We start from the raw sequence: 57,671 nt of genomic DNA, 5'->3' as shown, positions 1-57,671 counted from the left end.
AAGCATTGCCGCGGAAGTGCAGCGGTGCGAGCGGCATTTCTTCCATGAGAATTTTTTCGGCGTCAAACATCAGCTGCTTGCGCTTTTGCTCATCGGTCTCATAGTAGCTCTTATTGAGCAGATCGCGGTATTCCTTGTTGTCGAAGCGAACGACGTTGTTGCCACCCAAGTCCTTGTACATTTCGAGGAAATTGATCGGGTCGTTGAAATCGGCTCCCCATAGCCAGATACCGAAGTCGTATTTGCCATTTTGGACATCCTCGTTGAACACTTTCCATTCGGAGGTGCGAATGTCAATGTCGACTCCCAATGTTTTCTTCCACTCGTCCTGGAGTGCTTGAGCCAATTTCTTGTCCGTTTCTCCGGTGTCGTAGTAGTACGTGACCTTAGGGAATTGAGTCAGCCCGAGCTCTTTCATGCCTTCTACCAAAAGCTGCTTCGCCTTCTCCACATCCTCTTTAAAGTAGCCGTCCGGATTCAGCCCCATGGAAACGGGAACCCAGCCATAAGCGGGCGGAGCACCGGTCTGTAGGATGTTATCCACCAATTGCTGTCGGTTGATCGAATACGAAAACGCCTGGCGAATTTTTTTGTTGGTAAAAGGGGGCTTCTCTGTATTGAAGATGACGGCCTTGGTGCCGGGGTTATCTGCGACGAGCAACTTGCCTTCTTCTTTGATCTGACCGACCGCATCCGGCGATAAGCCAAAGGAAGGGTATCCTCCCCAATCCAGGTCGCCATTTTCAAACATGGACAGGGCGGTGTTGTTATCCTCGATGATGACGATATGGATCTGGTCTAGCTTGACGTTGGCGCTGTCCCAATAGGTAGGGCTTTTGCTGAAGGTAAGCTTGGACTTGTGCTCCCACGTATCCATGATAAACGGGCCATTGCCGACAATCGTTTTGGCTTCTGTTGCCCACTGGGGGTTGCTCTCGATGGTCTTTTTATGAAGCGGGTAGTAGGTAGTGAATGAGGTCAATTCGCGGAAGAACGGTGTTGGTGAGCGCAAGGTGAAATCTAGTGTGTAGTCGTCCTTTGCCTTTACCCCGACGTCCTCTTGCTTGCCTTTTCCGGAGTAATAATCCTCGCCACCTTTGATATAGAAGAGCTGATACGCGTAGCCGGAAGCGGTTTTGGGGTCGAGATTGCGCTTGATGGCGTACTCAAAATCGTGAGCGGTAACAGGATCGCCATTGCTCCATTTGGCGTCCTTTCGAATGGTAAAAGTAAAATGAGTGAAGTCAGGAGTATGCGTATAGCTCTCCGCGATAGCGTTGATCATCTGGCCTTGACGGTCGACGCTGGTCAGTCCTTCGAAGGTGAGATTGATCATGTCCATCGAGGTCGAATCTGTTGCAATGCCGGCATCCATGGTAGACGGCTCCCCGGTGATGCTCCATTGCAAGACCATTGGCTCTGAGGTAGTAGGCTTTGCTGTCACTTCCGCTGGAGGGGATTGGATATTGTCGGCGGGCTTCGAGCTACAGCCGACTGAGAGACTAAACAACAAAACAGCAGTAGAAATGCCTAGTAGCCACTTGTTCATACAGTCCTCCTGTTAAATTATTTGAAAAATAAGAAAATTTATAGTTCCTCAAAAGAATAATGCACAGCAATCAGACAGTCATTCAACATAATGTATAAATATTCACCAAAAATCATGGTTACAAGTCGGAATAAATTCATACAATTTGTCCGTTCCTTCATGAACGATCGATTTGAAGGGACAACAAAAGCCACCCGCAAAAGGTGGCTTTGTCATTAGGGAGTTAAAGTAAGGATTACTTGTTCATCGGCAAAACACCATCGCGCGATTTTCTCGTCCAAGGTGTTCCGAGATAAGAAAGCGCCCAGCGATCAAGACCATACCAGCCCGCAACCTTCCAAGCCAGAACGAGCCAAGTGGCAAAAACAAAAAGGAGTGGGTTGGTGCTGACGGTTCCTGCGAACAGAAAGCTGACGTTCATCAAGCCGCCGAAAAACGCTGCGATCCCTGTCAGGCAACCGAGGATCAAGCCGAGTCCAACGAGTACCTCACCCCAAGCAACGAGGAAGCCGAACACCTTGGCATTTGGCAATACCATATTTTCCAGGAACCAGGCGTACCACCCCGTTACGTCCTTTCCTTCGGCTGCTTTTGCCAAGGAGCCTTTTACGAACCCTTGAATCGCTCCGCCAGCCGCATCTCCGGTCCAGCTATCGGACTGGACTTTTTTCCATCCGGCAGTAATCCATGAATAGCCGACATACAGTCTGATAATCAACCAGATCGCAGCCGATTTGGTGCTGGTGAACAGGAAGTGTGAAACAGGATTTTCAGGAATAATAATTTCGTTTTGACGATTTTGCATGTGGGTGTCCTCCTACATACGTTTTCCATATCTTTGTTCGAGCCGATTTTAACATAACAAATGGCGGTGTAGTGCGGTTTGGGCATAAGTTCATACGGTGTTCATTGACACTATAAGCACGGTGTTAATGGTAAATCCTAGTGTGTATATTGCCAAAATACAGTTAATTCATGAAAGGATTGACAAGTTAAGATGTGGTAAATTATGTTAAGTTATGTTAAAAAATAAAACTTCTTGGAGCAGACTTATGAAACGAATGTGGATGTCTTTTCGTACTAAGCTTACCTTGATGATTTCTTTATTTACGATGCTGGTAGCCATTGTGTTGTCTATTACGGACTATGTTCAGTTCAAGGCGAATATTATTTCTGACCAAGCGGTACAGTACCAGCTGGTAGAGGATCATGTCACGAATGCAGTGAAGAATGTGGATATGGCATACGGCGTTTTTGAGAAAGACATGGAAAGCCGCATGCAGCAAACACTGTAAGTGTTAACGAACAATTATCGGCAAAATCCAGCGGTGGAGACGTGGGACTATGCAGCCCTGCGTGAGCAGTATGGGATGGATATTTTCATCATTGACCGAAATATCAAGGTCGTTCATTCCAGCGTCAAAACTGATATTGGGCTGGATTTCAGCAATGCCGGGGCATTTACGGAGCTGTTGAAAAAGCGGATCGATGGAAATGAGTTTTCTGCCGATGGCATGGAGGTTTCCGTCAATACAGGTCAAATCAAAAAGTTCGCTTATCTCCCTACGTTTGACCAGAAGTACCTGTTTGAAGTCAGTGTGAATTTGCAGGACAGCGCTCTTTTCCAGACCTTTAATTTCTTGGCTGTATCGCAGGCGATCACGGAGAAATACGACATGGTAAAAGACATTCTGGTCTTTTCTCACGATGGTTACGCTTTGGGGAGAACAGGGAGCGACGGGAAAGCCTTGCGAGTGATCGAGAGTCACTTGCCGATTTTTACGGAAGCATACCAATCACAAGAGATCAGAGAGTTTCATGAAAAAACTGAGGAGAAAGATCTCACTTATCGCCTCGTCCCGTACAAGCTGGGCAAAGATCCCAAAGATCTCAGCCGATCACGTGTCATCAAGATTGTGTATGATAATACAGGGCTGAACCAGAAGCTGGCGGAAAATCTGGAGTCCGTTGTCTGGAAGCTGGTTTGTTCCGTGGCAGGAGCATTGCTTCTATCCTTCCTGCTGAGTCGCTGGATTACCCGCCCGATTGATCAAATGAGGGAGATCATTACGCAGACAGCTCAATTTGATTTGCGGGAAAGAATGGCGGTGAACGAGCAGGGCACGCAGGATGAGATTGGATTGACAGCACAGTCGATCATTGTCATGCGTGAGCAATTGAGCGAGGTCGTGAGCAAGTTGGCAGCCGTGTCCCGCTCGGTCGCTGAAAATGCGCAGAGCGTCGAGCAATCTACTAACAAAGTAAGCGAGCAGTCCAGTGGAACCGCGGAGGCTACGGGCATCTTGCTAGCACATATGCAAGAGACGATGGCGGCCACAGAAGAGATGAATGCGACCTTGAATGATATGCAGAACGTCATTTACTCGATTACGAAAAGAACGGAAGAAGCGGCTGCGACCGCGCAGGATGTCAGCTCGCGGGCAACTGCTTTGCGGGAACATGCATTGGCTGCGGATAAAATGACGACAGAGCTCTATATGAATGTAAAGGCGCAAACGGAAATCGCGATCATCGACTCGAAGGAATCGATGGAAAAAATCAACCTGTTGGCAGAGGCGATACTCACGATTTCTGAACAGACGAATCTGTTGGCATTGAATGCGGCGATTGAAGCTGCACGTGCAGGAGACAGCGGTAGAGGTTTCTCTGTCGTAGCGGACGAGATACGCAGACTGGCGACACAATCGTCTGAGGTCGTGATTGATATTCAACGCATTATCCAAGTCGCGCGTGAATCCGTAGACAATCTGGCGACTCATTCGTCGAGCGTATTGGATTTCATCGATACGCAGGTCAGTCCTGACTATGATAGCATGATGGAAACATCGGAGAAGTACAATTTGGATGCACACCATTTCCATACGTTGCTGGCAGAATTCAATGCCTCTTTTGAAGAGTTGAATTCCACAATCAGCAGTGTGGTTTCTGTCGTAGAGCAAGTGACGAACTCCATGGAGAAAAGTGCACACAGTGTGGAGGCGATCACAGAGCAATCGCAGATTATTGCGGATAACAACCAACAGGTCGCAGCTATTTCAGAGAGAAATGTCGGCTTGACGCAAACGATGGAAGAGATCGTGCATCGGTTCAAAATCTAAAAGTGCCCCCTTTCTAGAAAAAATGGAAAGGGGGTTTTGTTGTAATATATTTGTAGGAAGGATGTAGGCAGTACGACTTGGATTTTTTATTGACGACGTCAAAGCCCGATATATACAAAATGGAATTCCAGGACGAAGTGCTCGTGGAAACGAAGCGATTATGGGGGAACTGACTTCCTATAGGAAAAAGGAGGCTTTACATATGGATATAAAAGAGTATATCAAGAATGGTTTTGAAGCTTACTATGCCCGATATAACCAAGTGACAGAGGAAGGCTTTTGCAGATGGATGCGGCCAGACGTCCCTGATGCCATGAAGGTAGCGGATGTCGATGACGAATGGTCCAGATGGAAGCTGGTTCCTTCTATCGTAAGTCACGAGGATGTGGCTGCGCTCGAAAAAGAATTTGGGTTGAAATTTCCGGAGTGGTATAAAGCCTTCATTTCTACCTATCATCATTATTTCGACGTCATTCCTGAACAAGGAATTGATGAGCCATTTGATCGTATTCGGGATATGTACAATCCATTGCTCTGCAAGTTAGGCTACCTTCCTTTTTCATGGGATACGGAGTACGGCAAGCTATACTGTATCGATTTGCAAGAAAGCCCGGATGAAGAGAAGTGTGCCATCTACGAAATTGATCATGAAATATTATTTGAGATGGATGAAGAAAATACGGAACGCAACGAATTGAAAGAATCACTGATCTTTTTGTATCCGAATTTCAAATCTTATTTTGACCACACTTTTTTAGAACGCGCATGACGCGAAAGCAAAACCCTCTTTCACTAAAATAGGAAAGAGGGTTTTGCTTGTGAGATTTTTGTGAGAATCGTTTGATACGCTAGGAGCCGACTACGACTCTATGAATCTTAGCTTATCAGGATTTCTGACAAAGTAGAGGTTGCGAATGACTCCATGTTCGATATGCAAAAACACAACGGTGTCGATTCTGCCGTCCTGTCTGATCACAAACCCGGTCTGGTTGTTTACAGGTGCGAGCTCTACAGAAAAATCTGGACGCTTCGAGAAGCTGCGCATCAAGCCGAGCAAGAAGGAAGCCACGCGTTCGCCAGATAGGATCGGATGCAGAGCTGCGGTGACCTTGCCGCCGCCGTCGGAGAGCAATACCGCATCTGTGGCAAGCAGCGTGAGCAATGTCTCAACATTTCCGTGCTCCAGCGCAGACAGAAAACGGCCGATCCATTCTTCGCCGAGCTCTTTTTCTGGGGGGAGATGAGGTTCCGCAGGATCAATCCCCATTTTCTTTTTTGCCCGACTAACGATCTTGCGGCAATTCGCTTCGGTTTTTCCAACCAGCTCGGCAATCTCGTCGTATTGGAAGTCAAAGGCTTCTCGCAGGACGAACACCGCTCGTTCTGCGGGAGACAGCCGCTCCAAGAGGACGAGCATTGCGTAGGATAGCAAATCTTTGGTAATGACAGAATCATAGCTGTCTGCATCAGGGGTAGAGATGGGCTCTGGCAGCCATGGTCCCGTATACAGCTCCCGTTTTTTGCGGGCCGATTTTAACAAATCGAGGCAGCGGTTTGTGGTCATTTTGCACAGGTAGGCCTTCGGTTCGGACATCTGCTCCAGCGAGACATCATGGGCCTTCACGAATACGTCCTGCACGATATCCTCCGCATCCGTGGCCGAGCCAAGCATCTGATAGGCAAGGCGGAACATGAGCCCCTTATATTGTTTGTACAGAGCCTCCATGGCTGTGTCACTTCCTCTTGTGTCTTCGTGCGTCCCTATTTTTTTCTTATTTTATCATGCTGGCAATATTCCAGGTGAACTCGCGAAATTTCCACCCCAATTTCCCTGTCAAAATGATATCGAGTCCCCATTTTCTCGTCCAAACCATTCCGCGTTCAGGGCCGAGTCCGACGCAGTAAATGTCCATGTAGCTTTTGTGTGTGGGAGCAGGGGTTCCTTCCAAGTCAGCCAGCACAATTTTTCCCAAACGTAACGCCTGTCCGGAGGCTTCCTTGCAGGTCATCGTGTCCGCTTGACCGCTTGCTGGATCTACGATGCGTGCACAATCGCCAATACTGTACACCCCCGGCGTTCCCGCTACACGATAGGATTCATCGACGACCACCTGTCCGTGTGTGGTCAGTGGCACGCCCATGCTGCGCAATGCGGGATTAGGCTGCAAGCCAAGTGACCAGACGCACAGCCCGACAGCAAGCGTGCGACCACTGGCTAGCGTCAGCATTCCGTCCCGCTCATGAAGTGCCTTTTGACCATGCAGAATGGTTACGCCGCCATCCGTGAGTGCACTCTCCAGCTTGCGCCCCATTTTGGCGGACCCTTCCATAAACAAACGATTTTGTGCGTTGATGAGATAGACTTTGACTTCATCAGGATGGATGCCGAGGCTCTTCGCTTCCCCACGCATGGCAAAAGCCATCTCTGCAGCAGTCTCCATCCCGCTGATGCCCGCTCCCGCAACGGCGATCGTCAACAATCGCTCTCGTTCGGATGGCTGTTTCTCATGGACGGCTTGGCGCATGTTGGCAAGCCACTTATCCCGAATGGACTCGGCTGCCTCGACGCCCGTCAAAGCGATGCCGCCTTGCTCTGGTTCCGGTTGGCGAATGACACTTCCTACTGCCAGGATGAGAATGTCGTAGGGCAACGGTTGTTCTTGGCCGTTTTTGTTCCGGAATAAGAGGGTTTTCTCCTTCCCTTTGATCGACGTGACTGTACCTTGCACGAATTCGACGCCCTCTGGAAACAGATTTTTTAGCGGAATCGAGATGTCTGTTTTGGCAGCAGCTGGTTTGAACAACAGGACTTTGCGAAGGTGATGAGGCTCTTTATCAAGTAAGATGAAGCGGATCGGGCGTCCTTTGCATGTATCCCGAACGGCTTTTAGTGCGTTGATACCTGCGTACCCGCCTCCGACAATCACACATGTTACTTCTTTCATGCCAATCAGCTCCTCGTTTGGTTTGACCATGTAACGAGAGTGGGAGTGATTGTGTGACACACCGTAAGAGGAAAATGTCGAAAAAAAACGAATAGGGAATAGATGGGAAGATGGACACATCAGAGCTCGTAGGAGGATTCCAAGCATGTCATACAACATCTACACTTTTGCACAAAGATCGGATCTAGACGATCAAGCTGATGCACTCATTGAAGCAAGCTGGTCTGCCTTCATGCTGAATGACGAAGTGGCTAACGAATATTACGGTCATCTGTATGACTGGTTCTCTTCTTATCAATTCATGCTGACGGACGAGGCTGACAAGGTAATGGCTGTAGGAAATGCGATTCCCTTTTATTGGGATGGCACTGCAGAAGGGCTGCCAAAAGGCTGGGATGATGTCTTTCTGCAAGGGATTGAAGACTACCGCCAAAAAAAACAGCCAAACGCGTTATCGGCACTCTCCATCTCCATCGATCCCCAGTATCGCGGACTCGGTCTGAGCAAGCAGATGGTTACGGCGATGAAGGATATCGCCAAGGAAAATGGCTTGGTGCACTTGGTGGCACCTGTACGTCCATCGCTCAAGCACAAGTACCCGCTCACGCCAATGGACAAGTATGTTCAGTGGAAAACGACCGATGACGCACCGTTTGATCCGTGGGTGCGCACGCATTGGAAGTTGGGAGCGAAAATCATGCAGGTGGCGCCGGAATCCATGCTGATCAGAGGAAATCTGAAGGATTGGGAAAGCTGGACAGGGATGAAATTCCCGGAGTCCGGATCGTACATCATTCCAGACGCATTAGTTCCCGTGCAAGTTGACGTGGAAAAGGACGAAGTGGTATATATCGAGCCGAATATTTGGATGCAGCATGTTTTATAAAGCAAAGCATTGCGCGAAGAACAAACAGCGAAGTAGCCGTTGTGGAAGCCACAGCGGTTTCTTTTTGCTTTTTCTGTCACCTTTTTGCCGTGAGACGGATCATACCTAATAGCAAGCAATCAACGGATGAGGTGAACGGGTTGAACGAAGCAGAAACAATGCCAGCGAGTCTGGAGGTTACACGGGAAGCCAGACTGAAATGGCTAATGCAGCAATACGGGGAGAAGATTTTTCATCTGGTGAGTCTCACGGTAAAGAATCATGCCTTGGCGGACGATATTACCCAAAACGTGTTTATCAAAGCATATCGGCATCTCGATCAGTTCCGGGGGGACGGACAGATCAAGCATTGGCTCTACAAGATCGCGATGAATGAAAGCAAAAAGCATTTTCGGTCTTGGTCGTTCCGCAACATTTTTCCGACGATGGATGATCATCTGGGCGACCTGATGGATCGGCAGGCAAACAATCAGGTAGAGGAAGAGATATTGAACCGGGTGAAGCGGGAAGAGATCGTCACATACATTCAATCGCTTGCACCGAAATACAGGCAGGTTATCCTCTTGCACTATTACGAAGACCTGTCGATTGCGGAAGTAGCGGACATTCTCTCGGTTTCGCAGGAGGTCGTCCGTACGCGTTTGCATCGAGCCAGAAAGCAATTGAAGAAGACCATGTCTAAGGAGGTAAAAGGATGAGCGATGATCGCATGTGGAGGGAATGGAGTCAATCAGCAAAGCAATCCGTTCGTGAGAAATATCCGTTTCATTTGGAAAAATTCGAGCAGGAAGTACTCACAAAAATTCAGCGTGAGAAGCGTCGCCGTCGCTGGCAAGTAACTTCTTGGGCAGCCGGAGTGGCAGTTGCTGCTACCCTTTTCTTCGAGATTGCTCAGCCCTTTGATGGAAGCTTGTGGGGACTGACTGGTGCAGAGCGAGGCCAGGAAGTATTTGAATGGATCACGCCAGATGAAGGTTTCACGCATGCTTTGAAGAACGGTTATCCGATTCTGCCAGAGGTGAAATTGGAGAAGGATGGTTTTGTTTATCAGATCAGGGATGCCATGGTGGATCACAGACGGATTACGTTTACGCTGTTAATCTCCGGTGAAAAAATGGAGGAGATTGCGCGGATTCCGGACGAATCGAAAAGAAGCGATATGCTTTATGGGAGACTTGGTGTAGATTTGGGGGAGCTGAGAGAAATTGGCGGTACAAGTAAGGATTTTCAATTGATCGATGGTGTGCATTATCTTATCATCAAATCGAATTACCGAATTGACGAGAAAAAAATGCGAGAGATCATGAATCAGACGAAGCCCGTTCTGCCTGTGCAAATTGTAGATATGCGCAAGAAAGAAGCTGATGAAGTGGTAGCCGAGCTGTTGCTGCCCCTACCAAGGTCCGTCGCTGCAGCAGAAAAAGTAATCGAACCGGACGCAGAAGTAGAGGCTGTGCTAGAAACAGACAGCCTGTTGACGAGGCTTAAAGTAAACCAGATAGTAGCTTCTCCGACTGTGATAGAAGCGGAGCTGGAAGCTACTTTGCAGGATGGATTCGAGCTGTATCGCTTGGAGAATGTGAAGCTGGTAGATGGGAAGGGAAAGGAATATCCGGCAATAGATGACCGAATCAATGAGAATCTGGAACGGGTTCGAGGTGGCGATGCTACCCGGGTTCAAGGCAGTGACAAGTATACCATGCAGTTTTTCCCATCTCTCTTCTTTGAAGACGTACCGGAAAAACTCGAGCTTCGATTCGACGAGGTATCTGCGAATAAGTCCATTAAAGAAAACATCGTGCTGGATCGGAATGCCAAGTACCCGCAAAGCATTTCATTTGGCAAAAAGAATAAGCTGAACATCGAAAAGGTGTATTACGACAAAGGCAAGCTTTTCATCGTCATCCCGAACGAAGGACTAGAGAAGATTAATCTGCGTGTAGAAGGTCAGTATTACAAGGATTTTATTATCGCAGAGAACCTGGAGACCGTTTCACTTACTTTCGAGGTACCCAAACAGGAAATATACAAGGTAGAGATGAGCGGACTGGAGTTTGAAAGATTCCCTTTGGATGGCGTGATACCTATTACCAAATAACGGTGCTGAAATAACGAAAAGACCACGGAATGTGGTCTTTTCTGTGCTTTTTCGACTTGTTACACTCTCTCCACCGGGCTTGTCAGGCAAGTAGGCCCACCTGTTCCCTTGTAAGAAATCTCCTCGCCCTCATACTCGTACACAGTCGCACCTGCGTCGAGGAGGCGTTGCTTGGTAATCGGGTTGCCTGCCACGACCATGCACACACGCGGCGCGAGGGCGAGAACATTGCTGCCAAGATTATCGTACTCATGATCCGGTACCTCGATTAACTGAATGCCTCTGTCGATGAGCAGTTGGCGGAAAAATACAGGCATCAGCTTGGAGTAGACGACTGCCAAATTATGATCGACCATGCTGATAATCGACATTAGATGCAGACATTCCGAAGGGCCGCGATCATACGGAAGCTGGACGACGATGATTTCATCCGTAAAATCCTTGACCATTTCCGTAATTTGAGCGATAGCCGCTTCGTTCGTACGGAAGCCAAGGCCGATCGCGAGCGTTTTTTCATCCAGCCACACGAGATCGCCGCCATCTGACAAGGCATCGCCTGTGAGCTGTCCCAGGATCGGAATATTGTTTTCTTCTAAAAAGGCTTTGTATACTTGTGCTTCTCCCTGACGGAGCTCCTTGCCAGATTTGAGAATGATCGCCCCTTTGGAAGTGAATTTCACCGGGTCGTGGGCGTAAATGGAATCCAATCCGGTCTTATCGGATTGTGGCAAATGCAAGACATTTTCCACATGCTCGCGCAGGATCGCTTCGAATTTGGCGTACTCATGAAGAGCCGTGTCCCAGTCAGGGCGGTCTGTATAGTTGAAGGTTTTCCATGATTGATCGAGATGTTCTTGACTGATAAATGCTTGATGGGGATGCTTGATGATGACGGTTTTCATCTTTTTGACCATGGATTGGCTGCCTTGGAACATAGTTGCCTCCCTTTTTCCACATTACAGAATATTATTCATATTTCGAAATGTTCTTCATTAGTTTACACATTCTGATTTCTGACTGTCAATCTGTGATTCGTACCTGGAGTTTTTTTGCGATTCACAAAATTGGAGCAAATGGTTTAACATAGTTTCATATGAGAAGATAGAGAGAAAAGGGGGGATGACCGTGATTCAATCGTTTGATCGAGCGATGGCGATTGCAACGGCACTTTCGTCGGATGAGCATAGAAAATGGTGGACGATCAATGATTTAGCGAAGGAATGCCAGCTCCCGGTCAGCACCATTTATCGACTGTTGTACACGTTGATGAAGCATGGACTGGTAGAGCAGGATGCTGCGACCAAGCAATATACGTTGGGGATTAAATGGATGGAGTTCGGCTTGCGGGTGCTCGATCGGATTGATTATCGCAAAGTAATCAAGCCGATGATCGAGGAGCTCGCCAGAGAAGTGAACGAAAGTGTTTATTTCAGTCAGCCTAGCGGACTCGAATCCATTGTCGTCGATCGGGTAGATAGTCAGCACAATATCCGTATATACGATCAGTTGGGCTTGCGGATTCCGATGCATATCGGTGCGGCCAATAAAGTCGTGCTTGCACACATGCCTGTGGAAGAAGCCAGACAAACGGTAGTCCAGCTCGTGGGTGAAGAGCAGGCGCCTGCTTTTATGGAGAAGCTCCAGGAGATCAGAGCTGCTGGTCATGCGGTCAGCTTTGCGGAACGGACGGAAAATACGGCGTCCGTCGCAGCACCGGTGATTGATTACAACCAAAAGGTAATCGGGGCGTTAAGCATTGGAATTGTTACGTATGATTTGAAGGAGGAACGGCTCCAGTATTTGATTGAACGGGTAAAGGATGTCGCTCACAAAACCTCGCAACGGCTAGGCGGCCTGTCAAAGGCTTGACTGGCCTTTTTTTATTTTGATTTCCTTGTAACATTTCCCTTTTGCTTCCGACTATTGGGCTATGAACGTAAAAAAAGAGGAAGCCAGGAGGAAATTCAAAATGAAACCATACGCAACCAAAAAGCTGATGATCACAGTAGGAGCTGCTGCTTTGCTCTTCTCAAGCCCATTGTGGGTTGCGCAACCACAAGTAACTGTACAAGCCGCGGCAGTCAAATCGACACAACCCCAATTGAGCAAATTAGCCCAAAAAACCGTAGACAGGCTGAACAAACACTACCCGGAATTAAAAAATGCGGAAAAAACCATTTCGCGTAACAATCAGGAGCGAGATGTCTTCCACATCCAATTCCGCATCTTCAGCAACAAGGAGCGGACGGAAGTATCCCTGTATGCGGATGCCAAAATCGATGCAAACAACGGTATGCTGTTATTCTTCTCTGCACACGACATTCCCAAAAAGAAACCGACTGCACCTCCTACGGAAGCGATGGGAAAAGAAAAAGCGCCGAGTATTCTGAAGGATTTCATCGGTGACGCCATCAAGCAATACCAAATAGACGAGGTAACAGTTGATGGTGAGGGTGCAGAGGCCGTGGCAAATGTGCGTTTCGTTCGGGTTGTGAATCAGATTCCGGTAAAAGACGATCTTTACGTAGTAGGGATCAATGGAGTAGGCGAGCTAGACTATATAAACGCAGGAAACACAACAGGATTGCAGATGGACGCAAGTAAATTCGCTGCTCCGTCAGGGGTTAAGAATCCAGACGAATTCGGCAAACAATTAGAAGACATGCTCCACCTTAGATATGAGCAAAAAGCAAGAGACATAAGCGCTGGCTTCCGCCCAGTCTACAGCCTGAATTTTTCCGGATATCTGGATGCACGTTCAGGAGCCGAGGTAGAGTCCGGATGGACCAAGAAAAATAAGTACGGGAAACCAATCCCGATAACGCCTGGCAACCAGCGGGTCTTCGCCAAAACAAATGAGGAGATAGCCACCGCACTCTCCACTTTTATTCCATTGCCTGAAGGAATTGAGTTTAAAATAACCAAAGGTGCGCCAGTTCTCGAAGGGGAAAAGGAGTATGATGCCGTGGTTGGAAACAAAAAGTTCTCAGTGAGGACAGTAAATGATCAGATTGCGTACTTCCATGTAGTTGAAAACCCACCAAAGCAGAAAGTGATTACAGAGGCAGCTGCCGAGGAAAAAGCAGTGGTGTTTCTGCAACCGTTTGTAGACGCAGAGGTAACGGAGCTGGTGCCACAAATGGAGCTGGTACCACAAATGAATAACAGAGAAGCAGGCAAGCAAACGTTTCTATTTTCCCCTGTACACCAAGGGATTATGGTTGAGGGACAGGGCTATTCAGTAAAAGTTGACATGCATACGGGAGACATTGTATCCGCCAGTTTACCAGTAATTACTGGTAAATTATCCTATGATGATGCCTCAAATGTCGTAGGGCCCGAGCAAGCCGTACAAGCATTGTTGAAAGCTAATCCGCTTACACTGCGCTACGTGTTTCCTTCCCTTAACGGACGGTACCAGGGAACACCTGTCCTTGTTTATGAGCCGAAAGAAAGAAACGGAAAGGTTGACGCGGTTACAGGTCAATTTATCAAGTAGGGAGCAGGGAGAGGAAATCCAGTGCAGGACACAGTCGATTACGAAGCGCGGATTAAAGCGATCTATCGCGAGCATTACCGTGATGTCTATCAATATCTCTACTACTTTACGGGGAAGCGTGAGCATGCGGAGGATTTGACACAGGAAGTGTTTATCCGGGTCTTGGACGCTTTAGCCAGATATGAAGAGCGTTCCAGTGTGAAGACATGGATTTTGCATATTGCCAAGCATGTCGCCATCGATGATTACCGGAAGAGGCGGGTGCAAACGCTTTTTGGCATGGATTTGTTAAAAGGGCTGCCTTCTCTTCTGGGAAGGCCGGAAGCGGAGCTGGCTTCCAAGGAAGAACAGCTGGAAATTGAGCAGGCGATGCAGAAAATGAAGACGCATCATCGGAATGTACTGATTTTGCGTGGCATCAAGGCCTACAGTATTCGGGAAACGGCAGAAATCCTCGGAACAAGCGAAGCCAAGGTCCGCGTAGATTTTCATCGGGCAACAAAAGAACTCAAAAAAGTTTTGCATGTCGATTGGATAGGAGGGTTGGCCAATGAATACTCCAAATGACGAGCAATTCTTCGCGGCTCTTCCTCGGTCAAAGGATGCGGAACCAAGAAGCGAATTCGTAGAAGCGCTGGAAGCAAAGCTGGTGCAACGGGCACGCACCAAAACGAATCGTCCGAAAAGAATCGTCCTCAAGCTGGCGACATGGACAGTTTCCGCTGCGACGGTGGCAGCAGCAGTATGGATGATGGGGGTAACCCCGGAGATATTCAAGCAATCTCGGTTTGAATCACAAGCGCATCTGGTACCCCGCTCCTTCTCATCGGCAGAAATAACAGAAAGCGAGCTAAGCCAAGCGGCGATTAGAACGTTGGAAAAGCTGTACGAGAAATATCCTCCTTTTCGGGAAGCGGAAAAGAGGGTCTACGTAACCAAAGCTCCTCGCGAGGTGTACAACATAGATTTTCGCACGTTCAGCAACAAAGATCGAACAGAAGTGTCGCTATATGCCAGAGCGAAATTGGACGCCAAAAGCGGACTCTTGCTCGGGTTCGACCTGGAAAAGATTCCAGGGCAAGAGAAAGTCGAAGGAGTGCCTTCCAAGGAGAGAATAGAGCGACAGGCGAAGGCATTTATGGAACCGTTTCTGGGCAAAAATCTGGAACAGTATCGGATCGAACAAGTAGATGGGCAAGAGGGAGCAGATACCGTTTCGCATGAAGCCGTCCGATTGCAACGCTACGTGAATGACGTGCAGGTAGAGGGAGATAACTATGGGATCGGCATGAGCGATGCCGGGCATATTCGCTATGTCAATTCAGGGGATTCAACGGGAATGAATTTGGACACCGGGCAGTTTCCTTCAATTGCTGAGCGGCCTTCTCCGAAGAAAACGGAGAGCGGACTTGCGGAAGTCATGCAACTGACGTATCAGAGAGTCGGGAAGGAGGATGTGGACTACGTTCTTCGCTACACGGAAAACTTCTCCGGGTATCTCGACGCTCGTACTGGCAAGGAGGTGAAAACGACCTTGTGGCGCGGGGAGTCGTTTCGCGACAGTATTGCCGTCAATCCCGGAGGCAAGAAGACAATGGTTGCATCGGAAAAAGAGGCTGCGGCCGCCATGGAGTTCTTCGGTCAGAAGGTGGAGGGCTTCACATTTACCGGGAGTAATGTGCCTGAATATATGATGGGAGACAACGAACGGGAATACCAGGCCAAAAAAGGAGAGCGATTCATGCAGCTGACTACCGTCAACAATCGGGCAGCAGCGTTCAAGATATCTTATCCTGAGCTGAGAGAAGGTGATCCGACACTTGCCGTTGCAGAATTGCAGGAGCGAGCGATCTTGTTTTTGGAGCCGTATCTGGATTCACGGGTGAAGACTGTTCGGATGCAGGAGCAAATTTATGTGATGGGCAGACAGGTTGAATTGAACTTTGTCCGAGAAGTAAACGGCGTAATGGTGCCGGATCAGTATTATAAGGTCACGATCGACGGGCAGACAGGAGAAATTATCGGGGTGAATTTAACATTCCCGCATGAGCAGGAGACCTTCCCAGATGCTTCCAAGGTGATTTCAGCAGAAGAGGCGGCGCGGGTTTATCTCCAACATAAATCACTCAGTCCCCGTTATCTATTCCCGCTTGAAAACAATAGGATTCAAGAGCAACCGGTCTTGGTCTATTCGGCGGAGATACTGAAAAGCAACGGGGATGTGGATGCCATTACGGGAGAATGGCTGCCATTCCAATAAAGAGAGACACCAGGGGGAGACTCCTGGTGTTTTGTTTTGCGTAATGCCTCCCGGAAATTGCATAGTAAAGCGTGAGGGGAAGGGCAACCGACCGTCATTTGCATCATTAGCGATCGAATGGAAAAAGACACAGTCCCTCTGCAAAACCTGCATGCAGCTACTGTGCCTTATACGGAAGCATAATGGTGAACTTGGTTCCTACTCGTGGTTTGCTGGTTACATTGACCGTTCCGCCAATCGCATGAATGACATGATAGGAATAAGTCAATCCAAGGCCGGTCCCAGTTGTTTTCGTAGAAAAGTAAATCGTTCCGAGGCGGCTGATCTGTCCTGCATCCATGCCGACGCCGTTATCCTTGATGACCAACAGGGCTTTGTTTCGCTCGATGAGCAAGTCCAGGGAGACTTTTCCGTCCGAAATATCCGCGCACGCCTCGATGGCATTTTTGATGAAATTCACCAATACTTGCTTGAACTCGTCTGGATTGGCCTTGATCGTCACAGGTCTCTCAAAATCTTGCAGCGTAAGTTCCACGTTATGCATATTGGCAAAGGGGAGCATCACCTCGCGGATGGCATGCAAATGCTCGCTAACATTAATGATCTCATGCCGTTCCTTGAGCGGCTTGGAAATCGCAAGGTACTCGGTCAAAATGGCTTCTGTCCGTTGGATTTCATCGAGACTGATGCGAATGTATTGCTCGACTTTTACCAAATTTTCCGGACATTCCTGTATTAATTTCAAGAAGCCTTTGACTGCTGTCAGCGGATTGCGAACCTCGTGTGCGAGCGATGCAGCAACATGGCTCATCGTTTGGATTTTTTCATTTTGCGCGTGGCGGATAAACAGCTCCTTATCCGAAACGCATTTGCTGAAAAGCGACATTAATAACCAGAGGCCGAAAAAGTTTTGAATAGGAATCAGCATGGTGTAGTAAACGAGGTGTTGAGTTACATACGCGGGAAAAAAGTAATAAGTAGTCCCTAAAGCAACCGTAGAAAAAATCGCACTCGTCATAAAAAGATACAGTGTTTTCCGATAACTGGCTTTGTAGTGTCGATACAAAAAGAGTGACAAGACAAAATTGACTGTAAGGATCAGCAGGGCAACCCATGTTCCTTCTCCACCCAGGTAGTAACGATAAACCAAGGCTTCTATCAGAAGGAGCAAGGCAATCTCGATTCCGCCATAAACCAGTCCGAAAAGAATGATGACATGTCGGATATCAAAAAACATGCCAGTCGTGACACTCGGGGCGAAGGTCATCGCGAGAAACATGCAGGCTGAGCTGGTGATGACGATAAAGGAACGGCTGTAGTTCCTCATTTTGTCACGGTAATAAATGTTGAAAAACACAAACGGGATAATCGCGAAAAACCATTGAAGAATGACTTCTTTTAATAGACTCATGTAGCATCCCCATCGCAAATATTTGCTAGGCTTGTATCAATCTACGATAATTCGACAAGACACAACAAAATCCCTCTTGGTGTTACACAAGAAACTGGAATATTTATCAAGAAAATTCTTTCGGTAAACCTAGTTGACAGATAGGTAATTGCCAGATTATATTCTGTATATACTTATACAAACGTTTTGAAAATAGAAACTACTCTTATCAAGAGAAGGCTGAGGGAATGGCCCTATGAAGCCCGGCAACCTAGCACGAGAGAATGCGTTCTTTCGAGCCAAGGTGCTAACTCCAACAGGTAGAATACCTGACAGATAAGAGGCGAGAATCTTGTCGATTTTTGTCCTCTTTCTCTGTGAAAGAGGATTTTTTGCGTAGCTGTCGTGGGGAAGAAGCGCATTTCCAGTCTACGCTTCGGCCTCCGCCCCGCTGTGAGTGAAGACTGTCCGCTTCGGAAGAAATGGCGGGAGCGCTTCAAACGTAGAAGGTTCGAGGAAGGATTTCATAACTGAAGCTGAAATTCCCCGCCATTTCTTCCTACGCTGGGGTGGGCTCCAGAGGCGCTTGGACTGGAAATACGCTTCTTCTACGAGGCTTTTGTTTCCTTCTTGAAAGTGAATGAAGGGAAACAAAATATTTAATCTTGTTATCTGTTTTCAAAAAGAAAAAGGGGGAGCATCTCAATGAAAAAGAAACTCGGTCTGATCACATCACTTGTTTTGGCAGCATCTATTCTTGTGACGGCGTGCGGCAGCGGAGCGACAACGGGAACCGGCAGCACAAACGGCGGTGCTTCGGGAGAGAAGGCGAAGAGAATCGCACTGATCATGCGTCAAAACGTAGGAACATTCTCTGCACAATACATCAATGGCGTGAAGACAGAGGTGGAGAAAAACGGCGGCGAGTTGACCGTATTCAACGCAGATACCGATCTGGCAAAAATGGCGTCCAACCTCGACGCGGCTGTGAACCAAAAGTTTGATGGCATTCTGATCGACCATGGTACGGCGGAAGCGTTACAGCAGGGCACGCAAAAGGCCGTGGATAAAAAAATCCCGGTCGTCCTGTTTGATACAGACATCAACATTCCTGGTGTGCCAGTTGTGGCGCAGGATGACAACAAGTTGGCAGAGCTGAGCCTGGAGAAGCTGGCTGCAGATACAAACGGCAAAGGAAACATCGTCAAAATTTGGGTAGCTGGCTTTGCTCCTATGGAAAAACGCCAAGTCACGTATGAAGCTTTCCAGAAGAAATACCCGGATATTAAAGAAATTGCGGCATTTGGTTCTGCCACCAACAATACGGCACTCGATACACAAACGCAGATGGAAGCGATCTTGAAAAAGTATCCGAACAAAGGCGACATCACAGCAGTATGGGCGGCTTGGGATGAATTTGCCAAAGGGGCTACACGTGCCATCCAGCAGGCAGGGCGTACGGAAATCAAAGTATACTCCATCGATTTGAGCGATGAGGATCTGCAAATGATTCAGGCGGAAAACTCTCCGTGGACAGCGACGGCAGCAGTAGACCCATCCAATATCGGACGCATTCATGCGCAAACCGTGTTCCAAAAAATCAAAGGCGAACAAGTGCCAGACAACGTGAAGCTGAATCCAGTGCTGGTGAAACAGGAAGACCTGCCGAAGGATAAGAAAGTAACGATGGGCGACCTGTCCCAATACGTGCAAGAGTGGGGCAAGTAAGAACCAAATTGGCTTTTCCCGTTGATCTGTATCGTCAACGGGATTTTTCCTTATAGAGGTTGGAACACGCAGGTAAACAGGAGGTGTGAATGATGCCCACATTGCAGATGAAAGGGATAGCGAAGCAGTTTTCTGGGGTTCCTGCCCTGCGATCCGTTGATTTTGAGGTGCGCGCAGGGGAGGTTCATGCACTGCTCGGAGCGAATGGCGCGGGGAAGAGCACCCTGATGAAAATTCTCACGGGAGCGTATCAGGCAGATAGCGGTACAATCACCATCGATGGCCAGTCCGTGTCGATTCAATCTCCGCAGGACGCTAAAGCACAGGGCATTCAATGTGTATATCAGGAAGTGGACACCGCCTTGATCCCGTATTTGAGCGTTGCCGAAAATATTTTGCTCGACCAGCTTGTCCAAGCAAAAACCAAGGGGCTGATCAACTGGCAGAGCTTGTACAACGAATCGGAGCAGATTTTAAAAAATTTCGGCTTCCCCATTCCGGTGAGGATGCTCGTCGAAGAATGTACGCTGTCGGAAAAGCAATTGATTTTGATTGCACGGGCTACCGTTCAAAAGGCCAAGTACGTTATTTTCGATGAACCGACCGCGCCGTTGAGCACAAAGGAGAGCGGACGGCTGTTTCAAATCATTGCGCAGTTGAAAAAAGCTGGGGTCGGGATCATTTACATTTCCCACCGCCTGCCGGAAATCTTTGAAATCTGTGATCGGATCACGATTATGCGTGATGGTCAGCATGTCGTGACCACAGACACGGCGAAGACCAATATGGACGAAGTGATCGCGAACATGCTGGGCAAAAGCTTCGACGAGGAGTTCCCGAAGCTGGAAGTGCCGATTGGCGAAACGATTTTTGAGGCGTCAGGAGTGGCTGGCGGCAAAGTACGCGGAGTCGACATGCAGGTTCGCGAGGGAGAGATCGTTGGCGTCGTCGGTCTGGTTGGGGCAGGGAAGACCGAGCTTGCCCGATTGCTCTTCGGTGCAGATGAGGCAAAGGCTGGAGCCGTTCGATTGCATGGAACACGTATCCAACTGCGCTCGCCAAAAGACGCCGTCGATGCTGGAATCGTGCTCGTTCCGGAGGAAAGGCGCAAGGAAGGAATTTTCGTAGAGGAGTCTGTGCAGAACAACCTGTCTGTCGCCTCGTTGAAAAAGAAGTCCTGGTTCGGTTTTATCAAAAGAGGAGCAGAAGCGGCTAACGCAAGAGAGCTCGTGCAGCGCCTTGGTGTGAAAACAGCCGATATCAAGCAGCTGGTCGGTTTCCTCAGCGGCGGAAACCAGCAAAAAGTCGCAATCGGCAAATGGCTGGATACAAACGCTCACCTCTTTATGTTTGACGAGCCGACAAAAGGGGTAGATATTGGCGCGAAAAGCGACATTTACCGCCTGATCGGAAATCTCGCTGAGCAGAAAAAGGGTGTCCTGTATTTCTCCTGTGAGTTTCAGGAAGTCATCGGGATCGCAGACCGGATTCTCGTCATGTTCGAGGGCAGGATCGTGAAGGAATTGAGTCGCGAGGAAGCAACACAAGAGCTGATTATGTACTACGCAAGCGGAGGTGAGTAACGTGGCAGATAAAAAGTTTAGTTTATTTGATTTTGTTTACAAATACGGTACGGTTGCAGTTATTGTCATTGTCATGCTGTTATTCAGTTTGACCAACCCGTATTTCTTCACGTACGACAACTTGACGGACATTCTTCGCTCCATCTCGATTGTGACATTTGTTGCGATTGGCGTTACGTTCTCGCTGATCGTCGGAGGCTTTGACTTGTCTGTAGGATCGACGGTTTCGTTGACCACAGTCGTTTCTGCTTCGATGATGGTTTGGTACGAACAAGGAGTTTTCACGACACTGGTTGTCCCGATTGTACTCAGCTTGCTCGTCGGGCTGGTCAACGCCTTCCTGGTTGTGAAAATCCGCATTCCTGATTTGCTGGCTACTTTGGCGATGCTCTACATCGTCAACGGCATTCATATGACGTATTCCCAAGGCTACTCGATCTACGCAAACATGCCAATGCAGGACGGCTCACAGGCTCCGGGAAAATTCCAGGAATGGTTCCTATGGCTGGGCCAAGGAGAAATTCTCTCCGTACCAGTCCCTGTTATCCTGACCTTTTTACTTGTCGCGATCACGCATGTGTACTTGACCTATACGAGGCAGGGGCGAATGCTGTACATGACAGGCGGCAATTTGGAAGCGGCCCGTCTGTCGGGGATTCCTGTGAATCGCTATCGTACCTTGGCTTATGTGCTCTCCGCTCTTTTTGCAGGCTTGGGCGGGATGCTCTTGGCAGCACGGATCGGTACCGGGCAGGTGAGTAGCGGCGGCTCCATGCTGATGGATGCAGTAGCGGCTGCTTTCGTAGGCTTCTCCGTATTCGGTGCAGGAAAGCCAAACGTTTTTGGTACATTTGTGGGAGCCATCCTGATCGGGGTGCTACTCAACGGCATGACGATGCTCAATCTGCCGTATTATGCTTACGATATAATTAAGGGGACGGTACTGGCGCTTGCCCTGGCTGTGACCTATTATCAGCTGCGCAGAAAACGAAACGCTTAGAATCGTAATCTTTTTGCTTTTCTCTCATCAATTTCTCATCTTCCTATTATTCCCTTCTCTTTTTTGAAGCTTAGTATGGGTCTTACTCAAGTGAGACAAATGCGAAAGCAAATTCAAATAAAGAGAAGGGATGTTGTTTTTTATGCGTATACTCGTTGTGCCTTCGGGCTTTAAGGAAAGTTTAGATGCCGAGCAAGCAGCTGAGTGCATGAAAGAAGGAATTCTGCGCGTACTCCCGCTCTCCCAAGTACAAACACTGCCGATGGTAGACGGAGGAGAAGGCTTTACAAAAGCGATTGTGAAAATTTCGAATGGCTCAATTATTGATAAGGAAGTAACAGGTCCCGTAGGAGAAAAGGTTCCTTCCCATTTCGGGATATTCGGATCAAAGACGACAGGTCAAACGGCTGTGATTGAGATGGCAGCAGCAGCCGGACTGCGACTGGTTCCGAGAAGCTTGCGTGATCCGCGCAAAACGACGACACATGGCGTCGGTGAATTGATCAAAGCGGCACTGGACATGGGGGCAGATCGTATTTTGCTAGGCTGCGGCGATTCCGGTACTTCCGATGGCGGGGCAGGAATGGCGCAAGCACTTGGCGCGAAATTTTTGGATGCAAGCGGTCAAGAAATCCGTATTGAAGGCGGAATTTCGCTGGCAAAAGTAACGAAAATTGATGTATCCGGCATGGACAAAAGACTCAAGCAGGTGCAAATCGATGTGGCTTGCAACTGGTTTAACAAGCTGTGTGGGGAAAACGGAGTCGCTCGCGTGTTTGGCCCGCAAAAGGGAGCGACGCCTGAGCAAGTCGTTGAGTTGGAAGAAGCACTCGAACAATTCGCGGCTATCATCGAGCGGGATTTCGGTATCGACGTCAGAGACATGCCGGGCAGTGGTGCCTCGGGTGGCTTGGGAGCCGGACTGCATGCGCTGACGGGTGCAAATCTGTTTCCACGCTACGACATCATCATGAAATACATTGATTTGGATCGGATGCTTCAAGAGACAGACCTTGTGTTTACGGCGGAAGGAAGCATTGATTTTCAAACACCGCGAGGAAAAATTCCAGTGGAAGTGGCAAAGAGGGCAAAGAAGCATGCCCTGCCGGTAGTGGCTTTGGTTGGGACTGTTGGCAAAGGTGCCCGACTCAATTATGAGCACGGAATTGATGCGTACACGAGTATTTTGCCGATGCCGTCTACGTTGGAAGAAGCGTTCATGCATGCGCAGAAATGGCTGACCGATTGCTCGGAAAGCTCCATGAGAACCATCATGGTGGGCCTGCAGCTCGCAAATCGTTTAATGGAGAAGGAGCAAGTATCGTGATTGCACAGACTATTGCAAAGGAAAGGCCTGCGTGGGTCCTTCCGATCGTCCTGATTATGTTCGTTGAATTACTGCTCATGCTGCCGTCTTCCCTGACATTTGAGGCCAAATGGAGCTTGTTCGGCTTCTGTGTCGCTGTGATCCTGTGGACGACAACCTCGCTGAACTCCGCCTATGTAGCGATTGGCTCCGTGTTACTCCTCGTCGTGACAGGAACGGCTGACCAGGAAATTTTGTTCGACTCGCTCGCCTCCGATGTCATTTGGTTAATGATTGGCTCGTTCATTCTCGGCGGCGCTCTCCAAGTGACAGGCTTGGCAGGAAAACTCACAGATCTGGTCGTGAGCAAGGCAAAGAATGTCAAAAGCTTGTTTTGGCTCTTGACGGTCGTCGTTCAATTTCTCGCATTCTTTATCCCGTCTACTTCTGGACGCGCAGCGGTGCTACTGCCTGTTTTCCACTCGCTGACCTCAGAAATCGGGAACAAACAAATTACGAAAGCCATGGCGATCCTGATTCCGACGATTATTTTAGTATCGACGAGTTCCACCATGATTGGAGCGGGCTCCCATTTTATCGCACTCGATATGCTGAAGGAGTTCAATGGGGAAGGGATTAGTTTCGCGGAGTGGCTGTTGTGGGGACTGCCGTTCGGGGTTGTGGCCAGCATCGTTACTTGCCGGATTGTTCTGGCTCTGTTTCTCTCTAAAGAAGAGATGCAGCGCCCACTCGCGAGTAAAAAGCTTTCTCTTACCTTGTCCCGCAACGAAAAATATACGGTTGCTGTGATCGGGGCGATGGTCATTTTCTGGCTGACAGAGCGTTTTCACGGAATCGAGATTGCTACCACGACAGTTGTCGGCGCCTTTCTTTTGACACTCCCCAATGTGGGCGTCATGAAGTGGAAGGATGGCGTACAGTCTGTCTCGTGGAACCTGATTCTGTTTGTAGGGGCGGCCATTGCCCTCGGAAAGTCGTTGTTGGAGAGCGGCGCGGCAGAGTGGATCATGAAGAAGCTGTTCGCGATCACCGAGCAGTTGGAAGGCGAATCGTCGCTTCTGATTATTGTGGTTATTACTTTGCTGACACTGACATCCCATCTGTACATTACATCGCACACGACGAGAGCCGTCATTCTTGTTCCGCCGCTTCTCTACTTTGCGAGCAGCCTTGATTTGAATGAAGTGACCGTGTTGTTCTTAGGAATGATCGGCATGAACTACTGCCTGACCTTCCCTGTCAGCTCCAAAGCATTGCTCATGTTCCAGGAAAGCGGCAAGGAAACCTTTTTGCCAAAGGATTTGCTGCGATTGAGCTTGTATGCAGGTGTAGCCCACGCGATCCTGATGGTCGTCTTTTATTACGCGTACTGGCAGTGGGTGGGATTATCGATATAAGTAAGGAATTATATCTTTCGTACGGATTACTCTTTGATCCACAGCCAATATTTGCTAAACTCATCTGGATAATGGATGCAAGGTTTAGGAGGATTACATGTCGGAGCGAATATTAATTGTGGAAGATGAAGAGAAAATTGCTCGTGTGATTCAATTAGAGCTGGAATACGAAGGATACGAAAGCGAGATCGCCAAAACAGGGCTAGAGGCGCTGGAACAATACAATCAAGGTGGATGGAACTTGATTTTGCTCGATGTATTGCTGCCAGGCTTGTCAGGGATAGAAGTGCTTCGCCGGATTCGGGTAAAGGACTCCGCGACGCCAGTCATTTTGTTGACGGCAAGAAATGCAGTCGTGGACAAGGTAAATGGACTCGATCAAGGCGCGAACGACTACATTACGAAGCCTTTTGAAATCGAAGAGCTGCTGGCTCGCATCCGTTCCTGCCTCCGCTTGTCCCAAATGACAAGAAAAGTGGAAGCCAGCTGCAAAGTAGAAGTAGCAGATTTAAGCCTGGATGAAAAATCGAGGGAAGTAACAAGAGGTTCCAGTCAGATCGAGCTGACACCGCGTGAATTCGATTTGTTGCTTTATCTGATGCAGAATAAAAACCAAGTTCTGAATCGTGAACAGATTCTTACACACGTATGGGGATTTGATTATTTCGGAGACACAAATGTCGTTGACGTGTATATCCGTTACTTGCGTAAAAAGGTGGACCAAGGGTATGAAACCCCGCTTTTGCATACAGTACGAGGCGTTGGTTATATGCTGAAGGGGTAGATTATGAAAATCAAAAATAAAATTCATTTGTTCTCCACGGTCGCGCTCTTGCTTCTGCTGCTCATGGTCAACAGCTTCATTTACTTCGTGTTCTACAAAGTGACAACAGACGGAGAGCTGGATCGTCTGCAACGAGAAGTTCTGCACATCCAGAGTGGACTCAATCAGACCGGTGTGGAAAATTTTGACCCTGCTACGCTGCTGCAGCCGTATTTGCCATCGTACGGGATGATCCGGATTATCGATCAGCAGTCACGGGCCATCGTCACGCAGGAAGTAGACAGCACGCAACCAATCCCGGCCCCGAAGCCCCTCTTTGAAAGAAAGGCGAGTGACGGTGTCTTCGATGTCAAAGGTGTGAAATACGCGTACGTCAAGGTCCCGATTATTTGGACGAATGGAAAAATTGTCACGCTAGAAGTGATTGAAAGTATTGCGGGCTTGCAAAAGAATTTGAACCTGCTGCAAAACGTTCTGTTATTTGCTTCGCTGTTCGTGCTGATTCCTGCTTTTTTTGCTGGACGCATGTTGAGCAATCTGATTTTGCGACCAGTCAACTCGATGATTCAAACAATGGAAGACATTCAAGCGCGCAGTATTTTTAAGAAAATACCGCTTGAGCACACATCCAAGGATGAATTGCACGCGTTAGGCAGTACCTTTAACAAAATGATGGATTTATTGCAGCAAAACTTCGAGAAGCAGCAGCAGTTCGTCTCAGATGCTTCCCATGAATTGAAAACGCCGCTGACCGTAGTAGAAAGCTATGCGAAGCTATTGAAGCGTTGGGGGACGAAAAAGCCGGAGGTTCTGGCAGAGTCGGTGGAAGCGATCTATTCGGAAGCCGTGCGCATGAAGGATATGACCAATCAAATGCTCCTTCTCGCAAACAATAGCGCCGAATGGAATCTGGATGTCAAAGAAATCGACTTGATCCCGATGTGCCAAACGACCATTTCGCAATTAACCAATGCGTATGGCAGGTCCTTTCAACTGGGCGCAAACCACGAATCGGTTCCTGTGATGGCCGATGAACAAAAACTAAAACAAGTGCTCGTCGTTTTACTCGACAATGCGATGAAATACAGCTCGAATGAAATCGAGGTTGGGGTGGGGCTTCAAGGGGACCGCCCATATATCTCAGTCAAGGATTACGGAATGGGGATTCCCAAGGAAGATTTGCAGCATGTTTTTGATCGTTTCTTCCGTGTTGACAAAGCCCGCAGCCGCGAAACAGGTGGCGTAGGACTGGGGCTTTCCATTGCCAAACAGATCGTTGATGCCCATCAAGGCGATATTGCACTGGATAGCGAAGAAGGGAAATGGACGCTCGTGACCGTTTTTCTGCCAGGGCAGGCTAAGAAATAGCAGGAGGTACGTATGAATAAAAAATGGAAAATAGGGCTGCTGGCGAGCTTTCTGTTGGTCACGACGGCATTTGGCATGCAACGGATCTTCGCGAGCATGGATTTGCAGTCATTGTCAGCGGAGGAAGTCAAACAGATCGTGACGGCCCGCTACCCGGGGAAGATTGAATCGATTTCCATGACGGACGTAGGAGAAAACAGCATCTACAATCTCCAGCTCCTCAATGAGCGCGGAACGTATAGTGTGATGGTGAATGCACAGACGGGCGAAATTATTGATTTGAAAGAGCTCTCCTTGGTCGCAGCCACTGCGCAGCCGAAGGCAAATGAAACGGCGACGAATTCAACGCAGCCGGGTTCAAATCCGACAGCCAGCACAGCGCAACCGAACGGCAGCGGGAAGGATGCTTCAGGCAACGCGACAAAACCAGCAGGAGCGGGAACGGTGGGGACTGTTGCGCCAGGCAAACAACAGCCTGCTACTTCAACCCAGACACAAACACAGCAGCAGTCGAAGCCGAATCAAAGCTCAAATCCACCAGCGCAGCCACAGACAAAAATTACGGAACAGCAAGCGAAACAGATTGCGACGGAAAGAACAAGTGGCGGCAAGATCGATGATGTTGATTTAATCGAAACAAAGAGTGGAGCAGTCTATCGAGTGATCACGAAAAAAGATTCCCAAACGGTAGATGTACGCATACATGCCATTACCGGAAAAGTGCTCTCGACTACCACCATCGACAATAGCTCTACCGATGATGATGATGACGATGATGACCAGACACCAGCCGATAAAAATGGCAGCGCTCCGGCAGATGCATCTACAAGTGATGACACGAACACGAATGACACCGACGACGATGATCTGGATGATGGTGATGATGATTAGGATTTAGCATTTAAATAGAGAAAGCCGTCAGTGTCTGCATTGACGGTTTTTTCGTTCCGGAGGGAAATCGATGATTACATATCCGACTGAAGCGGTTCGGGAGACGATGGAGAGATGGTTTGCGATGTTTCCCGGTATGCTTGAATTGTCTCAGCAGCGAATCAAAACGCGCGATAACTGGAGAACTTGGGAGATAAAATTAGGTCATGAGCGTACAAAGCTGGAAATCGACAAAAAAACGGGTTATATAACCGAGTTTCGTTTGGAGGATGAAATTCATCAAGATTCGGTTGCTTCTGGAGAGCCGATCGATACCGAGACAGCAACGCAACGTATCATAGATGTAGCGGAAGCACTGTATGGCGACCATCTGAATGAGATGGTGAGAGATGGCACGGCGAGCTTGTCAGAGTATCGTGAGGAAAAGAAGTGGAAACTTTCTTATCGTTATTGTTTTCACGATAATCCGCTTGCTAGCGTGTATCTGTTTATTACGTTAGACGAGTGGGGTAATTTGACTGACATCTACTACCGGGGACTTCATGATTTTGATCCGAAAAACAAGCCCTCCAAGCCAAAAGTGATAACAATGGAGGAGGCAAAACAAGCGTATCTTGCTTTGTTTCAGGAAAATATGATGCTCGTCTGCGACGAACAGGAAGAAGGGATACTCCAGTATCTCCCTGATGAGCCACCGATGGACTATGCCGTTATTCATGCCGAGACAGGGCAAATCACCAAGACCGTGATAGGAGGCAGACGATCGAAAGAAAAACACTCAGAGATTATTCCTGTAGTAACCCGAGGGGGATCTCTTATTTTTGCAAACGTGCAAGAGATTGAGTTGTGGGTGAAGGAATCTTTTCAAATTGATGTAACCGAAGCGGATATCGAAAGAAAAACGCTTGTGACACCAAACGAGGATGGGGTTACGTTTCAACCTAGGAGCGGTTATTTCAAATATATTGATGCTGCGAAGAAGCCGGACTGGCCTTCTACTATCCATTACTTCTGGTCGCTGCCAGAAGCAGAAGACGCGGAAACTGTCTACGATCCTGATTTTGTATGCGTTACTCTCAATCGGCAGACCAACGAGTTACTTGCCTTTACGGTTAATCAAAAAATGGAGTATATAGCGCCGCGGCTGTCGGACTGCGATGCTTTGCGAATAGCTACGTGCTACTTGGAAAAATACATCGAACAGGGAATTACCGAGCTGCACTACTATGAATTATGTTATTTACGCGGGACAGGCAATACGTATTACTTCTATGAGCGGAAAAATGGGATCGTATTGACAAACCGGATGTACTCCGTGAAAGTAAATCCTTGGACAGGCCAGGTTACGGGTTTTTACAAGCATGATATACGTAAGAATAAGGTGATTCCCGATCCGGTCTCTTGTGTGTCAGCTCGGGAAGCGGCGGAGAGCTTCATGAGCCTGTACGACATGGAACTGGAATATGTGCAAGTGGAAGACAGAAATACAAGTAGAAGGGAAAAGGCCTCTGTTCCGATTCCCATCTATCAGCTCAAATACGCAAGGCAAGAGCGCTATCAATATTTGGATGCGATCACCAATCAATTCAAGCCCAGAACGTAACCCAAAGTGAAACGGCTGATATTCTTTGACGTAGAAAGAAAAGAAGGGAGAGGATGTATCTGTTTTTTCTTGGATTAACGGTTTGCATGATCGCATGGATAGCGGGAGGCGTATTTTTGTATGAAGGGGATTATGTAACGGGGGGAGTCTTGATTGGTGTAGGTCTTCTTCTTTTTATTTGCATGATCATCTTCTATCGTAAGAAGCGTAAAAGTTGTTCGTTAGATTGCAACTATATTCCAGCTGATTGTCCGGTTCCAGATTGTGATACACCCGATTGCGATTGCAAGCCAGATTGCTCACATTGAGGGAGCTGATGAAGATCAATACGCAGTGGATTCCCTGTCATCGGCGAGCAGATCGTTCCTTTTATATCGGTGGTAAAAAAATGCCGCTATGTGCCAGATGTGTTTCGATATTGGCTGGATACCTGCTGGCGCCTGTTTTTGCAGGGATGCATATCGTGACCTCTTACTATTTGATTGGATTCCTGTTATTGCCGATGCTGATTGATGGCTTTACCCAACAATGGAAGTGGCGGACAAGCAATAACATGCTGCGATTTTTCACAGGGTTCAGTTTTGGAATCGGACAGTCTTTACTCATTTCAAATGTCGTTTGGTTTTTGGTTGAGAGACTGGGGTGAAACGATATGCCTTTATGTACACAAAAATTTCAATATTATGGTAATCCTTTCACCTGGGACAGCCCTCCTATATAATACTGGTGGGGGGATATATAAGTGATCCATTATAAGACATACATACGTGGTGAAGATTGCGAATGGGTGACTTTTGTCCATGGGGCAGGGGGCAGCTCATCGATTTGGTATAAACAACTTAAGGCATATAAAGAGAAATTCAATGTTCTTCTAGTAGATATGCGTGGTCACGGAAAATCGAAGAACATCCCAGGCAAGCTGTTTAAAACATACACCTTTGATGATGTCAGCAGAGATATTATAGAGGTTTTGGATCATTTAAAAATCACTTCCACCCATTTTGTGGGGATTTCCTTGGGGACGATCATTGTGCAGATTATTTCGGAGCAGGCCCCAGAGAGAATGCGCTCGATGGTTTTGGCAGGAGCTGTGACGCACATGAACGTGCGGTCGCGGGTGCTGATCACGCTGGGGAATCTGGTCAAACATTTCATCCCGTACATGTGGCTGTATCGACTGTTTGCCTGGGTGATCATGCCGAGTAAGCGTCATAAAGAATCGCGTTCCTTGTTTATCCGCGAAGCCAAAAAGCTTTGTCAAAAAGAATTCAAGAGATGGTTCAAGCTGACAAAAGGCATTAATCGCTTCCTAGGAACCCTCTTTGATAAAGAGTCTCCCATCCCTACCTTGTTCATTATGGGTGAAGAAGACCATATGTTTTTGCCGTTCGTCCAGATGCGTGTGAAAAAAAGACAATTTGCACAGTTGAGTCTAGTCGCTGACTGCGGCCATGTCGTCAATGTCGATCAGCCGGAAGAATTTAACCGAATCTCCATCGGGTTTATTCAAAAGCAGTCGACCGCATCGCAAGGAATATATGCACTGAATCTAGCCTAGTTTCGTAAGATAAGAGCCGCAGAGGATGCTTCTGGGGTTCTTTGTTTTTCTGCAGGTTGCGATTGGCGAAGAAAAATGTTCAAATGAAGAAACGGATCGGGTAAATACTGGTAAATGCGAAAAGGAGGGAAACACATGTCGATTCAAAATGAACATGATTTGATCTGTTTGAAGCGGATCGGTAGCATTGTGGCAGAAGCAAGAGAGGCGATGATAAAAGCAGTGCGGGCAGGCGTGACAACAAAAGAACTCGACCGGATTGGCGGAGAGATCTTGGCAAAGTACGGAGCGCGGTCTGCACCGAATATCACCTATGATTTTCCTGGGCATACGTGCATCAGTGTCAATCACATTGTTGCGCACGGCATCCCTGATGATACAGTTCTGCAAAATGGCGATATCATCAATATTGATGTCTCGGCAGAGCTGGATGGATATTTTGCCGATACAGGTGCTTCTATCGTGGTAGGGGGAGGCGAGCCTGAGAAGCAATCCTTATGCCAATGCGCCGAGGAGTCGCTGTACAAGGCATTGGATGCAGCAAAGGCGGGATCAAAGCTAAGCCAGATTGGTCGCATTGTCCACCAGGAGGCCAGGAAAAAAGGCTTTACAGTGGTCAAAAACCTTACGGGACATGGCATCGGCAAAAGCTTGCATGAAGAGCCTGCTTACATTTTGAATTACTATGATAAGAAGGATAGGCGTTTGCTCACAGAAGGTCTCGTGTTGGCAGTCGAAACATTTATTTCAACGGGGACGGAATTTGTGGAGGATGGCAGGGACGGTTGGGCGATCATTACGCCTGATAAGAGTTACGTAGCTCAATACGAGCACACCATCGTTATAACGAAGGGGAAGCCAATTATTTTAACTGCTTGATTGCATGGAGACCTCAGGTTGATGAGGTCTTTTTTTGTAAAGAAAAACTTGCAGAATACCCAATGATTGTATATTCTTTATATAAGAATATACGTTCGCATTATGTAGAGGAGGTTTCTTTCCATGAATCGGTGCGGCTGGGTGAATCAAGACCCTATCTATATGGATTATCACGATCACGAGTGGGGAGTTCCTGTCTATGAGGATCGCTTGCTCTTTGAATATTTGAATTTGGAAGGGGCTCAAGCCGGACTGAGCTGGTACACGATCTTGAAGAAGCGGGAAAATTACCGAAGAGCGTTTGATAACTTTGAAGCGGAGAAAATCGTTCAATACGATGAAGCCAAGATCGAGCAATTGCTGACAGACGAAGGCATTGTTCGAAACAGGCTGAAGATTCGCGGTGTCGTGAAGAACGCCCACGCGTATTTGCGGGTTGTGGAGGAGTTTGGGTCCTTTAGCAGCTATATTTGGTCGTTTGTAGGCGGGAAGCCGATCCATAATCATTTTCAGGAAATGAAGGATGTGCCTGCTTCTACCGAAATCAGCGACAAGATGAGCAAGGATCTGAAAAAGCGCGGTTTTACGTTTGTCGGTTCAACAATTTGCTACGCCTTTATGCAAGCAGTCGGCATGGTTAATGATCACGTAGCGACATGTGATCTCTATCAAAAAAACTAGGACGAGCTAACGGAGAGGGGAGAATGACATGAACGAAAATGATCTCTTAATCTTAAACTTTGAGGAAGTAAGACGTAGAAGCATCAAAGTTTGGAGGGCAATTCCTAAAGAAATGCTGAACTGGAAGCCTGACGATAAAGCGTTCACGTGCGGGGAAATGATTCGCCATGTCATCGAGGGTGAGTTTTTGTATCACCAGATTTTGATCCAACGGGGGAGTGCCGCTCTGTCTACTATCCCCAATCCGTATGAAACCAAAGAGTTTTCGACTGTAGATGAAGATTTGGCCTTTGCTATGCCGTATCGAGAAGAATTTCTCCGCTTCGTCAGAGGGTTGTCCAAGAGCGACCTGGAGAGTGTCCGCATCGATCGATCCGATGTAGGCTATGTCCGCACGCTTGGAGACATGCTGCTGCGAATCGCCTATCATGAGTCGGTACATACCGGTCAACTGCTAGATTATATGAGAAGCATGGGTGTTGAACGTCCGAATATTTGGGATTAAAAGAGTGCGAAAGATAGAAAAGCAAGCCAACTCTTCTATTGTGATATGCGAGGGGGGCTTGCTTTTTTATTTTATAATAACGGGGCTGTATACATTGTGTTCAATCAGGAATTCTCGTAAAATTAATGCAATTCAATAGATCGGCTTTCTCAAGGGTGGTCGGCTCACTCACTCATGTCTAACAATGGGGGGGTGATGCTGATGGAGGTATATCAGGCGCTTTCGCTTATGTTCATGTTTGGCATGTTCATTCTTGCCTTACTGACATACCTCAAAAAGAAGTAGACCGCCCTTGAGCTTGGGAGCCAGGCGGTCTATACGCTGTAACCTATGAGCCGATCCCTTTTGGGAACGTCTATTGGATCAACCGTAGGTGCTGGAACACCTACGGTTTTATTTATATCCAGAACTCTTGAAGAAATGACTTTACAACGGATTTTTATTTACTATATCATATTTTGTGTTTTCTGTTCAATAAACCCATCATGAAAGGTCTTACGTACGTACAAATGATGAAAATGAAAAAGTATGAGAATTATGTACTTTCGGGATGTAAGGTGAGTTCGTTTTGTAAGACAATCGAATATATATACGTAGGCACGATCTTGGTTATGGATCGTGCCTTTTTCATGTTTTTTGAGAGGTAGGCATTCCAAAAAATGTAGTGGAAAAAACTTGAACTTTGATTTCGAGTATGAGATACTTGTACTACAAAGAGAACGAGTGTTCCTGTTTCCGGATGAAAAAGACAGAAGGTGAAGCATGTGACAGATGAGCAGTTAAAAGAGCATTGCAGAAAAGTGCTCAAAAGGATTGCTTGGCGATTGCAGTACGCCGCCAAGAAGCGTTTGTACAGGGAGACGGTGATCAAAGAGGGGATGCGGGGAACGGAAGCGATCGAGGACAACCTGTCGGAACTGTATGTTCAGGAGGTGTTGATGCAACTCCCAGAAAAAGCCCGGATCATTATCAAGCATGTCGTCATACATGGAATGACGGAAGAACAGGTAGCCAAAAAACTGAATATGACCAGACAAGGAGTGAGTAAATGCAAAAACAAATATTTGCGCCAATTGGCCGAGAAGCTGACTCGTTCAGCCTGACCCTCCAAAAAGCACAGTCAGGGGATAATCGGGCCGTACTGACGATCCTCGACTTTCTGCTTCCCGACATGGAGTATCTTGCTTCCTTTATCAAACTACCTCGCGAAGAGAGCATGCAAGAAATGAAAACTGCGATGCTCGAAGCGATCCGCAGTGGAGAAGTGATGCTATGATGACGATTGATTACGTTCAGGTTCTCGCGGTTGTCGTGTGCTTCCTTGCTTTAATCGTCACGTTTAAGCAGGTAGATTTGCAGATTCGGATTAATAACTTGTTCAACCTGCAATTAAAGGCAAACAAAGAGAAAAAGAAAGAGCAACTGGAACAAAAAAAGGAGACTCCGACTGACGATCGGAATCCCCATTGAAGGCTTGGGGCAAAGAATACAACTGGTGAGTATCCTCTTTGCCCCCTTTCATTATACAAGAAAATGATGATGCAAAGGAGATACGTACGAAATGATAGAAGCAGCATTAATCGGAGCAGTTGTCTTATTGATCGGAGTCATTATCGGACAGATCGGTTTGTCTCAAAGATTAAGAAAAGACGCAAGAGTCAACGAAAACCGATAAGCAATCATACGGACTTCATATATATGACCGAGGGGGAATAGTGCCTTGATCAGCAAAGATGTTTTCATGGAAGCAGTATGCGAGGTGTGTCCGGCAACGTGCTGGGGAAAGAAATCACATTGCCAGGTTCATGATAAGCACGTAGGAAAAATCGAATCTTGCCCGGAGTGGGACAAGTACATGCGGGATCAAGAGGCAAAAGGGCAGCAAGAGACAGTATCCGCTAGAAAAGAAGGCTTAGTCCGGTTGAGTGAGCAAGCACCCATCGTAGATTTTCTACAAAAAGCCGAGGAAGAAATCCGCGACTACAATTACATGCAGATCGAGATCGTGCGTATCCAGCGTTTTTTGCGCGAGGCGGGGGAAGGAATGGTCGCACAGTACGGATTGGATGCAGGCATGCCAAAAGGAAAGGGTACCACGGGAGATAAGACGCACGCGGAGGTTGTACGCCGGGAGCGGAAATGGAAGAGGCTGCAAAATTTGCAGGATAAAATCGAGCGGATCAATAAAGCGGTCGAGACGATTCCGGGTGAGCAGGAGCGATTGGTAGTCGAAGCTTTGCTGGATGGCGACAAGAACAATCTGATTGCAAAAGAAATCGGCGTGTCCCGTCAGCGGTATTACGAAATCAAGCGCAGTGCCGTGATGAAAATGGCATGGGCGATGTATGGCGATCAGGCTCAGCAGACTGGATAATGAAAAACAGAGCCTGGCTCAATAGACGAGAAGCTGTCTGATGATGACAGCTTCTTTTCATTTTCGCAAGCATGGCAGAGGCTGACAAAGGTTGACACTTCCTGACACATCGGGTCATTTTCCCGGTTTTTTCTCCGAATCGGTTATACTTGAGTCAAGCGAAACAAGTAAGAGAGATACGAGCCATCCGATGAAGCTGTCGGGTGGCTTTTTATGTACACCGCCGACTCTAATGTCCGGCGATCAGGGAAAATGGCGATTGGCGCCACACGATGTTGCGAGTTCAAAGCCACAGGCTACTCGCTCCCTGCTCGGCGGGCATTTGCCGTGGATGCCTTGCCAAATGAAGGGAAGTAGTGGGGGGAAGAGACATGTGACGAAGACAGAAGAGAATACCGCAAGCATGGGAGGTGGAGCTGGATGGATCGAGAGCTAGCCGTTCTCATTGAACTGGTGAATGAAGCGTATCCAGAGCTGGCTATTGTTGTGAATGTGGACGACTGGATGGCGCAGCGATTCCAGCCGCCTATCGCGTTTCTTTTGACGCAAGGGGTCCGCGAAGAAGGAAGAAGCCTCACTTCCTATCAAGTGGTCTCAGAAGCAGCCATCGTCCTCCACTATCCAAAGGTAGCAGGTGTCTACCAGCCGCTTTCAGCAGAGCCGCTGCGTGAGCTTCTTCGCCAAAGGCAGTTCAGCTATCAAGGCAGGACGTCTGGATTGTCCATCGAGATCGACAGCTCCACCTTGCGTATTTGGCGGGATAAAAAGGACCGGACGGAAATCGCGTTCCAGTTCACCTACAACGTGGCGGTGCAGAGAGCAGCCACAGACAAAATCAACGAATTTGATGTAGAGGGGGTCCGATCATAGTGGCACGAAAAGAACAACAAGCACAGGCCCCAGAGCTTGTGCAAACCAAACAAGAGTGGATCAAGAGCGCCGCCTATCTTGGAGCCGAACGGTTCGAGGTAGCAGGTGCTCTTTTTACTGAAGCAGATAATCAATTACTGGCAGAAGGACAAGTGAAGAGCCGACTGACCAAATACAAAGGCGGGGTGTAAGCATGACCATTCAACGTGAACGTCCGGGTGTAACGGTCGAACTGATCGCAAAAGCAAAAGAACGTGTAGTACCGAAGAGCGGTGTCGTACTGGTGCCGTATCAAGCAGAGTGGGGCGCGCCAGATGAGCTCGTCAAGCTGGGGAGCTTTGAGGAGCGACTGGCACAGACATTTGGCAAGGTCGATACCGTGGAGCTGGCAGCAGAAGGTGGCGCGACGATTCTCGCGTACCGCATGACGAATGGCACAGCCACAAAAGCAGCGTATGAGCAAGCCGATGCGATCAGAGTCGAGGCTCTGTACCCAGGTTTGGTAGGTAACGAGTTGAAGGTTGCGATCACTGCCTCAACGTCTGAGCCAGGCAAGAAGGAACTCCAGGTAACAGGCCCGCTTCAAACCGAGAAGTTTTCGTTTGCGGATGCGAATGAGCTGGCAGCGAAAACGAGCCAATCCAATTATGTGCGTGTGAAAAAGCTGGGTGAGACTGCCGTTACAATTGTGCCAGATACAGCGCTGACAGGAGCGACAAGCGGTACAGCAGCGCTCACTTCTGCGGACTCGACTAAGCTGTTCATGGCTGTGTCCGGTGCTGATTTTGACACGATGTATCTGCCTTTTGACGATGCGGCTGTACAAGCGGCTGCGAAGCAATTCATGAGCGACCGTCGTGCGCAAAATAAGAAGCTCAGCACGCTGGTGATCGGCGGCAAGGCGGCGGATGATGAGAACATGGCGAAGCACATCGAGCGATCTGTGGCGCAAAATGCCCGTTTTGTCGTGAACAGTGCTATTGCTGGTCAACACAACAACGGGAAAGTATACGGCAGCCTGGAGTGGGCCGCATGGGTAGCGGGTATGATCGCCGCGACACCTGCGCATGAATCGCTGACAGCCGTCGTCGTTCCGTTGAAAAAAGCGCTCAAGGACTGGGGCCACACCGATATTTTGAGTGCGCTGGGCTCTGGTACGCTGATCGCAACCCGCGACGGAGATGTGTACATCATCGAGAGCGCCGTCAATACGCTGGCTGTACTGGGTACGCATGAGCGCGAGGACTACGGAAAAATCCGTGTCAGCATGACGCTGGATCAGATCGTCAATGATATCAGCCAAGTCGGCAAGAAATACAAAGGCAAGCTCGGCAACAACGATTTGGGCGGCGCGGTGTTTGTCTCTGCCGTCAATGCGTACATGACCGTCCGCGAGCAGCAAGGCGCAATTGATACAGGCTGGACGTTTACGGATCAAAAGAACGGCATCGGGGATCGCCGTGGTTTCCTCTTGTCTGCGAAGCCGCTTGATGCCATCGAATACTTTGACATTGACTGGGAGGTGCTGTAATTGGCTATTGCACGCGATATTAAACTGAAGAACTGCCAAATTTACGATGAAAACGGAGACCCGATCTTCGGTACCCTTGAAGGAAAAATGGTCCTCAAGGTAGAGTACGGCGACACGAATCGTCTGCAAAAAGGAAAAATCCAGACCGTCAACGACTGGCATGTAGAAGTGACATTGAAAATTACCGCAACCAACGCTGCGCTGAAATACTACTGCGTCGATCAATTGACTCAAGGCAAGACCCCAGTCCTCCCATTCCTGATCGGCGAGACGCTGGACAAGGAAGCGGGCAACTCCGAGCGTGTCCGCATCTCCAATATCGTGCTGAACCCAGACGAGATTACGCTGTGGGAAGCAAAAGCAGACGGCAACGATCACGCGACATACGACCTAAAAGGGATGTCCATCGAAAAGCCGGACTACCTGGATGAATTGCCAACCTACACCGAATAGGAGAGTGCTTGCATATGAACAAAAACAAACTCGAGAAATTTTTGGCCAAAGCCAATGAACAAGCTCCGCGAAAAGAAATCACCGTAACGATCGACGGTGACGAATGGAAGGTTCGCCAACTGAATTTGTCCGAGCTGCGCGATTGCGAACGCATGGCTGACAAAGGAGAGAAAACGGATTGGTTCCTGTACAACGATGCCCGATTGGTGAAGGCCACCGAGCACGATTTCCCTTGGAACCAGGAAGAGCTGAAGAAAGCGTACAAGGTCGGCACCAAGTACGAGCTCGTCGAGAAAATTTTCCGCGACAATCCAGAAGGCTACACCAAGCTGCTCAATGCTGTCCGTGAAGTCAATGCAACCCAGACGGAAGAAGAAGCCATTGAAGAAGCAAAAAACTGATCCGATCTGACGGCGAGGCCTGGCATATTTGCCGCGCTTTTCTAAAAGGCAGAGGCCGCCCGTCGGATCTACTCGAGTACGAAGTCGATTTGTACAAGCAGAAGCTGTTTATTTTTGCTTGTCAGATGATTGAGGCGGAGGACGAGGAAAGGGCTGGGGGGTAGGTCTCCCGGCTTTTTTCGGGTTTTGCGGATGTAGACACATCAGGGGAGGACAGGGGGTGAAAGAATGTCTAGAAGAGCTGAAAAGAAGTTAAGAGAAGCCCGCGAAGAAATGCAACAAATTACCAAGGAAGCCGAAAAACTGACCAAGGCTATGGGTGAAACAAGCAGTGAGATGCAAAAAATGGCTAAAGAGTACTCCGAGGGCATGTCAAGGATGCAAAATGACATGCAGAAATTAAGGGAGGAGACGAAGAAGCTAGGCAACATGACTGTGAAACCCAAGGTTGATATGGGCGAAGCTATGGGCAAGGTGCTTTCTATAAAAGGTGAGCTTGCAAGTATGGGTTCGTTTGTCATAGGCGTAGCGCTTGGATCGTCGATTAGTGGGATAACAGATGAGGCCAAGGCAATAGCAAAAGAACGTGGAAACTACGTTGCAACCGGAAAGACAGAAGCGCAAGCCGACATATTAGAGGAGCGGGCAAAGAAACTTACAGAGATAAATCCTTATATGAAACCCTCCCAACTGATGGCGATTATCGCTAAAGCCGAGCAAAGTAATCCCCAAGATGGTGTACTATACGCCGAAAAAATTGCGAAGCTTGCTCTCACAACCAAATTAACTCCAGAAGATACGTTGAAGATGATGGAGGCCATTACTGGATCTACTCAAAATAAAGATATAAGTAGAACGGCAGATGCGATTCAACATATGGAGAGGTATGGTGGGAGTAGCTATAATCTTAAGTTCTTAGAGTCCCTTGCCGATTTCAATACCCAAAATGGTAACTTCATCGGTTCCCCGGATAAAATGGCAACTACCGTTGAGGGGATGGGCAAGCTTTTAAGCGATGACAAAACGTTTAATGCTCTACGAAAAAGTACGTTGAATTTGGCTGGTCAAGGTGAATTAGCCAAAACACTCGAGGCTCACTATCGATCACAAAATTACGATAATCCACAGGCCAGAGCTGCCGAAGAAGTAAAAAGAATCGAACAGGCCCTAAGTTCTGGGGATAAAGATGCTCAAAATTTCGCCTTGGCAAAAGCAATGTTTTACATGGCTAGAGAAAAGGAAGATCCACAGAACAAAGCGGCACCTAATTCCGACAAGGTTTACCTAAAAAATAGTGCCAAGGATATTGCTGTCGGTAAAAGTGATCACCAATTTCAAGATGGTATGGCACAGTCAGCTTATGAATCCGCAGTTCAGGCAAATCCACATCTTCAGACCATGCAGGCACAAGCAACTGCGAAGAACGCAGCAATGGAGGCGGCAACCAAGATTGCTAGTGACTGGTCAACGTTTACCATGATGGTGGCGGATGCGGCTACAACTTTGATTAACACTTTTAATGATATGTCGAGTGGTTCAAGAACTACTTTGGTTGCTGTGACCGTTTTTTCTGGATTAGCTCTGAAGGCTTTAACTGCATTCTTACCAATGAAAGAGCTTTTCTCGTCGTGGCTAGAGTCGAGAGCAGACAAAAAACAACAGAAAGAAGAGACAGACGTGGGAGGCTCCGAGTCCACTTCTGACGACAAGAAGTCCCTCAACCCCAAGGACGCAAATAGTAAACCGGAAACCGAGACGAAACCAAGTCGCTGGCAACGGATGAAAGACCGATTCAGACGGAATAAAAAGGAAGCCGACACCGATGTGGGAGGCAAAGAGGGGAAACCAAGTCGTTGGCAGCAGTTGAAAGAGCGATTCAGACGGAATAAAAAAGAGTCTAACACCGATGTTGGAGGTAACGAAGAGAAACCAAGTCTTTGGCAACGGATGAAAGGGCGGTTCAGAAAAGGGAAAAAAGCATCTGATACAGATGTGGGAGGTTCCTCATCTACCTCTGATGCGATTGAGTCGGATCAATCATCGCTCATTCCGAAAAACAACGACACGGACATCGGTGGGGAAAATTGCTCATGTGATGGCAAACAGAATAGAAGCGGAAAAAGAGAAAGTAAGCGTTCTTATAGAATTAACCGCCAATACAAAGGAAAGCAGCTGGGTAGCGATAATCAAAACTGTGTACCTGATATCCCCACTACAGGTAAAAAGCCTGGTCTGGATAGCGGTGGTTCCAAAGGAGCAGCAGGTAAAAATGAAGGCAAAAGTAAAACACCGGATGCAGCACCTTCTGGAAATAAGCCTAGCCCAGACAGTGGGGGTTCTACTCCAACACCTACCGGAAATAAACCTGCTCCAGATATTGGCGGCAATCAAGTAGAGGAAGGGAAAGCTGCCAGCAAGGGTGGCTGGAAAAGCATGTTCAAAGGGGGGGTCAGAAGAATACCTCTTCTGGGAAGTTTACTAGGAGTCAAAGAAATCGCAGACTCAGATAACAAGCTGGATACTGCGGCAAAAGTGGGGGCAGAATCTCTTGGCGGCTGGGGCGGAGCTGCAGCGGGAGCGGCTGCTGGAGCAGCGATTGGTTCAGTCTTACCTGGGCTTGGTACAGCAATCGGCGGTATCGTCGGCGGGTTTATTGGAGGTATGGGAGGATCGTTTGCGGGTGGTGCCCTATACGATGGAGTCAAGTCGTGGTGGCAGGACAAGCCTCCTTCAGAGTCTGCGACTATTCAACCAACGATACAAACAGGACCTCCTGTTCCAAACTACTCGCCAGTTAGTAATTTGCAAGAGAAGCTCCATCCTGTCGCGATTACGATTCCGCAAATTTCGATACCATTACATGTACAAGGAGTGTTGCAGGATATCCCGACCATGCTGAAAATGCTCAGTGACCCGTCTGTCGCTCAACGGATTAAAGATATCATCGAACGCTCACTGCTCGATGCACTAGAGACGAGGGGAGGGGTAACGACATGATCCGCCTACAAGGTAAATATAGGCTGACGTTTCCAGTCACACCTGCTGAAATCCAGTTTCGCGGCTACGGAAACGACATCGAAAGCACGACATCGATTACGTTGTTGTCCGGCAATCGCATCTCCTCCAGACGCCCAAAGTCCATCTCCTTTGACTTCTTTTTACCCGGAGACAGTACGGCCCCGTATGTCGAGGTGCAGGGCTATCAAGGGCCCAGACAGTGGCTTGCCGGACTGGATCGTTTAACGGGTTCAGAGGCACTGTTGACCATCGATGAACTGGACTTAGCGTGGAACGTACTAATTGGACCATGTGATGGTAAATTTCATGGGAAAAACGTCGATTTTCATGGCTCGATCGAGCTGCCGCTGTTTGTAAAAGATGAATTCATTACGTGGAGTAATCAGACGCAGCTTCTATCCCCAGGTACGGTTATTACGAAACAGCAGCCGGCTCGTCCGAATACGAGTGGGAAGGTAGCCAAGAAGACGCAGAAGCAGCAATCGGCTCCTCGCATTGACAGCAAAAAATCCGAGTACAAGAAATTAGAGATAAATGAAAAGTTAAAAGTAGTTAAGTAACGGAGTGAATGGAATGAAAGTCATTTACGGAAAAGAACAGAACCGCTATGACCTGACCCCGGCCGTTACCGAGTTGTCCTGGTCCTCGGCCAGGGGACAAATCGCTCAAAATTGTGATGTGAGAATCAAGGAAGGCCCGCCGCTGCAATCGGCGGGTTTTTTGATGCTCTTCGCGGGGGCAGAGCTAAAAGAATCCCAGCAGCTTTTCCATGGCCCGCTCGTTCGTTTCGACCGAGACGATCGCACAGGCGACATATCTGCATCGGCGTACGAGCTAGGCTGGTATTTGCAAAAAAACGAAATCTCTAGAATCAAGCTGGACGGGGACGCAGGAACAGAGCTTGCACGAGTCATTAAGGGTGCCGGAATCAGTTTTAACTGTCCGGCATTTGGTTTTATGATCAAGGAGAGAATTCCATCTCAATCCTATACGTCACTCTTTACATCGCTAACCGAGCAAGCGTACGAAAAGACAGGCATCCGCTATTTCGTGCAATACCAGCGCGACAAGCTAACTGTGCTGCCCGAAGGCAAAAACAGCATCATCCCGATGTTCAAGGCGAGTTTGATCACAAGCAGTTCGACGGGTGAGAGTATCGAGGATGTATACACCGTCGTGACGGTCGAGCGTTACCGGGATGATCGAGTAGTAAGCAGTTCAACGAAAGCGAACGATAGCCTGGTCAAACGAATAGGGCGCATGCAGAAAGTCATTGACGCAGGCGAGGACAAAAACGTCGCTGGATTAGCAACCAAGCAGCTTGCAGCGTTGTCCAAAATCCCCAGGACACGCTCCATTTCGGTCAGGCACGAGGATAAGAATGCAGCGGGACTGCGCGCGGGCTGGCTCATCAAAATCATGGAAAAAGACAATAAAACCATCACAGATTGGATCGTCACCAACTGCCAAGTTCGTTGGCAGGGCGGTCAATATACGATGGATCTCCAATTGGAAAGGAGGACGTAAGGGATGCATTCAGTTATTGCAAAACTGCGAGGGCATGCGCAGGACGGCATCGTTAACACCCAAGGGGAATTCGGGAAGCTTTTGTCGCTCTCGCCCTTGTCCGTAAAGCTGGACGAGGACCCGACTCCCTTGGAGCCGTATGAGCTGTCGGCATTGCGTTCTGCCCAATTGAAACCAGAAGATGTGGGTAAAAAAGTAGCTCTGTTGCGTTGCAACAACGAGCAATTCCTCTTGCTTGGGGTGGTGGAGTAATGTTTCCACAGTTGCAAGGGACAGAAGAGATATTGGCGCAAGGAACCGAACTGCCGATCCCGTGGACATATCGGTTTGATTGGGAGACGAGGCAACTGCGGCAGGGACCAGACGGCAGATATTTACGTACCAAAACGTACGTGGAGTACTTGGAGGAAACTGTAAAAAAGATCCTCCATACACGGCGGTTCCGCTATGCGATCTACTCGGAACGGTATGGTGTGGATTTTTTGTCAGACAAAGGGCGAATGCGGTCTCGACTGTCCTTGGCCGTGATGAAAGCACAGGTGCAAGAGGCACTGGAAGCGCACAGTGAGATTGAGCGTGCAGAGGTGCTCGATATCCGCTATGAGGGGAATCGAGTTATTTTGCATGTGGAGATTGCTGGGATGCGTGGTTCGACGAGAATGGAGGTGGATGCATGGCAACGATAAGACCGCCAAAACCGGAAATGCCTTTGCTAAGGGAGACACCGGATCAGATTTATCAACGGATTGTCAATCGTGCTGCTGCTTATGCGCAGGCAAAGGGGGAAGCGCCACCTGCAACAGAAGAAGGGGAAATCTTCTATGACCTATGGTATCCTCTGGCAGAGGAAATTTCAGAGCAACAGCAGATCAAAGAATATGGATTTCTTCAAGCGTTTGTAGTGTGGGCAGATGGCGACTTTCTGATTGCACATGGTTACGAAGAAGGAGTCGATATAAAAGAGGGCGAAGACGAGGAATCCTATAGACAACGTATTTTGGAAAAGAAAAGAACGGAGGAAGGAAACGGTCGATGCAAAGACTATGAGTCGTGGGCCCTTGAAATTGAAGGTGTGGGTGGTGCAATCGCAATTGAAAAAGAACGAAACGATGTTTCAATTGATATTTATCTCACTGATCTAGCAGGCCAACCAGTAACGCAGGACTTTGCAGATAGCGTAACTGGATTACTTTGGGATGATAAGCGAATGGCAGGGCACGACTTAAAGTCCCATCCGGCTCCTATTTTTGCTGTCAAAGTCTCTGTAAAATTACTAATGCTTGATGATACTAAACGCACTGCAGCCATAGAACTGATTTCAAATCGAATAAAAAACTATCTAAAAGGGCGTAACTTGATTGTGTATCAACAAATCGGTTCGTTCTTTTTTGTTGATGGGGTAAATGACTTCACGAATTACACACTAAATGATGGGACAACTAATATTATAAAACCGACAAACTCAGTTGCAAGTCTCTCTCTGGTGGTGACGTAAATGATACCTCTTCGATATAGAGAGAAGCTGCCAACATATTGGTATGAAAACAAAGAAGCAGAAACACATTTCGAGGCAGCTAGCGGAGAAATAGACTTTCAGAGTGAGGGAATTCGTGAGTGGTCTGCACAGTTTCTGCTTCCATATGCAACCTGGGGACTGGATATTTGGGATTGGATTTACTTTGGATACATTGGGACAGGGACATATGAGGAGCGAAGAGCTGCAATCCGCATGAAAAACCTGAGCAAGGCAAGATTCACGTTACGAGTATTGCGAGAGTTGGGAAAAGATGCCGGTAATCTTTTCAGCATTGATGAGGACTTCTTAAAAAAAGAAATCTGGTTCCGTTTTCTCAATACTCAACAGGTACTCATCAGCCAGTTACGTGAAGACTTCGAACAGCTCCGTCCGGTTCATGTAAACAGAGCTGTTTTTTCTGTCTTTGATCAGATACCGTTAAATCCCCGACGACGTTTATCACTTCGCATATTATCTCGTGCGAAGTTCCCAGGTCCTTATGTTTTTCCAATAGACGGGACTATACCTCTAGATGGAACATGGTCTCTTTCCGGAAGAGAAATCTATCATCGAGACCGACGGTATTTCGTTATCAGACGACCATTAAGAAAAGCAGTATCAACGAACTGGGGAGAAAATGAGTTTTACCCCATAAAACGACTACCAATAGATAGTTCTTGGGCAATCCAAGGCATTGTAGGGGCACCACTTACGATTGAGGAGACCTCCACAGGAGGTCATAGCAAATCACGCATACAAATACGTCGTAAAGATGGTATTTGCACACAAAGGATGGTGATGGTTTAGATGGCTCAAATAACAACACTTCACGCGCGAAATAGTTATGCAAAAGCACTTGGCGGTGACGGATCGTTCCCGAGAGTGGTCAGCTTAGCATTTGGTGATGGTGGACATGATCCGTCCAATGTTACCAAAGACAAGCCAATTCCCGCAACGCAGACCGACCTATTTCGTCGAGTAGCCACACTGCCGGTAGAGGGGAAGTCATATCCTGCTGACGGGGTTGTACGCTTCTCAGTAAAACTGATTCGTGACAAAATTCCGGGGAATGCATTTAGTGAGGCTGCGATCGTAGATGATCAAGGAAAAGCGCTGGCTATTCAGACATTTGGATTGAAAACAATCAGTCCCAACGAGGAATTCTATTATGACTGGGAGGAGTTGATCTGATGTCATATCAAGGTGATAAGACGAAAATCACAGGGCGGATAGAACTTGTCAGTGAAGACATTTCACGCCCTACAATGGCTACGCCGCAACTGTTCAATGACTTTCTGAAGAAAATTGCCAATTCTGAGCAGGCCATACTGGATGAATTCAGCAGTACAGCCAAACAAAGTAGTACATTGAAACACGGCTTACAAGTCATCACGACTGACCGCGCCACGCCAGTCAATGTTTTGAGCATCAAGGGGCGGACGCTGGTGAACCTACTAGGGACACGAACTTACAGGACGTCACATTCTAACACAGTGATAACACCTGAACCTTCAATTATGGATAATACAGCTTCACAAAATGTGAAGACTCCAAGTACGACAGAAGGCTTTGTATCGTTTCTAAATGCAGACACTTCTAGGATTTTAATTAAAGCAGGGAAATATTATCTGTTTATGGCCGATGTTAAGCTGAATTCCAGAACGTCGGGAGTTGGAGTCGTTAAATTAGGTGGCGATACCGGTTTAGACGCAACTCCTATCAATATGTCTAATATCGGGAATTGGCAAATAGCAAAGCATAAGTTTTACAATACTGTTGATATAAATGGAGCCATAATTGCAGGTATTTGCTATGCGAATGGTGTTTTTGCAGAAGTGAATTTTGATATCAAAAATGTCAGAGCATACGAAGTAGACAAAAGCACATATGACAAAATAGACGTAGACCCTGAATACACAGGCGACAAACTCGCTGAAAAGTTTCCGTATGTCGATTCTGTTCAGCACTTACGAAATCCGTACATCAAGCAGTATGGGAAGAACCTGTTGCCACCATTTTTGGGGTGGGCGCTTGATTCTGATACAACAATCATAGAACCATATAAGTTGAAACACGACGTTTCCGCTACTGGAGTATATCGGCTAAATCAATACCGAGTGAAGATTGCTGAAGGCCAGACTCTCACTTTCAGCTCTGATATCATGATATCTAACCTTGCAGGTTCTGGCATCGCATTGGAGTTGTACGGATACGACAAATACGGAAACTATGTAGCGTACGTAACGTCCGGTTTTAAAGCCTCAACCGGGAGATACAGCGTCACTTACACCCCCGACAGCAGCATCGTAGAGATCGTGGCACGTTTAACCGCCGACACAAATACAACTGGGACTTTCACTTTCACCAACCCGCAACTTGAAATCGGCTCAGTAGCCACGCAATTTGAACCACAAAATGAGGAATACCAGTACTTGCAAACGAAGCTTGCTTCCAACGTGGAAGGAAAGGTGTACGATTCCGTTTTCGAGCGTGATGGGCAGGTATTCAAGTTGGCACGATTCAAAGAGATCATACTGGACGGAGCATTGGATTATAAACTACAGGCAGACAAAATTGGTCATAAGAATATTACTGTATTGTCAGGTGGTGGAGTAGAAAGGGGGGCGGTTCACGGTACAAAGTTCGATGGTAGTACACTTGATAATATAACTGTTGGGGGATTCGAAATCCCTGATAATGTGTATATGACTGGTGGGGGATTATACCTCACAGTCAAAGACACCGACACAGGCTGGGGGGAAGGTTATAATCCATCAGATGCGGAAATTAAAGCATTCTTTAATGGCTGGGTCATGCATGATGAAAGAAATGTTAATCTCTCATATACTACGGGAAGTAGACGTTGGAGAAAAATTACACTAGCGCCTGGAGATGGACAAGTGAATGTTGACTACAATGTAGAAACAATTCCTACAACACTGGTTTCAGGCTTCACCCCTTATAAGCTCACCTATCAGCTCGCGGAAGCCGTAGAAGAACCAATTACAGCAGAAGGCAGTCTGTCATTCCATGAAGGACAGAACTTGGTGGAACTGGCTGAGGGTGTGATTGTTAGAGAAAGAGCAAATCCTATTGTTCGAAATGAGCTGGATTATGCTCAGATAAACACAGGTTCTAGTTCTGGCTCTGTTTCAAATAATCTTAAAAATCGCTCGAACAAAATATTGTTTATATACAAAAACGGTAAGGTCGACAATCAATGGACCCTCTACTCAAACTACTTAGGATCGTCAACAGCAAATGGGGGAGCAAATGCAACGATATCATATGCCCACTACGATCCAACCGCAGTATACGAAGTAACCTATATTACGGTGGACAAGCACCTATTAACTAGCACTGCCCTGGAAGCGTCGATCCAATACGCAACCAGTGACAAGTCTGTACTAAACGAAGTCGTGCAGCAAGCATCAGACAACGAAACTCGGCTGTCTGTTGTCGAGACAACATATGCCCGCAAGCAACAGGGGCAATGGATTGCTCCTGTATTGTTGAATGGCTGGGTGAATTATGGGGCTGGCTATTCAAGTGCTGGTTATTTCAAGGATGACTTTGGGATCGTTCATTTAAGAGGAATGATAAAGGGCGGTACTGTAGGAGGGACTGTGCCAGCGTTTAAACTACCAGCAGGGTATCGTCCCAATGTTAGTCATTACTTCTCAGCTTCGAGTTATAACGGAACTATCGTCTTTTCTAGTATTGAAGTCGGTAGTAACGGATATATTGTTGTTTCTACGGGTGGTAATTCTTGGTTGTCAATGGACGGAATTACATTCCGTGCAGAACAATAGGGAGGTAACTCATGCTAATACAAGTAAACAAAATCAGTCAAGACGGGGTCTTTCTAGAGCCCGTCCTTTTTGATGCTGAACAGGTAAGGCAGCATGATTCTCGTCAAATTTCCTTAGGAGACAATATCATTACTGCACAAATCCCTGAAGGCTTTTTCCAACCCAAATGGAATGGTGAGCAGTGGGTGGAAGGTCTGACACAACAGGAGATTGATACAATCAAAAGCAAGCCGATTCCGCCGACAGAACTTGAAATCATCGGTCAGCAGATGGTAGATAAGGAACTACAAATCATGCGATTGCAGACTGACAACGAGGTACTCGGACAGCAATTGGCAAAAAAGGATTTAGAAATTATTCAATTGCAAGATGACAATCACGTTCTCGGCCAATCCATCGCTGGTCTTGAACGAAGACTATCTCTAGGAGGACTGTAAAATGACTGACTATCAAAAATGGAAGTATTATTATGATCGCGGGTGGGCAAATGATGCTCAACTCAAGCAGGTTGTTTCATTCAACAAGATTACTACAGAAGAGTTCAAAACAATCACAGGTCGATCGTATACGGTCTAAGCTTGTAATAAAGTTTTTCTTGTAAAAAATAAAAATGATAGCCTCGTTTCTAGCGAGGCTATCATTTTTTCACAACCAACTAAAGGAGGAGACACACCATGAAACCCCTACACACCTTAGAAAGCATCGCAACCCCAGCAAACGCCTGGGCGACAACAGCAGGTGCAATCGTGTCGCCCGCCTTTCACTATCTATACGGCACCAACCGCCAAGACATCCTGATCGTCCTCTTCTTCCTAATTGTCCTCGACTGGATCACAGGCATCTCCGCCGCCAAAAAAGACCAATCCTACTCCTCCGACTACGGCCTGTCCCGAATTCCGCGCACCTTATTCCTCATGGCCCTACCAGCCGTAGCCAATCTCCTAGACCGCGTCATGGGCACCCCAGGCTTCTTATTTTACGGCGTCACCTTCGGCCTCATCTACCACACGTGGACAAGCCTGACCGCCAATGCCCACCGCGCAGGATGGCCGATGCCCAAATCCATCGAGAGATTAGTCAGCGCCGAAATCAAGGCAAAGGCTGAGCGAGCTAAACGAAAGGAGTCCTAGTAAACAATGAAAATCACCGAGATGCTTCTGTCCAACGTAAATTCCCGTCCCAAAAAGAAGATCGTCCCAAAAGGAGTCGTCATCCACTGGACGGCCAACGAACGCAGCGGTGCAGATGCCGTTGCAAACCGAAACTACTTCAACAGACCGACGACAGTAGCGAGCGCCCACTACATCGTGGACGACAAGCAAATCATTCGCTGTCTGCCCGAGGACGAGATGGGCTACCACGTCGGGGCGAAAACTTATTCACAGGCCGCCTTGACCAAATTGAGCAATTACCCGAACAACTGCACGATTGGGATTGAAATGTGCGTCAATGCAGATGGAAGCTATGCGAAAATGTACGAGCAAACAGTGGCATTGACCGCGGATATCTTGAAACGACATGGCTGGGGAGTCGAGCACCTGTGGCGTCATTACGACATTACAGGGAAAAACTGCCCGGCCTTTTTTGTCGTCAATACGACCGCTCAAAAATATACGGGAGTGTCAGCGAAGGACGCATGGGCAAAGTTTCAACAGGATGTCCACAGGTTTCTCACAGCTTATCCACAAAAACCACAGCCTGATGTGGATAAGTGTACAGTTGAACTGACACTTTCTTCCACTGGGAAACTAATCGATGATGTATCCTATGTACCCATCCGAATGATTGCGGAGGCAGTGGGTGGAGCCGTGGAATGGGAGCCTTCCACTCAAAAAGTAACAGTGAACGGACAGGAAGTCTCCTATGTAAACGACCAGGGAACTACTTTCGCGAAAACAAGAGAGCTGGCTGACTTGCTTGGATTGCAAGTCGAGTGGGACGAGCCGCGAAAAGCGGTCGTATTGAAGAAATAACAGAAAAGCCGCAGATCCCGTCTGCGACTTTTCCCATACATACTTTTACCCAATCCGAATCTGAATGATATCTGCTGCACTTAATACAGTGCTTGGTTTCGTTTCCTGCTCATTCAGGCGAATTTGCCCGTCCTTGATCTTGCGGACAATCTGGCTGCGGCTCCAGCCTTCTATCTGTTCAGACAGCAGCTTGTCGAGACGGAAGCGAGCCTCTGCGCGCTCGATCCGAATCGTCACTTCCCGAACGCCCTTTTCCTGGTAGTCATGCAAGGGGAGAGGAGTGAGTGGCGCGATTTTTTCACTGAACTCCGTATCTGGCACCTCCCGATGATCTGTAAAGGCTTTGTAGATGGCCAGCTTTTCGTTCCACGTATGATTTTTTTCGCATTTATAGATAGCGAAGCGATAGATGTTTTTGCCGTTTGCGTTGTGGCGGCGGACGTTTGTATCGAAAAAGAGAACGGTTCGCCCGCAATTGCTGCAATATCGCCGGACTGGCTGATTTTCATGATTTTCACGTAAAACCCACGTATGCTCGATGGTATGCATGGTCCTTCACCTCATGTAAAAAAGTGAAAGGAACGCACCTGCTATTTGGATGTCCTGTAGGGCAGGCCTGTTTTTGGACACAAAAAAACGGAGATTCCCCATAGCGAACCTCCGTTAGGATTTACACCTACAGATTTCGTTACGTTCCTTTGTAATGGGAAAAAAGGGCAGACTGCACCTGTGCGAAAAACAGTTCGTTTTCCGAAGGGCAAGCTATCCAGTTTTTTAGGCCATTACAAAGTAGTTGTTGGCATACGTAGTTACCGTACCTTTCCATCCAAATAGACGTGGAATGAATATACCATATAATGGCTTAGTTTCCAAGGGGAATCGTATTGTTGACCACAGGAGGGTGAATGGTTTTGACGCGTAAAGGAGCGGAGCCGTAGATTTGCTTCATCCAGGTTCGCGCTTCCGCAAAGTCACTTTCCCGGTAGAGATGAAAAGCGGGATGGTGTGTATCCACAAAAAGGGACAACCCTAAAGCCTGCGCCCGAATGCAGAAATGACGGTCCTCGCCCCAAAAGCTCAGATTCGGAATTTGCTTAAAGCTGACGCCAGCCTGCAGTGCTTTTTTGCGGATGAGGGTGCAAGCCCCTAAACCACCTACTTCGTATACGCCGGGGACACGGAGTTGTCCGTAGAAAGCGTATTTCCGCAGGTATTGTTCTTCTAAGGAAATTTGTTCATGGCGTGCGCATTCGAATTGGGTGTATTCATCTTTGAGCCACACTTGAGGGACAGGGACGGTATCTTGGGTCCAGCTCGTCCAGAAGATTTCAGATATGATCTCTTTTTCAGAGGCGAGCAAAACTTCCAAAGTAGCTGGCTGGAGAAGCAAATCCGAATCGATGAGGAAGAGGGCGTCGTAATCTTGATGTTTGGCGCGGGCGATCATTTCGTCCTTGAATCCGGCTACCTTCCAAACGAGAGCGTCGCTCCAGTAATGGGTCGTTTCATCGTATGTGTCAGGACGGATGCTGCCAGCAGCGGGGATAATGTCGACCTGTCCCGTGTGTTTGTCTGCAAAGTTTTGAAGGATTTTGCTCGAAAGCGGATCGGTGTTGTCGTCTACGAACATATAGTGCAACGTCAAGTTTGAGGTCGACAGCCTTTCTAATGAAAACAAAAATAATCGGAGAATATCTGGTTTCTGACAAACTGGACTTCCGATTAGCACGCTCGTTTTCATGCTCATAGCACCACCTCTCGCTTTTGTGCGAAGTACGAAGCGTGTATGGAGCTCGCTGTGTAATCGTAGACAAGGGATTCATGTTCCTTGCCCATGCGCTCCATGCACCGTCCCAAGAAGTGAAAAGCGTAAAAGCTCCCCATTCCTTGCTCACTAAAATGCTCCCACTGATTGTCCCCGATCTCTAAGCAATGCTCAAAAGCTTTTATCGCCTCGGCATACAGACCATGCTCCATCAGGAAAACGCCTTTGTAAAAATGAAGGTCTACGTAATTGGGGTAGATTTGAATAGCTCGTGCAATCCCCGGCCATGCTCCGCGCATACTGCCATGCTGGAAAAGAATATCGAATTTTAGCTTGTAGCAAATAGACGGAGGAGGTTGATTGGTGGTCAAAAAGCCTTTCATTGCTTGATTCACCAGTGTAAATGCATGCTCTAATTGTTTGGCGCGAAAAAATTCGTTTGCGAGATGGTAATCGCACCACGGGTCTTGTTTGGATTGCTTTCTTTCGTGACGTAAGAGCCTCAAGTTGCGCAAAGCTTTTTGTTTTCGTTGAACGGCATCGTCCATATAGCCAAGATGGTGAATATGTACAGGTAGCAAAGGGACGGCGAGCTCTCGAGAAACGGTGGCCGGCCATTGAAGCACTTCGTGTATGTCTCGCACAAATCGAAATCCTTTTTTGTTGCGAAACAAACGGATTTGCCCGGATCGGTAGGCGGAGTGGCGCGAAGCTTGCTCCTTTTGCGAACCAGTGTAATGGATCATTTTCATAAAAAAGGCGTCGCCTTTGCTCGCACTTACAGCCTGACGAAGTACTCCCGGTTTTTCTTCCTGTACGATTTCATCCGCATCCAGCCATAAAATCCACTCTCCCTTGGCAACCTGCAAGCCGGCGTTTCTCGCTTTCGCAAAGCTGTTTTCCCAAGGAATCTCCAGAACTTTGGCCCCGTATTTCCGACAAATATCCTGTGTACCATCGGTAGATCCTGTATCGACAACAATGATCTCGTCTACCACCATATGCACGCTGGACAGACATGCTTCGATCTGATCTGCTTCGTCTTTGACGATCATGCATAGTGAAAGGAGAGGCGGGCTCATTCGGATGATCACCTTCTTTTCAGTGTTGTCAGAACATATTGTTACACCATATTCGTGCGAGGAGATGGTTATGAAAGTACGGATACATAAAGGGGGATGGAAGGAAATAGGATGTTGAGAAAATGATTTTCTGGGGAGGGGGCGATCTGCATGTTCACGATTAGCTTGTGCATGATCGTTCGGGATGAGGAAGAATCACTCGGTCGATGCTTGTCGACGGTCTACGATTTGGTGGATGAAATCATCATTGTCGATACAGGGTCGACAGATCGGACCAAGGAAATTGCATTGACCTATGGTGCACAATTGTTTGATTTTACCTGGGTGGACGATTTTTCAGCAGCGCGTAACTTTGCTTTTGCGCAAGCCAAGATGACGTACATTTTTTGGTTGGATGCGGACGATGTGCTTTTGGAAGTGGATCGGGAACGTTTTGCTGCACTGAAGACTATGGACAATTTTGATTACGACAGTGTCTCGATGCCGTACCACTTAAAGGTAGATGAGCGAGGGAAGCCTGTTCACTATTTGCGAAGAAATCGCCTCGTCAGACGGAAGTGTAACTTTGTTTGGCATGGGGCGGTCCATGAGTATTTGGCTGTCGCGGGGGAAATCCTGCACAGTGAAATCGCCATTACTCATCAAAAAAATAAGCCGTACACAGACCGGAATCTGCAAATCTATGTAAAGCGCAAGGAAAATGGCGAAGTTTTTGATCCACGTGACCAATTTTATTTTGCGAATGAATTGTTCGATCATGCGAGGTATGAAGAGGCGGCTGAGCAATATCAGTTGTTTTTGGACGGAGGCTTGGGCTGGATCGAGGACCAAATATGGGCGTGCCAGAAGCAGTCAGAGTGTTACGCACACTTGAAGCAACCTGAAAAACAGATTCAATCTTTGAGCAGGACACTTGCAATTGACCTTCCGCGTGCGGAGATTTGCTGCAGGATGGGGGCTTTTTTTGCGGAGAAGCAAGATTTCCCGAAGGCCATTTACTGGTACCGGCAAGCAACATTATTGGAGCGGCCACAAGGTTCCATGGGGAAGGTAGATGAATCGGCATGGACGTGGCTGCCTCATATACAGCTATGCTACTGCTACGATCGGCTCGGGGATCAACGAAAGGCTAAAATTCACCACGACATGGCAAAGCTGTACTACCCCACGCATCCAAGTGTAGCATACAACGAAGCTTATTTTGCAAGACTGGAGGAACTGGATTCGGTAGAACAATAGATGGCTATACTCCTTCTTGTTGTCCGTATTGTTTTGGGGAAGTTGTTATTTGCACAGGTCTTCTCTACAAAAATAGAATCGATCCTCGTTGATTAAAGAAGGAGATTCTCCATCCGTTTCTGGTAAGAGCTGCATGACAGTGTGTTGGAATCCCTTTTTAGATTAAGGGGGATGGCTTCTTTTTTGGAGGAAGAGGATGGATGTACACAAAGACCCCGTTTACGGTTAGGTAAAGCACTTCGATAACGATTACTCCTCGTATTGATTCCTCTAATGAATGAGCAACGGTTTCCTTTCTTCTTCTATTTTCTCGTGGTTGTCTGTAAGCGCCATTCTTTTTGTCCAATACTTTTTCAAGTGATTGGGAAATCAGTATGCCATGGCTTCTTGTGTAACAACTCATGAGGGAGGGGAACATCCTTTTCAAAGAGGAGGAGAATCATGTCATTTCCAAATTTACCGAATATCACCCCGACCATTCATATAGGGCGTGAAGAAGCGCTCAATTTAATGCTGTCTTCTTTAGCTATGGAAGAGTTGGGGCTCAGTCATATTTTAAATGCGGAAGCTGAAAAAATTCAGTATGCACTCGGGACAATTCCCGGACTATCTGGACCAGGAGCCACTATTGCCGATTTGCTCGAGTTAAACAAGAGTGCGCGGGACATGCTCGAAGCAACGACAAAACAAGACATGCTTTTGCAAAAGAAACTGGAGGCTGTGCTGGATGCTTCTAAACATCCGGCAAGGAGGATTACGGGGCCAACTGGTCCAACCGGGGCAACAGGTGCTAAGGGTGTTAGGGGAGCAACTGGACCGACAGGAGCAACTGGGGCGAGAGGTTCGACGGGAGCAACTGGGGCGAGAGGTTCGACGGGAGCAACTGGGGCGAGAGGTTCGACGGGAGCAACTGGGGCGAGAGGAACAACGGGAGCTACCGGGACGAGAGGTTCGACGGGAGCTACCGGGGCGAGAGGAACAACGGGAGCTACCGGGACGAGAGGTTCGACGGGAGCTACCGGGGCGAGAGGAACAACGGGAGCTACTGGGACGAGAGGAACAACGGGAACTACTGGAGAGACAGGAGCAGCCGGAGCAACGGGAGAGACTGGTAAAGCAGGTTCAACCGGAGCCACCGGAACAGCAGGGGAGACTGGAGCCATCGGAGAGACAGGAACAACAGGAGCGACTGGATCAACCGGAGCAACGGGAGGGACCGGAACAACCGGAGCGACTGGTACAATAGGAGGGACCGGAACAACCGGAGCGACTGGTACAATAGGAGGGACCGGAACGACCGGAGCGACAGGAACAACTGGTGAGACCGGATCCACCGGAGCGACTGGAACAACTGGAGAGGTCGGGGCCACTGGATCAACCGGAGCCACCGGAGCAACAGGAGCAACAGGAGCAACTGGAACAACGGGCGAGATTGGAGCGACAGGAACAACTGGTCAGACCGGATTCACTGGAACAACCGGAACAGCAGGGGAGACTGGAGCAACAGGAGAGACCGGAGCGGCCGGAGCAACCGGAATTACTGGAGTAACAGGAGAGACTGGAGCCACTGGAGCAACTGGAGCAACTGGGACTACTGGAGAGACAGGAGCAGCCGGAGCAACAGGAGTAACAGGAGTAACCGGAGAGACGGGAGCGACTGGAACAGCCGGAGAGACGGGAGCGACTGGAACAGCCGGAGAGACGGGAGCCACTGGAACAACCGGAGAGATGGGAGCCACTGGAGTAACCGGAGAGACCGGAGCCACTGGAGTAACCGGAGAGACCGGAGCCACTGGAGTAACCGGAGAGATCGGAGCCACTGGAACAACCGGAGAGACGGGAGCCACCGGCGCAACCGGAGAGACCGGATCAACGGGAGTCACTGGAACAACCGGAGCGACTGGAACAACCGGAGAGACGGGAGCCACTGGAGTAACCGGAGAGACAGGATCAACTGGAACAACGGGTGAGACAGGAGCCACCGGAATTACTGGAGTAACCGGAGAGACGGGAGCGACTGGAGCGACTGGAACAGCCGGAGAGACGGGAGCCACTGGAACAACCGGAGAGATGGGAGCCACTGGAGTAACCGGAGAGACCGGAGCCACTGGAGTAACCGGAGAGACGGGAGCCACTGGAGTAACCGGAGAGATCGGAGCCACTGGAACAACCGGAGAGACGGGAGCCACTGGAGTAACAGGAGAGACGGGAGCAACTGGAGTAACCGGAGCTACTGGAGTAACCGGAGAGATTGGAGCCACTGGATCAACCGGAGCAACGGGCGAGACCGGAGCGACAGGAGAGACGGGAGCCACCGGCGCAACCGGAGAGACCGGATCAACGGGAGTCACTGGAACAACCGGAGCGACTGGAGCAACCGGAGAGACAGGATCAACTGGAACAACGGGTGAGACAGGAGCCACCGGAATTACTGGAGTAACAGGAGAGACGGGAGCCACCGGAATTACCGGAGAGACAGGATCAACTGGAACAACGGGCGAGACTGGAGCTACCGGAATTACTGGAGTAACAGGAGAGACCGGATCAACTGGATCAACCGGAGCGACAGGAACAACCGGAGAGACCGGAGCCACTGGGGTAACCGGAGAGACCGGAGCCACTGGGGTAACCGGAGAGACCGGAGCCACTGGGGTAACCGGAGAGACCGGAGCCACTGGGGTAACCGGAGAGAACGGAGCCACTGGAGTAGCCGGAGAGACAGGAACAACCGGAACTACTGGATCAACCGGAGCAACGGGAGAGACTGGAGCGACAGGAATTACCGGAGCCACCGGAGAGACGGGAGCCACCGGAGCGACCGGAGTCACTGGAACAACCGGAGAGACGGGAGCCACTGGAGTAACCGGAGAGACGGGAGCCACTGGAGTAACCGGAGAGACAGGAGCGACTGGAACAACGGGTGAGACAGGAGCCACCGGAATTACTGGAGTAACAGGAGAGACGGGAGTCACTGGAACAACCGGAGAGACGGGAGCCACTGGAGTAACCGGAGAGACGGGAGCCACTGGAGTAACCGGAGAGACAGGAGCGACTGGAACA

Annotated in this window: 59 protein-coding genes, 1 pseudogene and 1 riboswitch (1 of these 61 cut by a window edge); of the genes and pseudogenes, 51 read left to right on the top strand and 9 right to left on the bottom strand. The window is 48.3% G+C overall.

Annotation, left to right across the window (positions count from 1 at the left end):
- Both FB479_RS22165 and FB479_RS22160 read right to left on the bottom strand, forming a co-directional pair.
- On the bottom strand, positions 1–1,549 hold the 5' portion of the coding sequence (locus FB479_RS22165) for a peptide ABC transporter substrate-binding protein (RefSeq protein ID WP_142066731.1). The gene continues 83 nt to the left of window position 1, outside the view; only the first 1,549 of its 1,632 coding nucleotides appear in the window; its start codon is at positions 1,547–1,549; its stop codon lies off the left edge, out of view.
- A gap of 235 nt (positions 1,550–1,784) precedes the next feature.
- Positions 1,785–2,354: a DoxX family protein gene (locus FB479_RS22160; protein WP_106657160.1), complete on the bottom strand. Its 570-nt coding sequence runs from the start codon at positions 2,352–2,354 to the stop codon at positions 1,785–1,787.
- 247 nt (positions 2,355–2,601) lie between these two features.
- Here FB479_RS22160 and FB479_RS31025 point away from each other — a divergent pair, with 247 nt between their 5' ends.
- The 4 genes and pseudogenes from FB479_RS31025 to FB479_RS22145 all read left to right on the top strand — a co-directional run bounded on the left by FB479_RS31025 (position 2,602) and on the right by FB479_RS22145 (position 5,437).
- A complete protein-coding gene (locus FB479_RS31025; RefSeq protein ID WP_255438510.1) occupies positions 2,602–2,844 on the top strand; it encodes a hypothetical protein in 243 nt (80 codons plus the stop codon).
- Positions 2,845–4,668 carry a methyl-accepting chemotaxis protein gene (locus FB479_RS22155; protein ID WP_255438509.1) on the top strand — a complete coding sequence of 608 codons (1,824 nt, stop codon included), beginning with the start codon at positions 2,845–2,847 and terminating at the stop codon, positions 4,666–4,668.
- 68 nt (positions 4,669–4,736) lie between these two features.
- Positions 4,737–4,841 (top strand): annotated as a pseudogene (locus FB479_RS31020) (histidine phosphatase family protein); the annotation flags it as partial.
- A gap of 29 nt (positions 4,842–4,870) precedes the next feature.
- The gene (locus tag FB479_RS22145; protein WP_106657162.1) at positions 4,871–5,437 is read left to right on the top strand and encodes an SMI1/KNR4 family protein; all 567 of its coding nucleotides are present in this window, start codon (positions 4,871–4,873) and stop codon (positions 5,435–5,437) included.
- A 90-nt stretch (positions 5,438–5,527) separates the two neighbouring features.
- Here the strand turns inward: FB479_RS22145 and FB479_RS22140 are convergent, their stop codons facing one another.
- Positions 5,528–6,394 carry an RNA polymerase sigma-70 factor gene (locus FB479_RS22140; RefSeq protein WP_142066730.1) on the bottom strand — a complete coding sequence of 289 codons (867 nt, stop codon included), beginning with the start codon at positions 6,392–6,394 and terminating at the stop codon, positions 5,528–5,530.
- 46 nt (positions 6,395–6,440) lie between these two features.
- Positions 6,441–7,613, bottom strand: coding sequence for an NAD(P)/FAD-dependent oxidoreductase (locus tag FB479_RS22135; protein WP_142066729.1), 1,173 nt, complete (start codon positions 7,611–7,613; stop codon positions 6,441–6,443).
- A gap of 145 nt (positions 7,614–7,758) precedes the next feature.
- Between FB479_RS22135 and FB479_RS22130 the strand changes: the two genes are divergently transcribed.
- The 3 genes from FB479_RS22130 (at position 7,759) to FB479_RS22120 (ending at position 10,597) form a co-directional block, all read left to right on the top strand.
- On the top strand, positions 7,759–8,499 hold the full coding sequence (locus tag FB479_RS22130) for a GNAT family N-acetyltransferase (protein WP_142066728.1): 741 nt from the start codon (positions 7,759–7,761) through the stop codon (positions 8,497–8,499).
- Between the two features lie 140 nt (positions 8,500–8,639).
- Positions 8,640–9,197 (top strand): sigma-70 family RNA polymerase sigma factor, encoded by a 558-nt coding sequence (locus FB479_RS22125; protein WP_142066727.1) that lies wholly within the window; start codon positions 8,640–8,642, stop codon positions 9,195–9,197.
- Entirely contained in the window at positions 9,194–10,597 is a 1,404-nt protein-coding gene (locus tag FB479_RS22120; protein WP_142066726.1) for a hypothetical protein, read from the top strand. The genes FB479_RS22125 and FB479_RS22120 overlap by 4 nt, the downstream gene beginning before the upstream one ends.
- A 59-nt stretch (positions 10,598–10,656) precedes the next feature.
- Here FB479_RS22120 and FB479_RS22115 read toward each other — a convergent pair whose 3' ends face one another.
- Positions 10,657–11,532 carry a dimethylarginine dimethylaminohydrolase family protein gene (locus FB479_RS22115; RefSeq protein WP_142066725.1) on the bottom strand — a complete coding sequence of 292 codons (876 nt, stop codon included), beginning with the start codon at positions 11,530–11,532 and terminating at the stop codon, positions 10,657–10,659.
- Positions 11,533–11,722: 190 nt separating this feature from the next.
- Here FB479_RS22115 and FB479_RS22110 point away from each other — a divergent pair, with 190 nt between their 5' ends.
- The 4 genes from FB479_RS22110 (at position 11,723) to FB479_RS22095 (ending at position 16,356) form a co-directional block, all read left to right on the top strand.
- On the top strand, positions 11,723–12,466 hold the full coding sequence (locus FB479_RS22110) for an IclR family transcriptional regulator (RefSeq protein WP_142066724.1): 744 nt from the start codon (positions 11,723–11,725) through the stop codon (positions 12,464–12,466).
- A gap of 100 nt (positions 12,467–12,566) precedes the next feature.
- Positions 12,567–14,096, top strand: a complete 1,530-nt coding sequence (locus FB479_RS22105; RefSeq protein WP_142066723.1) for a hypothetical protein — start codon at positions 12,567–12,569, stop codon at positions 14,094–14,096.
- 21 nt (positions 14,097–14,117) lie between these two features.
- Entirely contained in the window at positions 14,118–14,663 is a 546-nt protein-coding gene (locus FB479_RS22100; RefSeq protein ID WP_069851796.1) for an RNA polymerase sigma factor, read from the top strand.
- Complete coding sequence (locus tag FB479_RS22095) at positions 14,647–16,356, top strand: hypothetical protein (RefSeq protein ID WP_106657170.1); 1,710 nt, start codon at positions 14,647–14,649, stop codon at positions 16,354–16,356. Before FB479_RS22100 ends, FB479_RS22095 begins: the two co-directional genes overlap by 17 nt.
- Before the next feature lie 157 nt (positions 16,357–16,513).
- Here FB479_RS22095 and FB479_RS22090 read toward each other — a convergent pair whose 3' ends face one another.
- A complete protein-coding gene (locus FB479_RS22090) occupies positions 16,514–17,767 on the bottom strand; it encodes an ATP-binding protein (RefSeq protein WP_174769414.1) in 1,254 nt (417 codons plus the stop codon).
- A 202-nt stretch (positions 17,768–17,969) separates the two neighbouring features.
- Positions 17,970–18,089: riboswitch (SAM riboswitch) on the top strand.
- Between the two features lie 362 nt (positions 18,090–18,451).
- Between FB479_RS22090 and FB479_RS22080 the strand changes: the two genes are divergently transcribed.
- From FB479_RS22080 to FB479_RS21895, 38 genes are all read left to right on the top strand, one after another.
- Positions 18,452–19,474 carry a sugar ABC transporter substrate-binding protein gene (locus FB479_RS22080; protein ID WP_142066722.1) on the top strand — a complete coding sequence of 341 codons (1,023 nt, stop codon included), beginning with the start codon at positions 18,452–18,454 and terminating at the stop codon, positions 19,472–19,474.
- A gap of 92 nt (positions 19,475–19,566) precedes the next feature.
- Complete coding sequence (locus FB479_RS22075; RefSeq protein WP_142066815.1) at positions 19,567–21,057, top strand: sugar ABC transporter ATP-binding protein; 1,491 nt, start codon at positions 19,567–19,569, stop codon at positions 21,055–21,057.
- Between the two features lies 1 nt (position 21,058).
- Complete coding sequence (locus FB479_RS22070; protein ID WP_016741326.1) at positions 21,059–22,057, top strand: ABC transporter permease; 999 nt, start codon at positions 21,059–21,061, stop codon at positions 22,055–22,057.
- Positions 22,058–22,199: 142 nt separating this feature from the next.
- A complete protein-coding gene (locus tag FB479_RS22065) occupies positions 22,200–23,384 on the top strand; it encodes a glycerate kinase family protein (protein WP_142066721.1) in 1,185 nt (394 codons plus the stop codon).
- A gap of 56 nt (positions 23,385–23,440) precedes the next feature.
- The gene (locus tag FB479_RS22060; protein WP_370511698.1) at positions 23,441–24,781 is read left to right on the top strand and encodes an SLC13 family permease; all 1,341 of its coding nucleotides are present in this window, start codon (positions 23,441–23,443) and stop codon (positions 24,779–24,781) included.
- 97 nt (positions 24,782–24,878) lie between these two features.
- On the top strand, positions 24,879–25,565 hold the full coding sequence (locus tag FB479_RS22055) for a response regulator transcription factor (protein WP_142066719.1): 687 nt from the start codon (positions 24,879–24,881) through the stop codon (positions 25,563–25,565).
- Positions 25,566–25,568: 3 nt separating this feature from the next.
- Entirely contained in the window at positions 25,569–26,933 is a 1,365-nt protein-coding gene (locus FB479_RS22050) for a HAMP domain-containing sensor histidine kinase (protein WP_106657176.1), read from the top strand.
- 12 nt (positions 26,934–26,945) lie between these two features.
- Positions 26,946–27,824, top strand: a complete 879-nt coding sequence (locus FB479_RS22045) for a PepSY domain-containing protein (RefSeq protein WP_142066718.1) — start codon at positions 26,946–26,948, stop codon at positions 27,822–27,824.
- Positions 27,825–27,894: 70 nt separating this feature from the next.
- The gene (locus FB479_RS22040; RefSeq protein ID WP_142066717.1) at positions 27,895–29,427 is read left to right on the top strand and encodes a YcdB/YcdC domain-containing protein; all 1,533 of its coding nucleotides are present in this window, start codon (positions 27,895–27,897) and stop codon (positions 29,425–29,427) included.
- A gap of 316 nt (positions 29,428–29,743) precedes the next feature.
- Positions 29,744–30,073, top strand: coding sequence for a DUF2085 domain-containing protein (locus FB479_RS22030; RefSeq protein ID WP_142066715.1), 330 nt, complete (start codon positions 29,744–29,746; stop codon positions 30,071–30,073).
- A gap of 96 nt (positions 30,074–30,169) precedes the next feature.
- Complete coding sequence (locus FB479_RS22025; protein WP_142066714.1) at positions 30,170–30,985, top strand: alpha/beta fold hydrolase; 816 nt, start codon at positions 30,170–30,172, stop codon at positions 30,983–30,985.
- 135 nt (positions 30,986–31,120) lie between these two features.
- Positions 31,121–31,864, top strand: coding sequence for a type I methionyl aminopeptidase (map, locus tag FB479_RS22020; protein WP_106657182.1), 744 nt, complete (start codon positions 31,121–31,123; stop codon positions 31,862–31,864).
- Between the two features lie 123 nt (positions 31,865–31,987).
- Positions 31,988–32,545, top strand: a complete 558-nt coding sequence (locus FB479_RS22015) for a DNA-3-methyladenine glycosylase I (RefSeq protein ID WP_069851832.1) — start codon at positions 31,988–31,990, stop codon at positions 32,543–32,545.
- A gap of 28 nt (positions 32,546–32,573) precedes the next feature.
- Positions 32,574–33,050: a DinB family protein gene (locus tag FB479_RS22010; RefSeq protein ID WP_142066713.1), complete on the top strand. Its 477-nt coding sequence runs from the start codon at positions 32,574–32,576 to the stop codon at positions 33,048–33,050.
- Between the two features lie 174 nt (positions 33,051–33,224).
- A complete protein-coding gene (locus FB479_RS31295; RefSeq protein WP_370511696.1) occupies positions 33,225–33,335 on the top strand; it encodes a putative holin-like toxin in 111 nt (36 codons plus the stop codon).
- Between the two features lie 479 nt (positions 33,336–33,814).
- Entirely contained in the window at positions 33,815–34,153 is a 339-nt protein-coding gene (locus FB479_RS22005; RefSeq protein WP_106657183.1) for a sigma factor-like helix-turn-helix DNA-binding protein, read from the top strand.
- Entirely contained in the window at positions 34,099–34,326 is a 228-nt protein-coding gene (locus tag FB479_RS22000; protein WP_017251813.1) for a hypothetical protein, read from the top strand. Before FB479_RS22005 ends, FB479_RS22000 begins: the two co-directional genes overlap by 55 nt.
- Complete coding sequence (locus FB479_RS21995) at positions 34,323–34,520, top strand: hypothetical protein (protein ID WP_017251814.1); 198 nt, start codon at positions 34,323–34,325, stop codon at positions 34,518–34,520. Before FB479_RS22000 ends, FB479_RS21995 begins: the two co-directional genes overlap by 4 nt.
- A gap of 250 nt (positions 34,521–34,770) precedes the next feature.
- A complete protein-coding gene (locus FB479_RS21990; protein ID WP_106657184.1) occupies positions 34,771–35,424 on the top strand; it encodes a hypothetical protein in 654 nt (217 codons plus the stop codon).
- A gap of 190 nt (positions 35,425–35,614) precedes the next feature.
- Complete coding sequence (locus FB479_RS21985; RefSeq protein WP_115984484.1) at positions 35,615–35,860, top strand: hypothetical protein; 246 nt, start codon at positions 35,615–35,617, stop codon at positions 35,858–35,860.
- Positions 35,845–36,294 (top strand): hypothetical protein, encoded by a 450-nt coding sequence (locus FB479_RS21980; protein ID WP_142066712.1) that lies wholly within the window; start codon positions 35,845–35,847, stop codon positions 36,292–36,294. The genes FB479_RS21985 and FB479_RS21980 overlap by 16 nt, the downstream gene beginning before the upstream one ends.
- Positions 36,294–36,485 carry a hypothetical protein gene (locus FB479_RS21975; RefSeq protein WP_142066711.1) on the top strand — a complete coding sequence of 64 codons (192 nt, stop codon included), beginning with the start codon at positions 36,294–36,296 and terminating at the stop codon, positions 36,483–36,485. The genes FB479_RS21980 and FB479_RS21975 overlap by 1 nt, the downstream gene beginning before the upstream one ends.
- Positions 36,486–36,487: 2 nt before the next feature.
- On the top strand, positions 36,488–37,825 hold the full coding sequence (locus tag FB479_RS21970) for a phage tail sheath subtilisin-like domain-containing protein (protein ID WP_142066710.1): 1,338 nt from the start codon (positions 36,488–36,490) through the stop codon (positions 37,823–37,825).
- The gene (locus FB479_RS21965) at positions 37,826–38,278 is read left to right on the top strand and encodes a hypothetical protein (RefSeq protein ID WP_007723453.1); all 453 of its coding nucleotides are present in this window, start codon (positions 37,826–37,828) and stop codon (positions 38,276–38,278) included.
- 14 nt (positions 38,279–38,292) lie between these two features.
- Positions 38,293–38,679: a phage tail assembly chaperone gene (locus FB479_RS21960; RefSeq protein ID WP_047069578.1), complete on the top strand. Its 387-nt coding sequence runs from the start codon at positions 38,293–38,295 to the stop codon at positions 38,677–38,679.
- Between the two features lie 228 nt (positions 38,680–38,907).
- Entirely contained in the window at positions 38,908–41,676 is a 2,769-nt protein-coding gene (locus FB479_RS21955; protein ID WP_142066709.1) for a DUF4200 domain-containing protein, read from the top strand.
- Positions 41,673–42,257 carry a hypothetical protein gene (locus tag FB479_RS21950; protein ID WP_142066708.1) on the top strand — a complete coding sequence of 195 codons (585 nt, stop codon included), beginning with the start codon at positions 41,673–41,675 and terminating at the stop codon, positions 42,255–42,257. Before FB479_RS21955 ends, FB479_RS21950 begins: the two co-directional genes overlap by 4 nt.
- A gap of 13 nt (positions 42,258–42,270) precedes the next feature.
- Positions 42,271–43,224, top strand: a complete 954-nt coding sequence (locus FB479_RS21945; RefSeq protein WP_142066707.1) for an XkdQ/YqbQ family protein — start codon at positions 42,271–42,273, stop codon at positions 43,222–43,224.
- 3 nt (positions 43,225–43,227) lie between these two features.
- The gene (locus tag FB479_RS21940) at positions 43,228–43,476 is read left to right on the top strand and encodes a hypothetical protein (protein ID WP_142066706.1); all 249 of its coding nucleotides are present in this window, start codon (positions 43,228–43,230) and stop codon (positions 43,474–43,476) included.
- Positions 43,476–43,910: a DUF2634 domain-containing protein gene (locus FB479_RS21935; protein ID WP_142066705.1), complete on the top strand. Its 435-nt coding sequence runs from the start codon at positions 43,476–43,478 to the stop codon at positions 43,908–43,910. The genes FB479_RS21940 and FB479_RS21935 overlap by 1 nt, the downstream gene beginning before the upstream one ends.
- Entirely contained in the window at positions 43,898–44,719 is an 822-nt protein-coding gene (locus FB479_RS21930) for a baseplate J/gp47 family protein (RefSeq protein ID WP_142066704.1), read from the top strand. Before FB479_RS21935 ends, FB479_RS21930 begins: the two co-directional genes overlap by 13 nt.
- Positions 44,720–45,547 carry a hypothetical protein gene (locus tag FB479_RS21925; RefSeq protein WP_142066703.1) on the top strand — a complete coding sequence of 276 codons (828 nt, stop codon included), beginning with the start codon at positions 44,720–44,722 and terminating at the stop codon, positions 45,545–45,547.
- Positions 45,548–45,931, top strand: coding sequence for a hypothetical protein (locus FB479_RS21920; protein ID WP_142066702.1), 384 nt, complete (start codon positions 45,548–45,550; stop codon positions 45,929–45,931).
- Positions 45,931–48,552 (top strand): hypothetical protein, encoded by a 2,622-nt coding sequence (locus FB479_RS21915; RefSeq protein WP_142066701.1) that lies wholly within the window; start codon positions 45,931–45,933, stop codon positions 48,550–48,552. The genes FB479_RS21920 and FB479_RS21915 overlap by 1 nt, the downstream gene beginning before the upstream one ends.
- Positions 48,553–48,563: 11 nt before the next feature.
- Positions 48,564–48,989, top strand: coding sequence for a hypothetical protein (locus FB479_RS21910; protein WP_142066700.1), 426 nt, complete (start codon positions 48,564–48,566; stop codon positions 48,987–48,989).
- A 1-nt stretch (position 48,990) separates the two neighbouring features.
- Entirely contained in the window at positions 48,991–49,128 is a 138-nt protein-coding gene (locus FB479_RS21905; RefSeq protein WP_142066699.1) for an XkdX family protein, read from the top strand.
- A 98-nt stretch (positions 49,129–49,226) separates the two neighbouring features.
- Positions 49,227–49,682 carry a phage holin family protein gene (locus FB479_RS21900; RefSeq protein WP_142066698.1) on the top strand — a complete coding sequence of 152 codons (456 nt, stop codon included), beginning with the start codon at positions 49,227–49,229 and terminating at the stop codon, positions 49,680–49,682.
- A gap of 6 nt (positions 49,683–49,688) precedes the next feature.
- Positions 49,689–50,525 (top strand): N-acetylmuramoyl-L-alanine amidase, encoded by an 837-nt coding sequence (locus FB479_RS21895; RefSeq protein WP_142066697.1) that lies wholly within the window; start codon positions 49,689–49,691, stop codon positions 50,523–50,525.
- Positions 50,526–50,570: 45 nt separating this feature from the next.
- On the opposite strand, the gene FB479_RS21890 is transcribed toward FB479_RS21895, so the two are convergent.
- The 3 genes from FB479_RS21890 to FB479_RS21880 form a co-directional block, all read right to left on the bottom strand.
- Positions 50,571–51,074: a S4 domain-containing protein gene (locus FB479_RS21890; protein ID WP_142066696.1), complete on the bottom strand. Its 504-nt coding sequence runs from the start codon at positions 51,072–51,074 to the stop codon at positions 50,571–50,573.
- Positions 51,075–51,387: 313 nt separating this feature from the next.
- Entirely contained in the window at positions 51,388–52,266 is an 879-nt protein-coding gene (locus FB479_RS21885) for a hypothetical protein (protein WP_255438502.1), read from the bottom strand.
- 2 nt (positions 52,267–52,268) lie between these two features.
- Entirely contained in the window at positions 52,269–53,372 is a 1,104-nt protein-coding gene (locus FB479_RS21880) for a glycosyltransferase family 2 protein (protein ID WP_142066694.1), read from the bottom strand.
- Positions 53,373–53,522: 150 nt separating this feature from the next.
- Between FB479_RS21880 and FB479_RS21875 the strand changes: the two genes are divergently transcribed.
- The gene (locus FB479_RS21875; RefSeq protein ID WP_142066693.1) at positions 53,523–54,611 is read left to right on the top strand and encodes a glycosyltransferase family 2 protein; all 1,089 of its coding nucleotides are present in this window, start codon (positions 53,523–53,525) and stop codon (positions 54,609–54,611) included.
- Between the two features lie 441 nt (positions 54,612–55,052).
- Positions 55,053–57,671, top strand: a 2,619-nt coding sequence (locus FB479_RS31010; RefSeq protein ID WP_142066814.1) for a collagen-like triple helix repeat-containing protein, incomplete at its 3' end; no start/stop codon positions are given.

The sequence above is a fragment of the Brevibacillus sp. AG162 genome (assembly GCF_006715575.1).
GTDB lineage: Bacteria > Bacillota > Bacilli > Brevibacillales > Brevibacillaceae > Brevibacillus > Brevibacillus brevis.
Note: the sequence above shows the minus strand (reverse complement) of the source record. Positions and strands in the feature narration are given on the sequence as shown.

What these genes read in the sequence shown, in the direction of transcription:
- FB479_RS21950 (WP_142066708.1), top strand. Translation starts at nt 41,673, where the DNA reads ATGATCCGCCTACAAGGTAAATATAGGCTGACGTTTCCAGTCACACCT.
- FB479_RS21960 (WP_047069578.1), top strand. Translation starts at nt 38,293, where the DNA reads ATGAACAAAAACAAACTCGAGAAATTTTTGGCCAAAGCCAATGAACAA.
- FB479_RS31295 (WP_370511696.1), top strand. Translation starts at nt 33,225, where the DNA reads ATGTCTAACAATGGGGGGGTGATGCTGATGGAGGTATATCAGGCGCTT.
- FB479_RS22135 (WP_142066729.1), bottom strand. Translation starts at nt 7,613, where the DNA reads ATGAAAGAAGTAACATGTGTGATTGTCGGAGGCGGGTACGCAGGTATC.
- FB479_RS22145 (WP_106657162.1), top strand. Translation starts at nt 4,871, where the DNA reads ATGGATATAAAAGAGTATATCAAGAATGGTTTTGAAGCTTACTATGCC.
- FB479_RS21895 (WP_142066697.1), top strand. Translation starts at nt 49,689, where the DNA reads ATGAAAATCACCGAGATGCTTCTGTCCAACGTAAATTCCCGTCCCAAA.
- FB479_RS21905 (WP_142066699.1), top strand. Translation starts at nt 48,991, where the DNA reads ATGACTGACTATCAAAAATGGAAGTATTATTATGATCGCGGGTGGGCA.
- FB479_RS21940 (WP_142066706.1), top strand. Translation starts at nt 43,228, where the DNA reads ATGCATTCAGTTATTGCAAAACTGCGAGGGCATGCGCAGGACGGCATC.
- FB479_RS22130 (WP_142066728.1), top strand. Translation starts at nt 7,759, where the DNA reads ATGTCATACAACATCTACACTTTTGCACAAAGATCGGATCTAGACGAT.
- FB479_RS22065 (WP_142066721.1), top strand. Translation starts at nt 22,200, where the DNA reads ATGCGTATACTCGTTGTGCCTTCGGGCTTTAAGGAAAGTTTAGATGCC.
- FB479_RS22000 (WP_017251813.1), top strand. Translation starts at nt 34,099, where the DNA reads ATGCAAAAACAAATATTTGCGCCAATTGGCCGAGAAGCTGACTCGTTC.
- FB479_RS22050 (WP_106657176.1), top strand. Translation starts at nt 25,569, where the DNA reads ATGAAAATCAAAAATAAAATTCATTTGTTCTCCACGGTCGCGCTCTTG.
- FB479_RS21885 (WP_255438502.1), bottom strand. Translation starts at nt 52,266, where the DNA reads ATGAAAACGAGCGTGCTAATCGGAAGTCCAGTTTGTCAGAAACCAGAT.
- FB479_RS22140 (WP_142066730.1), bottom strand. Translation starts at nt 6,394, where the DNA reads ATGGAGGCTCTGTACAAACAATATAAGGGGCTCATGTTCCGCCTTGCC.
- map (WP_106657182.1), top strand. Translation starts at nt 31,121, where the DNA reads ATGTCGATTCAAAATGAACATGATTTGATCTGTTTGAAGCGGATCGGT.
- FB479_RS21985 (WP_115984484.1), top strand. Translation starts at nt 35,615, where the DNA reads ATGAAGCTGTCGGGTGGCTTTTTATGTACACCGCCGACTCTAATGTCC.
- FB479_RS22080 (WP_142066722.1), top strand. Translation starts at nt 18,452, where the DNA reads ATGAAAAAGAAACTCGGTCTGATCACATCACTTGTTTTGGCAGCATCT.
- FB479_RS21920 (WP_142066702.1), top strand. Translation starts at nt 45,548, where the DNA reads ATGGCTCAAATAACAACACTTCACGCGCGAAATAGTTATGCAAAAGCA.
- FB479_RS21955 (WP_142066709.1), top strand. Translation starts at nt 38,908, where the DNA reads ATGTCTAGAAGAGCTGAAAAGAAGTTAAGAGAAGCCCGCGAAGAAATG.
- FB479_RS22060 (WP_370511698.1), top strand. Translation starts at nt 23,441, where the DNA reads ATGTTCGTTGAATTACTGCTCATGCTGCCGTCTTCCCTGACATTTGAG.
- FB479_RS22095 (WP_106657170.1), top strand. Translation starts at nt 14,647, where the DNA reads ATGAATACTCCAAATGACGAGCAATTCTTCGCGGCTCTTCCTCGGTCA.
- FB479_RS21890 (WP_142066696.1), bottom strand. Translation starts at nt 51,074, where the DNA reads ATGCATACCATCGAGCATACGTGGGTTTTACGTGAAAATCATGAAAAT.
- FB479_RS21925 (WP_142066703.1), top strand. Translation starts at nt 44,720, where the DNA reads ATGATACCTCTTCGATATAGAGAGAAGCTGCCAACATATTGGTATGAA.
- FB479_RS22045 (WP_142066718.1), top strand. Translation starts at nt 26,946, where the DNA reads ATGAATAAAAAATGGAAAATAGGGCTGCTGGCGAGCTTTCTGTTGGTC.
- FB479_RS22160 (WP_106657160.1), bottom strand. Translation starts at nt 2,354, where the DNA reads ATGCAAAATCGTCAAAACGAAATTATTATTCCTGAAAATCCTGTTTCA.
- FB479_RS22075 (WP_142066815.1), top strand. Translation starts at nt 19,567, where the DNA reads ATGCCCACATTGCAGATGAAAGGGATAGCGAAGCAGTTTTCTGGGGTT.
- FB479_RS22010 (WP_142066713.1), top strand. Translation starts at nt 32,574, where the DNA reads ATGAACGAAAATGATCTCTTAATCTTAAACTTTGAGGAAGTAAGACGT.
- FB479_RS21995 (WP_017251814.1), top strand. Translation starts at nt 34,323, where the DNA reads ATGATGACGATTGATTACGTTCAGGTTCTCGCGGTTGTCGTGTGCTTC.
- FB479_RS21980 (WP_142066712.1), top strand. Translation starts at nt 35,845, where the DNA reads ATGGATCGAGAGCTAGCCGTTCTCATTGAACTGGTGAATGAAGCGTAT.
- FB479_RS22105 (WP_142066723.1), top strand. Translation starts at nt 12,567, where the DNA reads ATGAAACCATACGCAACCAAAAAGCTGATGATCACAGTAGGAGCTGCT.
- FB479_RS21930 (WP_142066704.1), top strand. Translation starts at nt 43,898, where the DNA reads ATGGCAACGATAAGACCGCCAAAACCGGAAATGCCTTTGCTAAGGGAG.
- FB479_RS22030 (WP_142066715.1), top strand. Translation starts at nt 29,744, where the DNA reads ATGAAGATCAATACGCAGTGGATTCCCTGTCATCGGCGAGCAGATCGT.
- FB479_RS22090 (WP_174769414.1), bottom strand. Translation starts at nt 17,767, where the DNA reads ATGAGTCTATTAAAAGAAGTCATTCTTCAATGGTTTTTCGCGATTATC.
- FB479_RS21935 (WP_142066705.1), top strand. Translation starts at nt 43,476, where the DNA reads ATGTTTCCACAGTTGCAAGGGACAGAAGAGATATTGGCGCAAGGAACC.
- FB479_RS21915 (WP_142066701.1), top strand. Translation starts at nt 45,931, where the DNA reads ATGTCATATCAAGGTGATAAGACGAAAATCACAGGGCGGATAGAACTT.
- FB479_RS22015 (WP_069851832.1), top strand. Translation starts at nt 31,988, where the DNA reads ATGAATCGGTGCGGCTGGGTGAATCAAGACCCTATCTATATGGATTAT.
- FB479_RS21970 (WP_142066710.1), top strand. Translation starts at nt 36,488, where the DNA reads ATGACCATTCAACGTGAACGTCCGGGTGTAACGGTCGAACTGATCGCA.
- FB479_RS22120 (WP_142066726.1), top strand. Translation starts at nt 9,194, where the DNA reads ATGAGCGATGATCGCATGTGGAGGGAATGGAGTCAATCAGCAAAGCAA.
- FB479_RS21875 (WP_142066693.1), top strand. Translation starts at nt 53,523, where the DNA reads ATGTTCACGATTAGCTTGTGCATGATCGTTCGGGATGAGGAAGAATCA.
- FB479_RS21880 (WP_142066694.1), bottom strand. Translation starts at nt 53,372, where the DNA reads ATGAGCCCGCCTCTCCTTTCACTATGCATGATCGTCAAAGACGAAGCA.
- FB479_RS22055 (WP_142066719.1), top strand. Translation starts at nt 24,879, where the DNA reads ATGTCGGAGCGAATATTAATTGTGGAAGATGAAGAGAAAATTGCTCGT.
- FB479_RS21910 (WP_142066700.1), top strand. Translation starts at nt 48,564, where the DNA reads ATGCTAATACAAGTAAACAAAATCAGTCAAGACGGGGTCTTTCTAGAG.
- FB479_RS21900 (WP_142066698.1), top strand. Translation starts at nt 49,227, where the DNA reads ATGAAACCCCTACACACCTTAGAAAGCATCGCAACCCCAGCAAACGCC.
- FB479_RS22040 (WP_142066717.1), top strand. Translation starts at nt 27,895, where the DNA reads ATGATTACATATCCGACTGAAGCGGTTCGGGAGACGATGGAGAGATGG.
- FB479_RS22115 (WP_142066725.1), bottom strand. Translation starts at nt 11,532, where the DNA reads ATGTTCCAAGGCAGCCAATCCATGGTCAAAAAGATGAAAACCGTCATC.
- FB479_RS21945 (WP_142066707.1), top strand. Translation starts at nt 42,271, where the DNA reads ATGAAAGTCATTTACGGAAAAGAACAGAACCGCTATGACCTGACCCCG.
- FB479_RS31025 (WP_255438510.1), top strand. Translation starts at nt 2,602, where the DNA reads ATGAAACGAATGTGGATGTCTTTTCGTACTAAGCTTACCTTGATGATT.